The 42,695-nt window shown below is 63.1% G+C and carries 42 protein-coding genes (1 of these 42 cut by a window edge); 19 read left to right on the top strand and 23 right to left on the bottom strand.

All coding sequences use genetic code 11. The annotated features are described in order from the left end of the window. The 4 genes from ACYQ3M_RS05560 to pmbA all read left to right on the top strand — a co-directional run. On the top strand, window positions 1–1,368 hold a 1,368-nt coding region (locus ACYQ3M_RS05560), incomplete at its 5' end, for a YhdP family protein (protein WP_460035070.1). After that, complete coding sequence (locus ACYQ3M_RS05555) at window positions 1,361–2,200, top strand: carbon-nitrogen hydrolase family protein (RefSeq protein WP_460035069.1); 840 nt, start codon at window positions 1,361–1,363, stop codon at window positions 2,198–2,200. The genes ACYQ3M_RS05560 and ACYQ3M_RS05555, both read left to right, overlap by 8 nt. After that, entirely contained in the window at window positions 2,197–3,642 is a 1,446-nt protein-coding gene (tldD, locus tag ACYQ3M_RS05550) for a metalloprotease TldD (protein ID WP_460035068.1), read from the top strand. Before ACYQ3M_RS05555 ends, tldD begins: the two co-directional genes overlap by 4 nt. Window positions 3,643–3,660: 18 nt before the next feature. After that, window positions 3,661–5,001 (top strand): metalloprotease PmbA, encoded by a 1,341-nt coding sequence (pmbA, locus tag ACYQ3M_RS05545; protein WP_460035067.1) that lies wholly within the window; start codon window positions 3,661–3,663, stop codon window positions 4,999–5,001. Here the strand turns inward: pmbA and ACYQ3M_RS05540 are convergent. After that, window positions 4,998–5,501: a hypothetical protein gene (locus ACYQ3M_RS05540; protein ID WP_460035066.1), complete on the bottom strand. Its 504-nt coding sequence runs from the start codon at window positions 5,499–5,501 to the stop codon at window positions 4,998–5,000. The genes pmbA and ACYQ3M_RS05540 overlap by 4 nt on opposite strands. A gap of 515 nt (window positions 5,502–6,016) precedes the next feature. On the opposite strand from ACYQ3M_RS05540, the gene gltX reads away from it, so the two are divergent. Both gltX and cysS read left to right on the top strand, forming a co-directional pair. After that, complete coding sequence (gene gltX, locus ACYQ3M_RS05535; RefSeq protein WP_460035065.1) at window positions 6,017–7,408, top strand: glutamate--tRNA ligase; 1,392 nt, start codon at window positions 6,017–6,019, stop codon at window positions 7,406–7,408. Next, entirely contained in the window at window positions 7,402–8,778 is a 1,377-nt protein-coding gene (gene cysS, locus ACYQ3M_RS05530) for a cysteine--tRNA ligase (RefSeq protein ID WP_460035064.1), read from the top strand. The genes gltX and cysS overlap by 7 nt, the downstream gene beginning before the upstream one ends. Window positions 8,779–8,809: 31 nt before the next feature. Here cysS and ACYQ3M_RS05525 read toward each other — a convergent pair whose 3' ends face one another. Then, window positions 8,810–9,670: an NADP-dependent methylenetetrahydromethanopterin/methylenetetrahydrofolate dehydrogenase gene (locus ACYQ3M_RS05525; RefSeq protein ID WP_460035063.1), complete on the bottom strand. Its 861-nt coding sequence runs from the start codon at window positions 9,668–9,670 to the stop codon at window positions 8,810–8,812. 73 nt (window positions 9,671–9,743) lie between these two features. On the opposite strand from ACYQ3M_RS05525, the gene fchA reads away from it, so the two are divergent. Genes fchA through ACYQ3M_RS05510 form a run of 3 tightly spaced genes read left to right on the top strand, consistent with a single transcriptional unit; the run spans window position 9,744 to window position 12,237 of the window. After that, window positions 9,744–10,373: a methenyltetrahydrofolate cyclohydrolase gene (fchA, locus tag ACYQ3M_RS05520; protein WP_460035062.1), complete on the top strand. Its 630-nt coding sequence runs from the start codon at window positions 9,744–9,746 to the stop codon at window positions 10,371–10,373. Further along, a complete protein-coding gene (locus tag ACYQ3M_RS05515) occupies window positions 10,370–10,960 on the top strand; it encodes a hypothetical protein (protein ID WP_460035061.1) in 591 nt (196 codons plus the stop codon). Before fchA ends, ACYQ3M_RS05515 begins: the two co-directional genes overlap by 4 nt. Beyond that, on the top strand, window positions 10,957–12,237 hold the full coding sequence (locus tag ACYQ3M_RS05510; RefSeq protein ID WP_460035060.1) for a matrixin family metalloprotease: 1,281 nt from the start codon (window positions 10,957–10,959) through the stop codon (window positions 12,235–12,237). Before ACYQ3M_RS05515 ends, ACYQ3M_RS05510 begins: the two co-directional genes overlap by 4 nt. Here the strand turns inward: ACYQ3M_RS05510 and galE are convergent. The 8 genes from galE to ACYQ3M_RS05470 form a co-directional block, all read right to left on the bottom strand. Beyond that, window positions 12,234–13,274, bottom strand: a complete 1,041-nt coding sequence (gene galE / locus ACYQ3M_RS05505; protein WP_460035059.1) for a UDP-glucose 4-epimerase GalE — start codon at window positions 13,272–13,274, stop codon at window positions 12,234–12,236. The genes ACYQ3M_RS05510 and galE overlap by 4 nt on opposite strands. A gap of 45 nt (window positions 13,275–13,319) precedes the next feature. After that, entirely contained in the window at window positions 13,320–14,198 is an 879-nt protein-coding gene (xerD, locus tag ACYQ3M_RS05500; protein WP_460035058.1) for a site-specific tyrosine recombinase XerD, read from the bottom strand. After that, window positions 14,183–14,626: a methylated-DNA--[protein]-cysteine S-methyltransferase gene (locus tag ACYQ3M_RS05495; protein ID WP_460035057.1), complete on the bottom strand. Its 444-nt coding sequence runs from the start codon at window positions 14,624–14,626 to the stop codon at window positions 14,183–14,185. The genes xerD and ACYQ3M_RS05495 overlap by 16 nt, the downstream gene beginning before the upstream one ends. Window positions 14,627–14,682: 56 nt before the next feature. Next, the gene (gene rplS, locus ACYQ3M_RS05490; RefSeq protein WP_460035056.1) at window positions 14,683–15,036 is read right to left on the bottom strand and encodes a 50S ribosomal protein L19; all 354 of its coding nucleotides are present in this window, start codon (window positions 15,034–15,036) and stop codon (window positions 14,683–14,685) included. Continuing rightward, window positions 15,020–15,778, bottom strand: coding sequence for a tRNA (guanosine(37)-N1)-methyltransferase TrmD (gene trmD / locus ACYQ3M_RS05485; protein WP_460035055.1), 759 nt, complete (start codon window positions 15,776–15,778; stop codon window positions 15,020–15,022). Before trmD ends, rplS begins: the two co-directional genes overlap by 17 nt. Continuing rightward, window positions 15,778–16,278 carry a ribosome maturation factor RimM gene (gene rimM / locus ACYQ3M_RS05480; protein WP_460035054.1) on the bottom strand — a complete coding sequence of 167 codons (501 nt, stop codon included), beginning with the start codon at window positions 16,276–16,278 and terminating at the stop codon, window positions 15,778–15,780. The genes trmD and rimM overlap by 1 nt, the downstream gene beginning before the upstream one ends. Window positions 16,279–16,284: 6 nt before the next feature. Next, entirely contained in the window at window positions 16,285–16,548 is a 264-nt protein-coding gene (gene rpsP / locus ACYQ3M_RS05475) for a 30S ribosomal protein S16 (RefSeq protein ID WP_460035053.1), read from the bottom strand. Window positions 16,549–16,625: 77 nt separating this feature from the next. Beyond that, window positions 16,626–20,291 (bottom strand): FAD-dependent oxidoreductase, encoded by a 3,666-nt coding sequence (locus ACYQ3M_RS05470; protein ID WP_460035052.1) that lies wholly within the window; start codon window positions 20,289–20,291, stop codon window positions 16,626–16,628. 81 nt (window positions 20,292–20,372) lie between these two features. Here ACYQ3M_RS05470 and ACYQ3M_RS05465 point away from each other — a divergent pair, with 81 nt between their 5' ends. From ACYQ3M_RS05465 to ACYQ3M_RS05455, 3 genes are all read left to right on the top strand, one after another. Further along, window positions 20,373–20,543, top strand: coding sequence for a DUF29 family protein (locus tag ACYQ3M_RS05465; protein ID WP_460035051.1), 171 nt, complete (start codon window positions 20,373–20,375; stop codon window positions 20,541–20,543). A gap of 167 nt (window positions 20,544–20,710) precedes the next feature. Continuing rightward, entirely contained in the window at window positions 20,711–21,142 is a 432-nt protein-coding gene (locus ACYQ3M_RS05460; RefSeq protein ID WP_460035050.1) for a pilin, read from the top strand. 2 nt (window positions 21,143–21,144) lie between these two features. Then, on the top strand, window positions 21,145–23,085 hold the full coding sequence (locus tag ACYQ3M_RS05455; RefSeq protein ID WP_460035049.1) for a hypothetical protein: 1,941 nt from the start codon (window positions 21,145–21,147) through the stop codon (window positions 23,083–23,085). On the opposite strand, the gene ACYQ3M_RS05450 is transcribed toward ACYQ3M_RS05455, so the two are convergent. The 4 genes from ACYQ3M_RS05450 to ACYQ3M_RS05435 are packed head-to-tail and all read right to left on the bottom strand — an operon-like array spanning window position 23,064 to window position 26,431. Then, a complete protein-coding gene (locus tag ACYQ3M_RS05450) occupies window positions 23,064–23,642 on the bottom strand; it encodes a YqaA family protein (protein WP_460035048.1) in 579 nt (192 codons plus the stop codon). The genes ACYQ3M_RS05455 and ACYQ3M_RS05450 overlap by 22 nt on opposite strands. Beyond that, window positions 23,643–24,305, bottom strand: coding sequence for a protein-L-isoaspartate(D-aspartate) O-methyltransferase (locus ACYQ3M_RS05445; protein WP_460035047.1), 663 nt, complete (start codon window positions 24,303–24,305; stop codon window positions 23,643–23,645). It lies immediately after the preceding gene. Further along, window positions 24,305–25,054: a 5'/3'-nucleotidase SurE gene (gene surE / locus ACYQ3M_RS05440; RefSeq protein WP_460035046.1), complete on the bottom strand. Its 750-nt coding sequence runs from the start codon at window positions 25,052–25,054 to the stop codon at window positions 24,305–24,307. The genes ACYQ3M_RS05445 and surE overlap by 1 nt, the downstream gene beginning before the upstream one ends. A 48-nt stretch (window positions 25,055–25,102) precedes the next feature. Continuing rightward, a complete protein-coding gene (locus ACYQ3M_RS05435) occupies window positions 25,103–26,431 on the bottom strand; it encodes a deoxyguanosinetriphosphate triphosphohydrolase (RefSeq protein WP_460035045.1) in 1,329 nt (442 codons plus the stop codon). 87 nt (window positions 26,432–26,518) lie between these two features. Here ACYQ3M_RS05435 and icd point away from each other — a divergent pair, with 87 nt between their 5' ends. Next, the gene (gene icd, locus ACYQ3M_RS05430) at window positions 26,519–27,784 is read left to right on the top strand and encodes an NADP-dependent isocitrate dehydrogenase (protein ID WP_460035044.1); all 1,266 of its coding nucleotides are present in this window, start codon (window positions 26,519–26,521) and stop codon (window positions 27,782–27,784) included. Here the strand turns inward: icd and ACYQ3M_RS05425 are convergent. After that, window positions 27,766–28,152: a glycine zipper family protein gene (locus ACYQ3M_RS05425; RefSeq protein WP_460035043.1), complete on the bottom strand. Its 387-nt coding sequence runs from the start codon at window positions 28,150–28,152 to the stop codon at window positions 27,766–27,768. The genes icd and ACYQ3M_RS05425 overlap by 19 nt on opposite strands. 41 nt (window positions 28,153–28,193) lie before the next feature. Further along, window positions 28,194–29,246: a fatty acid desaturase gene (locus ACYQ3M_RS05420; RefSeq protein WP_460035042.1), complete on the bottom strand. Its 1,053-nt coding sequence runs from the start codon at window positions 29,244–29,246 to the stop codon at window positions 28,194–28,196. A gap of 51 nt (window positions 29,247–29,297) precedes the next feature. Here ACYQ3M_RS05420 and ACYQ3M_RS05415 point away from each other — a divergent pair, with 51 nt between their 5' ends. From ACYQ3M_RS05415 to ACYQ3M_RS05405, 3 genes are all read left to right on the top strand, one after another. Next, window positions 29,298–31,055: a carbamoyltransferase family protein gene (locus ACYQ3M_RS05415; protein ID WP_460035041.1), complete on the top strand. Its 1,758-nt coding sequence runs from the start codon at window positions 29,298–29,300 to the stop codon at window positions 31,053–31,055. Then, a complete protein-coding gene (locus ACYQ3M_RS05410) occupies window positions 31,027–32,826 on the top strand; it encodes an iron-containing redox enzyme family protein (RefSeq protein ID WP_460035040.1) in 1,800 nt (599 codons plus the stop codon). Before ACYQ3M_RS05415 ends, ACYQ3M_RS05410 begins: the two co-directional genes overlap by 29 nt. Before the next feature lie 64 nt (window positions 32,827–32,890). Further along, on the top strand, window positions 32,891–35,740 hold the full coding sequence (locus ACYQ3M_RS05405) for a bifunctional diguanylate cyclase/phosphodiesterase (protein ID WP_460035039.1): 2,850 nt from the start codon (window positions 32,891–32,893) through the stop codon (window positions 35,738–35,740). Here the strand turns inward: ACYQ3M_RS05405 and ACYQ3M_RS05400 are convergent. Then, window positions 35,638–36,645, bottom strand: a complete 1,008-nt coding sequence (locus tag ACYQ3M_RS05400) for a glycosyltransferase family 4 protein (protein ID WP_460035038.1) — start codon at window positions 36,643–36,645, stop codon at window positions 35,638–35,640. The two genes, ACYQ3M_RS05405 and ACYQ3M_RS05400, sit on opposite strands and share 103 nt — an antisense overlap. A gap of 30 nt (window positions 36,646–36,675) precedes the next feature. On the opposite strand from ACYQ3M_RS05400, the gene ACYQ3M_RS05395 reads away from it, so the two are divergent. Both ACYQ3M_RS05395 and ACYQ3M_RS05390 read left to right on the top strand, forming a co-directional pair. Beyond that, the gene (locus ACYQ3M_RS05395) at window positions 36,676–37,401 is read left to right on the top strand and encodes a CDP-alcohol phosphatidyltransferase family protein (protein ID WP_460035037.1); all 726 of its coding nucleotides are present in this window, start codon (window positions 36,676–36,678) and stop codon (window positions 37,399–37,401) included. Further along, on the top strand, window positions 37,361–38,116 hold the full coding sequence (locus tag ACYQ3M_RS05390; protein WP_460035036.1) for a class I SAM-dependent methyltransferase: 756 nt from the start codon (window positions 37,361–37,363) through the stop codon (window positions 38,114–38,116). Before ACYQ3M_RS05395 ends, ACYQ3M_RS05390 begins: the two co-directional genes overlap by 41 nt. Here the strand turns inward: ACYQ3M_RS05390 and ACYQ3M_RS05385 are convergent. From ACYQ3M_RS05385 to ACYQ3M_RS05360, 6 genes are read right to left on the bottom strand one after another with little or no spacing between them, the layout of a single operon-like run. Then, window positions 38,076–38,966: a class I SAM-dependent methyltransferase gene (locus ACYQ3M_RS05385; RefSeq protein WP_460035035.1), complete on the bottom strand. Its 891-nt coding sequence runs from the start codon at window positions 38,964–38,966 to the stop codon at window positions 38,076–38,078. The two genes, ACYQ3M_RS05390 and ACYQ3M_RS05385, sit on opposite strands and share 41 nt — an antisense overlap. Continuing rightward, entirely contained in the window at window positions 38,953–39,324 is a 372-nt protein-coding gene (locus tag ACYQ3M_RS05380; protein WP_460035034.1) for a 6-pyruvoyl trahydropterin synthase family protein, read from the bottom strand. The genes ACYQ3M_RS05385 and ACYQ3M_RS05380 overlap by 14 nt, the downstream gene beginning before the upstream one ends. Beyond that, on the bottom strand, window positions 39,312–40,319 hold the full coding sequence (locus tag ACYQ3M_RS05375) for a zinc-dependent alcohol dehydrogenase (protein ID WP_460035033.1): 1,008 nt from the start codon (window positions 40,317–40,319) through the stop codon (window positions 39,312–39,314). Before ACYQ3M_RS05375 ends, ACYQ3M_RS05380 begins: the two co-directional genes overlap by 13 nt. Next, entirely contained in the window at window positions 40,316–41,053 is a 738-nt protein-coding gene (locus ACYQ3M_RS05370; protein ID WP_460035032.1) for a RibD family protein, read from the bottom strand. Before ACYQ3M_RS05370 ends, ACYQ3M_RS05375 begins: the two co-directional genes overlap by 4 nt. Before the next feature lie 9 nt (window positions 41,054–41,062). Next, a complete protein-coding gene (locus ACYQ3M_RS05365) occupies window positions 41,063–41,932 on the bottom strand; it encodes a c-type cytochrome (RefSeq protein ID WP_460035031.1) in 870 nt (289 codons plus the stop codon). Then, window positions 41,910–42,350, bottom strand: a complete 441-nt coding sequence (locus ACYQ3M_RS05360; RefSeq protein WP_460035030.1) for a c-type cytochrome — start codon at window positions 42,348–42,350, stop codon at window positions 41,910–41,912. Before ACYQ3M_RS05360 ends, ACYQ3M_RS05365 begins: the two co-directional genes overlap by 23 nt. An 86-nt stretch (window positions 42,351–42,436) precedes the next feature. Between ACYQ3M_RS05360 and ccmA the strand changes: the two genes are divergently transcribed. Then, window positions 42,437–42,695, top strand: partial view of a cytochrome c biogenesis heme-transporting ATPase CcmA gene (ccmA, locus tag ACYQ3M_RS05355; RefSeq protein ID WP_460035029.1) — the beginning only. Its footprint extends 359 nt past the window's final position; the window shows 259 of its 618 coding nt (coding positions 1–259); the start codon lies at window positions 42,437–42,439; the stop codon falls past the right edge of the window.

Below are 42,695 nucleotides of genomic sequence, written 5' to 3'. Positions count from 1 at the left end.
GACCAATCCCAGGCTCTAGAACTGATTGCCCAGCTGCGTTCTCCTGAGGTCCCTGTGCGCTTGAACTACGGCCCCGTACACGCCGCCCTCCGCTTGAATCCAAGGACCTCTGAGCTCTATGGTCAGATCGGCCTGAATCAACCTCCCCCAGCCGCCAAAGGCAAAGGGTTCGTTTTCGCCGGCCAGCTTGATCGCCTGCCTTTAGATTCTTGGCTTGAGTTTTGGTCCAGGTGGCCGCTTTCCTCTTCAGGCACAGGCCGTCTCCGCCAACTCGAGCTGAACGCAGAGCACGTGCACCTGCAGGGTAAGAACCTAGGCGCCCATCGCGTGCAAGCCCAGCGGGTCGAATCCGGTTGGAAAGGCGCTTTGACTGCTCCGTACGCGGCCGGCGACTGGACCTGGGAAAGCCGAACAAAGCGGCTGAGCTTGAGGTTGGATTTCATCGACCTAGACAAACTCAGCCAATTGGCCCAGAACCCTAAACTTCCTCGCTACTCGCCCGCAACCCCCTGGCCGGCGCTGACCCTGCACGCCCAACGCTTGCGCTGGCGAAAGCACGATCTTGGCGCGCTTACGTTTAAAACGTTCCCCGAAGCCGCCCAAGTCCCATTCGAACTCACCTTGGCCGGTTCCTGGCACCGCTTGGAAGCCTCTGGCCGCTGGCGCCAAGCCGAACCTACCGCCACGCAGGTGAGCGGCCGTTTCAGCAGCCAAGACCTGGGAAAGTTTCTACAGCACATCGGCTATTCCACCGCCTTGGCGCAAACCCCGACTACCCTCGATTTCAAGCTCGACTGGCCGGGCGCGCCTCAATTCTCCGTAGCCAAGCTGAACGGCTTCGCCCATCTGGAGACGGGCCCGGGGCGGTGGCTGGATGCGGATCCCAAAGCCGCCCGCTTGTTGGGTTTGTTGTATTTGGGCACGCTCGAGCGCCGCCTGCGGCTGGATTTCAGCGACCTGTTTCAAGCGGGTCTAGCCTATGAGCGCATCGGCGGCCGCATCCGTATCAAAGACGGACTTGCGCTCACCGACGATTTGAGCATCGCCGCGATCTCAGCTCGCATCCACATTGCCGGCACCGTAGACCTGGTCAACCATCAGGTGGACGAATACGTCACGGTCTCCCCCAACACGCCTGCCACCTTGGGCTTGTTCCGCGAATACTCAAGCAACGGTTTAGGCAAAATGGCCAATTTCACCCAACGCCTGATCAACGCGCCTCTAGACAGCGTTACCCAAAGCCAATACGCTATTTATGGGACTTTGGACAATCCGACCATTGTCCTTCTGCGCCGCAGCCTACCAGGAGCTATGCTCCATGGAATCTGGTCAAAGTTGCAGGGATTGACTGGAAACCCAAATGAATAAGCCTATCGTCGCCGCCGTCCAAATGACCTCCGGTCCCGATCTTGTCGCCAACCTGGAGGCGGCCAAAGTCGAGATCGCCAAAGCCGCGGCTCAAGGCGCCGAGCTCGTCTTGCTGCCGGAGAATTTTGCCTTCATGGGTCGGAGCGAGCGCGACAAGCTCGCGATCATGGAGCCGGAGGGTCAGGGACGCATCCAGGATTTTCTCGCCGCTACCGCCGCCAGCCTTAAGCTCTGGTTGGTCGGAGGAAGCGTTCCCTTACGCGCAGGCCCAACTAAAGCCTATGCGGCCTGCCTGATTTACGGCCCAGACGGGAAGCTTAAAGGGCGCTACGACAAAATCCACCTGTTCGACGTCGATCTTCCCGGCACCACCGAGAGCTATCGCGAATCCGACACCATCGTTCCCGGGGAAAAACCTTTGGTGCTCGATACCCCGCTCGGCAAGCTGGGAGTAGCTATTTGCTACGATATTCGCTTCCCGGAGCTCACCCGCCGGCTGAGCGCGCAGGGGCTTGAAATCCTGCTGGTGCCGGCGGCTTTCACCGCGCACACCGGTGCCGCGCACTGGGAGGTGCTGCTACGCGCCCGGGCGATCGAAAACCAGTGTTACGTGGTCGCTGCCGATCAAGGCGGCGTCCACGCCAATGGTCGCCAAACCTACGGCCACAGCATGATCATCGATCCCTGGGGCAGGGTGCTAGCTGAGCTCGGGGAAACCCCGGGGGTGTGCGCAGCCCGCTTCGATAGGCGGGTTTTGGACGAGGTCCGCCGGGCTTTTCCCGCGCTCACCCACCGCAAGCCTTACCTATTCCAACGTGAACCGCCGCCATGACCGAGGAAGCACTTCGCCTTGCGCAACGCACGCTGCTGGAACCGGCCGGACTGGATCCGGCCAAGTTGCATCGGATCTTAGACCAAATCCTCACGGTGCCGGTCGACCTGGCCGACATTTACCTGCAGTTTTCGCGCTTTGAATCCTGGGTGCTTGAGGACGGCATCGTCAAGGAAGGAACCCACAGCCTGGAACAAGGCTTTGGCGTGCGCGCGGTGTGCGGCGACAAGACCGGCTTTGCCTACAGCGACGTGATCGCCTTCGACACCTTGCTGGAAGCGGCCACCCACGTGCGCGCCATCGCCCGTCACGCTGCCTCCGCCCGCGTGGCGGTCGCTTCCCAAGCAAGCCCAAGGTCGCTCTACCTGAGCGTCGATCCGCTGCCGAGCTTGACCACCGAAGCCAAAATCGATTTGCTGCGGCGTCTGGACAGGCTCGCCCGCCAGAGCGATCCCAGGATAGAGCAGGCGATCGTTAGCCTGTCCGGCAGTTTCGAGATCGTCCTGATCGCAACCCAGGACGGCGCCCTGCACGCCGACGTGCGCCCCTTGGTCCGACTCAACGTGAGCGTGATCCTCGCCCACCACGGGCGCCGCGAACAAGGCAGCGCCGGAGGTGGGGGGCGCACCGATTATCGCTACTTTTTGGAACCCGGGCGGGCCGAAAGCTACGTGGAAGAAGCCGTGCGCCAAGCCCAAGTCAACCTGGAGGCGGTCGAAGCCCCGGCCGGCACCATGACTGTGGTTTTAGGGTCGGGCTGGCCCGGCGTGCTCTTGCACGAGGCGGTCGGCCACGGCTTAGAGGGCGACTTTAACCGCAAGGGAACCTCAGCTTTTAGCGGTCGGATCGGGGAAAAAGTCGCCTCGGCCCTGTGCACGGTGGTGGACGACGGCACCTTGCCCGGAAGGCGTGGTTCCCTCAACATCGACGACGAAGGCACCCCGACGCAGCACACCGTGTTGATCGAAAACGGCGTCCTCAAAGGCTATCTGCAGGACAAGATGAACGCCCACTTGATGGGCACAGTATCTACCGGGAACGGCCGCCGGGAATCCTACGCTTATCCCCCTCTGCCTAGGATGACCAATACCTATCTGCTTCCTGGAAAATACAGCCCGGAAGAAATCATCGCTTCGGTGGACAAAGGGTTGTACGCGAAAAACTTCGGCGGCGGCCAAGTGGACATCACTTCGGGCAAGTTCGTGTTTTCTGCTTCCGAGGCTTACTGGATCGAACACGGCCGGATCACCCGCCCGGTCAAAGGCGCGATGCTGATCGGCAACGGCCCAGAAGTGCTGACCCGGGTCAGCATGGTAGGCAACGATTTGCATTTAGATCCTGGCGTGGGCACCTGCGGCAAAGACGGCCAGAGCGTACCGGTAGGCGTCGGTCAGCCGACCCTACGCGTGGACGGGCTGACCGTCGGCGGAACCCGCACCTAACTTGGCAGGAGGACAGCCTTGGAACCGCTCGAATCGCAACTTAAACTCTTGCAGGACAAAGTCGCCTTGGTCCTGGAACAAGCCAGAAAACTGGGCGCCAGCGCCGCCGAGGCCGGCGCCCACCTCGATGCCGGCCTGGCGGTCAGCGCCAGGCTGGGAGAGGCAGAAAGCATAGAGCACCACCGCGACCAGGGCCTGACCGTGACTGTGTATTTTGGGCAACGCAAGGGTTCGGCGAGCACCACCGAGCTGGGCGATGCCGCGCTTAAAGAGACGGTGGAAGCCGCGTGCGCCATCGCCCGCTTTGCCCACGAAGACCCTTACGCCGGTTTGCCCGATCCGGCTAGATTGGCCGTTCAGATTCCGGACTTGGACCTGTACCATCCCTGGGCCATCGGCCCCGACCAGGCGCTTGAGCTAGCGCTCGAATGCGAGGCCGCCGCGCTCGGTGCGCATCCGGAAATCGTCAATTCCGAAGGGGCAAGCCTTACCAGCCACAATAGCATCCGCGTGTTGGGCAACAGCGAAGGTTTCTTGCACGGTTACCCGGCTTCACGCCACAGCTTAAGCTGCGCCGTGGTAGGCAAACGCGGCGGACAAATGCAACGCGACTATTGGTACACGATAGCCCGTAGCCCGCAAGACCTTGAATCTCCGGCGAGCGTCGGCCGCAAAACCGCCGAGCGTACGGTAGCCAGATTAGGAGCACGCTCTTTAAGTCCACGCCAATGCCCGGTGATCTACGCCGCAGAGGCGGCCACCAGCCTGATCGGCCATTTCTTGGCCGCCATTCGGGGAAGCAATCTATACCGCAGGTCTTCCTTTCTGCTAGACAGCTTAGGAAAATCGGTCTTCCCAAAATTCGTCCGCATTCACGAAGAGCCCCACCTAAAACGGGGGATAGGCAGCGCCCCTTACGACAGCGAGGGGGTAGCCACCTATCCCCACGATTTGGTTCGCGACGGAATCGTCCGATCTTATATCTTGAGCAGTTATTCGGCCCGCAAGCTTGGACTTGAAACCACCGGCAACGCCGGCGGCGTGCACAACGTCATCGTCGATCCAGGGACGCTGCAACGCGACTCCTTACTCCGGGAAATGGGATCTGGCCTATTGGTTACCGAACTGATGGGGCACGGGGTGAATTTAGTCACCGGAGATTATTCGCGAGGAGCGGCCGGATTTTGGGTAGAGAACGGGGAAATTCAATTCCCCGTCGAGGAAATTACGATTGCCTCGAATCTCAAACAAATGTTCCGCGACCTCGTGGCGATCGGTCTGGATGTCGACCGGCGCGGCAACATCCAGACCGGTTCCATCTGGCTGGCGAATATGACTGTAGCCGGTAATTCCTCTTAAAGCACGAGCAAGAATAAAGTGCCTAAATACGTCTCCACCGCATAGGCACACGCCACTCCTAGCCCAAAGGAAGCAGGTCTAGCCAAAACCTGATGGAAAATCCTGCCAAGCACGGCCAGCCCCCAGACGACAAACAGCATCAGGCCGTAAAAAGCCGCCAGCAAGGCCGGACCTTCCGCCACTCGCAACCAGATCACCCAAGGAATAGCAAACATCCCTACCAAGCTCTCAGCCCCCATAATCAAAGTCGCGGTGGGAAAAAACCAATTGCGGCGCCTAGCTAAAGCCAGCACGATGAATACGAAAACCTGAGTCAAGATCAACTCGCAGATTGCCGCGACAAAAGCCTCGGCCGGCTCTCCCATAAGCAGCGTCTGGATGGCCCAAAACGCGCCGAGATAAACTAAGGCCGTTTTTTCGTAATCCTCGCGAGAGACCGACCAATTTTGGGGAAGTTTCTGAAAAAAACTCTGGGAGATAAATAACTTGATCAAATGCATAACGCGCTCCTTGGAAGTTTCCTTAACTTCCCATACAGCGGCATGCAGTCGAAAAATTTGATCTGGAAAATTTAGATTTGTGATCCGGATCGCACCTTCCCTTGGATTCAACTTACCCCAAGAAGGAAGGTTTCCAGAGAAAGCGTCCTTAAAGGGAGGAGTTTAAAGAGGCGCTGACGGGCGATAGCAGCACCTATCGCCCGCCTTGAGGCGAGAGACTTATTCCTTAGGCTCTGCCGTGACCCACTTATAGAAAAAGTAGCCCGCAACGACGACCAGGATAGTGACCACGATACCGCCCGGCGTCCGCATCTTTTCGACTAGATCGAGTATAGCTCCCATTAGTGAACCTCTTTCGCTAATAAATTAGTGGTCTGTCATGCTTGATGCCAGCCAGACCAGTATACGAATATCCTTCTGCGTGTCAAGAAAACTGCGGCTTTACAAAGCCTGCACGTAGTTTTTTCTGGTCGAACTCAATAAAATCTTTAGTTTTTCTGGAACGAAACGTTTCCATGCCTATTACGAAAACGCGTTTTGCACCCAGTCCTACCGGCTGGATTCACCTAGGCAACGCCAGAACCGCCGTTTTCAACCGGCTATACGGCAAAGTATTCCTGCTGCGCATCGAGGATACCGATGCAGAACGCAGCCGAACTGAATTTGTCGCAGCGATCCTAGAAGACTTACACTGGCTCGGTTTGGCATGGGAAGAAGGTCCGCGTTCTGCCGAGCCGAACGAATATTTCCAGTCGCAGCGCACCGCCATTTATGAAGACTATTACGCCCGCTTAGAACAAGACGATCTCGCCTATCCTTGCTTCTGCACCCCTGAAGAGTTGGCTCGGTCCCGCAGAATCCAACTGAGCCAGGGTCTGCCGCCCAAATATTCCGGCAAATGCGCGCATCTATCCCGCGAGGAAATCGCACAGCGCCTGGCGCAGGGGCTTAAACCGACGCTGCGGTTTCGGGTGCCGCCTGGACAGACGGTGACATTTAAAGACCTAATCCGCGGCGAACAGCGCTTTGCGACCGACGCCATCGGCGACTTTATCATCCGCCGCGCCGACCGCACTCCCGCTTTTTTCTTCTGCAACGCCATCGACGATGCCCTGATGGGCGTCACCCACGTCTTGCGCGGCGAGGACCATCTGCCCAACACTCCCCGCCAGCTCCTCATTCTACAAGCGCTTGGCCTTCCGCAGCCGCGCTATGGGCATATCTCGTTGATCTTGGGAGAAGACGGCGCCCCCCTCTCTAAACGCAACGGCAGCATGAGCCTGCGGGAACTGCGGGAACGAGGGTATCTGCCCGCCGCCATAGTCAATTTTCTAGCCCGCCTAGGTCACGTTTACCCAGAAGACAGACTGCTGTCCTTGCAGGAATTGGCTTTAGGCTTTCGGTTAGAAAAACTGAGCCGAGCGCCTGCGCGCTTTGACCCCAAGCAGCTCGATTTCTGGCAGGCCCGCGCCGTGCGCGCCGCCGACGACGCCACTTTGGAGGCGTGGCTTGGCGAAGCCGCCTTAAGGCAGGTCCCACCAGCCTGCCGCAGCCAATTCCTGGCGTTAGTGCGCAGCAACTGGATTTTCCCCGAGCAGGCCCAAGCCTGGGCAGACATCCTATTCGCGCCGGACTATCCGGTCACCGAAACAGCGCGCCTTATCCTAGCCCATACCGATCCTGGGTTTTTCCGCGCTGCCCTGGAGTCTGCCCGCTCCCATCCGCAAAACTACCAGGAATTCTTGGCCGCGCTCCAAGCCAAATGCAAGGTCCACGGCAAACAGCTGTTTCAGCCGCTTCGGGCGGCCTTGACGGGGCGTTTGGATGGCCCCGAGCTCGAGCCGATCTACACGCTTCTTGGTCCCCAACGCCTCTTTGACCGACTCGCCCGCTTTAACCCATGCTGACGATCTTCAATAGCCTAACGCGCAGGAAAGAAATCTTTCGCCCCATCCTCCCGGGTAAGGTGCGCATGTACGTGTGCGGGGTGACGGTCTACGACTATTGCCACCTGGGCCATGGCCGGGTCATGGTGGTGTTCGACAGCATCGCCCGCTACCTGCGCTGGTTGGGGTTTGAGCTCACCTACGTGCGCAACATCACCGACATCGACGACAAAATCATCCGCCGCGCCGAAGAGCTTAAGATCCCGATCGCCGCGCTCACCGAGAAGTTCATCCAGGCGATGCACGAGGACGAGCGCGCTTTGGGGTGCTTGCCGCCCGATCTGGAACCTCGAGCAACCCAGTCCATCCCGCAGATCATCGCGATGATCCAAACCTTGCTGGACAAGGGCTATGCCTACCTCGGAGACAACGGCGACGTTTACTTTGCGGTAGGAAAATTTGCCGGTTATGGCAAACTCTCGGGGAAAAACCTCGAGGAGCTGCGCGCCGGCGCTCGGGTGGAAGTCGCTGAAGCCAAACGCGACCCGCTCGACTTTGTCCTCTGGAAACGCGCCAAACCCAACGAGCCGGCTTGGGATTCGCCCTGGGGACTGGGGCGTCCTGGGTGGCATATCGAGTGCTCGGCGATGTCCACGAGCTGCCTTGGGGCGCACTTTGACATCCACGGCGGAGGAGCCGATCTCCAATTCCCCCACCACGAGAACGAGATCGCCCAATCCGAAGGGGCGACCGGGGAGCCGTTCGCCAACTACTGGATCCACGTCGGCTTCGTCCGCATCGACCAAGAAAAGATGTCCAAATCGCTGGGCAACGTGTTCACCCTCCGCGAGCTGCTCGAGCGCTATCCCGGCGAGGCGATCCGATTCTTCCTCCTGACCAGCCATTACCGCAGCCCTCTGGATTATTCGGAGGACTCCCTCGTTTCCGCCAAGGCCGGCTTAGAAAGACTTTATACCGCGTTGCGCGGCCTGCCCGAGAACGCTGTCCAAATGGATGAGCAAAACTTCTCGGTGCGTTTTAAGCAGGCGATGGACGACGACTTCAACACGCCCGAGGCGCTCGCGGTGCTGTTCGACTTGGCCAAAGAAATCAACCGGCTCAAATCCCAAGACTTAAAGCGAGCGGCCCGGCTTGGCGCTACCCTCAAGTCCCTAGGCGGCGTGGTGGGTCTTTTGCAACAAGATCCGGAAGCTTTTCTTAGAGGCAAAACCCCGCTTCCCGCCGAGGCCATCGAGCGCCTGATCGAGGCGCGCAATCAAGCCAGAAAAGCCAGAGACTGGGCCACCGCCGACCGCATCCGAGAGCAGCTTAAGGCGCACGGCATCGTGCTCGAAGACACCCCGCAAGGGACGCTCTGGCGGCGCGCTTAAAGCCAAAACCTACCGGTCCAATCCTGCGAGACTAATCCGTCTTTGCCAATGCCCGGGCGAGCGCGTAGATTTCCAAAGCATCCAACACCTGATCGTGGCGCTCGAACAGCTTGGCGATGCAGGCACGGTGGAGGGCGAGCTTAAAGCCGCCAAAACCGAGCGCCCCAAAGCAAACTTTGCCGTGGCGCACCTTGCCCCGATCGGATGGCTCGATTCCGGCGATCCCCCAAGGAGGGGTGGCGTTGGCGTCGAGCAGCACCTCCAACGTGGGAAGCGCCTGCCAGTGACGTTCCTCCAGCAGCCGGACCCCGGCCGCGCCAGCGGCAAAGACGATGTGCGCCTTAGCGATCGCCTGCCCCCGCGCCTCGCCGTCCACGGCCTCCTGCGGCACGACCTCCACCCCAAAGCGCTCCCGGATCGCCGCGCACGCCTGCCTAGCGCGCGCCAGACTGCGGGAAGTCAGCGTCACTTTAGCGCCCTCATAGGCCAGCAAAGCGGCGAGCCGCTGCCCGACCGGGCCGGTGCCGGCCAACACCACCGCCCGCTTGCCGCCGATTTCCCCGGCGATCTGGGCAACGCCCGCCGCGGCGGTGGTATTGCTGCCGTTGCTGTCGAGCATCACCGACACCCGAAAATCGCCAAAGAATTTATTTTTGACCGCTTCTAAAAGCGCCTGGCCTGCCGCAAGGTCCCGGCCGCCGATGAAGATCGCGGTGTTTTGCTTGGCCTTCGGAGAACGGGTAAAGATCGCCCCGTCCACCAACGGCCCGACGTTTGCGGGCGTTAGGTTCGCGTAGCCGAGCACGCAGTCGGCGCCGCCGTCGTAAGCGACGATCGCATCGAACGAAGAGGGGTAAGGGTCGGTATCAAACTGCAACAAGATCTTTTTCACTCAAACGCTCGTGCGTCTTTGTACCAAGATATAGATATAATGACTCCACGTTTCTGCCCCAGTCGAGGCTCAAATGCTCAAGGACCAATCCATCCAAACGTTCCTGGACCGACTGGCTGGGCCTTCTGCCACCCCGGGCGGGGGCAGCGCCGCCGCGCTCATGGGGGCGATGGGGGCGGCGTTGGTGAGCATGGTCGCCAATCTTACTCTCGGCAAACCCAAATACCAAGCCCTGGAAGGGGAAATGCAGGCGCTTTTGCAGCGAGCGGAAACCCTGCGCGAGCGTCTGGCGGGCGCGGCCGAAGCCGACATCGCTGCTTTTGACGAGGTCATGGCCGCTTATCGCCTGCCCAAGGCGACAGAGACAGACAGAGCGCACCGTCAGCGCGCCGTTCAGGCCGCGCTCAAGGCGGCCGCCGAAGTGCCTTTGACCTGCGCCCACCTGTGCGCCGAAGTCCTCGAGCTGTGCCGTCAGGCGGCCGAACGCGGCAACCCCAACGCCATCATCGACGCCGGGGTTGGCGCGCTGGCGGCGCACGCGGCCCTTAAAGCGTGTGCGCTGAACGTCGCCGCCAACCTGAACGCGATTGAGGATTCGGATTTTACCCAGGCCTGCCGGGCGGAATTGGACCTTGTCCTGGACGCCCATCACGCCACAGCCGAGGCGATCCTGGCAACGATCCACAGGAGGCTTTGGCGATGATTTTGCGCTTGGTCGCTTTGCTCATCGCTGGCTGGCTCGCCACCGCCTCGGCGACTTCGGTGCGCGAGGTCAGCCTGCAGGAGATGCTCGAGCGCGCCGAACTTGTCTTCGAAGGCGAGGTCGTTCGGGTAAGGGGGGGAGAGACGCTGGATCAGCGGCCGTTCACCCGCATCGAGTTTCGGGTGCTGGACGTGATCAAGGGTCGTTACGAGCGCCCCACCCTGACTCTCGATTTCCTCGGTGGGGAAAGCGGCGCAAAGCGCCTGGCAATAGAAGCGATGGACTATCCGGCGCTGGGAGAACGCGGGATTTATTTCGTCGAATCCCTAACCACCCGCCTGGTCCACCCTCTTTACGGCTGGTCCCAGGGCCATTTCGTCGCTTATCCAGACGAATCGGGCCGCCTGCGCGTCCGCGCCGCCAACGGCCAGCCCGTCACGCAGGTGGAATTTGCGCCCGCCGCTGGCTCTCCCCGGCTGAGCCGAGGGGTAGCCAAAGGGGTCCTCACCCGGCGCGACGCCCAAATCTCTGAGGCGCTGTCGCTGGAGGAGTTCAAAAAACAGTTGCGCCAGCACCTGCCAAGATGAGGTGGCTCGGTTTGGTTTTGGGTCTTGGCTTAAGTTGGAGCGCGTGCGCCTACGTCCTAAGCGGTAACCGCTGGCCGCAAGCCCAAACGCGCTTTGTCTATGACCTCGTGAACACGCGCGGGGAACGCGCCGCGCCGAGCGGGGTGCCTTGGAACCGCGCCTTCGAGGAAGCGCTGGCGCGCTGGAACGCGCGCACCGCCTTCACCTTCCGCGGGCAGATCGACCCTGCCGACCCTTGCCGCGACGACGGCATCAACAGCGCCGCTTTCCGGCGCGACGATTGCGGCTTTGCCTTCGGTTCCACGACTCTGGCGATCACCTACAGCGTCTTTTCCCGCGGCGCTTTGCTCGAGACCGACATCGTGTTCAACGACAACGAGCCCTGGGACGTCTACGACGGCCCCTTGCGCGCGCGGGCCACCGATTTCACCCGGGTCGCCACCCACGAACTGGGCCACGCCTTGGGGCTGGGCCATGAGGATCGGGTTCCTGCGATCATGTCCAGCCTGGTGGACGACCTGACGCTGCCGCAGAAGGATGACCTCGAGGGCGTCGCCGCTCTTTACGGCCAGGCGCCTTTGCCGCCCGCCTGCCAGCCCCGCCCCTTGCCGCTCAATGTTTGGCTGGAGGAGCGCCTCGAGGCGGCCGACTGCCGGCGCCTGGACATCGCGGAAGACGCATTCGCCAGCGACGACAGCGCGGTGGACCTGTACACCCTGGATTTGCCGGTGGCCGGCTTGGTCGTCGTGCGCATGGATTCGCAAGCGCTCGACCCTTACTTGGAAATCCGCCAAGGCGGCCAGGTCCTGGCCACCGACGACGATTCCGGCGCCTCGACCTCGGCGCTGATCGTCAAACACTTTCCCCCCGGCCGCTATCAGGTGGTCGCCAACAGCGCGTTGCGGACGCTGCAGGAAGGCCCCTACCGCCTTCAGGTCGAGATCGGTTTGGATCCCCCCGCACCGGCCCGCCTAGAATCCGACTGGTCGGTGACCCTCGCCGCGGTGGACGTAAACGGCCAGGCCTACCAGGCCAAGCTGGCCTTCTACCCCAACCCGGACGATCCGCACGGGCTGTACTGGCGCCTGGAGAGCTACGCTCTACGACCTGGGGGACCTGTGCCCGGGGCCATCCTGCTGCCGGACTCGACCGACCTGGTCTTCAACCCGGTCGAGGCCTTGGGCCGCCGCTTCGACGTGGTCTTAAAGCGCCATTTCGCACCGCAAGACCCAACCGGCTGGTACTGGAAACTCGATCAGGTCTTCGAGCGCCACTAAGGGTAACCATCCGGATTTTGGCTCTGCCAGCGCCAGGCGTCGCGCACCATGGCTTCGATCCCGAACTCGGCGCGCCAGCCCAATTCTTTGGCGGCGAGCGTCGGGTCGGCGTAGACTTCGGCCACGTCCCCAGGCCGGCGCGCGACGATGCGGTACGGCACCGGGCGGCCGGTGACCTGCGCGAACGCGCGCACCACCTCCAGGACGCTGTAGCCTCTGCCGGTTCCAAGGTTATAGGTGAAAACCCCTCCCGGCGGGCCGCAAAGTTGCTTTTCCACCGCCTTGACGTGGGCTTTGGCCAAGTCCACCACGTGGATGTAATCGCGCACCCCGGTGCCGTCGCGGGTCGGCCAGTCGCCGCCGAACACTTTGAGCTCCGGCAGTTTCCCGACCGCCACCTGGGTAATATAAGGCATGAGGTTGTTCGGAACGCCTTTGGGATCCTCGCCGATCAGGCCGCTCGGGTGGGCCCCGATGGGGTTGAAATAGCGCAGCAAGGTCACCGTCCAGGGAGGAGAAGCGCCGGTCAAGCGATCGGCCGCTACCAGATCGCGCAAGATTTCCTCGATGAACAGCTTGGTGCGGCCGTAAGGGTTGCTGGGTTGCAAGGGAAAATCCTCGCGGATGGGGCAGCTTTTAGGATCGCCGTAAACCGTGGCCGAAGAGCTAAACACCAGGCGTTTGACCCCCGCGGCCGCCATCGCTTCGCACAGGCTAATCGTGCCGGCAACGTTGTTGCGGTAATAGGCCAGAGGCTGCGCGCACGCCTCCCCCACCGCCTTGAGCCCGGCAAAGTGGACGACCGCGGCGATCTCGGTGCGGGCGAAAATCCGGCCGAGCGTTTCCGCCTCGCGGAGGTCGGCTTTGACGAACTCGATCCTTTTGCCGGCGATCTGTTCCACCCGTCGGATCGCTTCGAACTTGCTGTTCACGAGGTTGTCCACCACCGTCACCGCAAAACCGGCCGCCAGCAGCTCAACGCAGGTGTGGCTGCCGATGTAGCCGGCCCCGCCGGTGACCAAAATCCGCGCGCTCATGAGTTTCTCCTTTTTCAGCTTGTAGATGCCTAACTTTATTCTAGGCTAGCCGCGCGGATGAAAGCGCGCGTGCAGCTCTTTAAGCCGGGCTTGGGCGACGTGGGTGTAAATCTGCGTCGTAGAGAGGCGGCTGTGGCCTAAAAGCATCTGCACTGCGCGCAAGTTGGCGCCGTGGTCGAGCAAATGAGTGGCGAATGCGTGGCGCAAAGTATGCGGCGAGATGGGTTTTTCTATCCCTGCCTGGCGCGCGTAGCGTTTGAGCCGATGCCAAAACGCCTGGCGGGTAAGGGGAGCGGCGCGCTGGGTGACAAATAGGAACGCCGACTGCCGAGCGCCCAGCAGCACGGGCCGGGATTTTTCAAGATACTCCTCCAGCCATATTTTCGCCTCCTCGCCTAACGGCACCAGCCGCTCCTTGCCGCCTTTGCCGAAGATGCGGGCCACACCCAGCCTGCGGTCCAATTGCTCGCCCTTAAGCCCCACCAATTCCGAGACCCGCACGCCGGTGGCGTACAGCACCTCGATCATACAGCGGTCCCGAAGCCCCAAAGGCCGGCTGGGATCGGGCGCCTTGAGCAGGGCCTCGACCTCCGCTTCGCTCAAGGTGTCCGGCAGGCTGCGGCCAAGATACGGCGAGGCGATCCCCGCGCAAGGGTCGCCCGCGCTCAAGCCTTCGCGCACCAGGTAGCGATAAAACTTGCGCAGAGAAGACAGAAGGCGGGCGCTGGAGCGGGCGCTGACTCCGGCGCGGAAACGGTGCGCTAGATAGCGCGTGACGTCTGCTGCGCTCGCTTCGCTTAAGGGCTTTTTGAGCCAGGCGGCAAACAGCCGCAAATCGGAACCATAGGCTTGCAGCGTATTTTGGCTCAAGCCCTCTTCCAGCCACAGGGCGTCGAGGAAGCGATCGATTAACGGCTCATCCATCCTTCGTGGCGCAGCAACCACCGCTTGATTTCCACCGCCTCGCCTAAAGATCGGCCGCAATAGCCGCCCAAGCCCGATTTGGCCACGACGCGATGGCAAGGCACGAGGATGGGGTAAGGGTTGGCGCGACAGGCGGCGGCCACCGCCCGCGGGTAAGTCCCAAGCTGCCGCGCCAGCTCGCCGTAGGTGCGCGCCTCGCCGGGCGGAATGGCGAGCAAGGCTTGCCAGACGCGGCGGCAAAAAGCGCTTCCCTTGGCGGCCAAGACGCACTCAAACGGGGTGGCCGGATCGCGAAAATAGGCCTTTAGCTGCGCTTTAACCGCAGCCAGCTCTCCGTCTTCCTCTTGCTCCGTCCCGGTCCGCCAGGACAGATCGGTGAGGATTTCCCCTTGCGCTTTAAGCTCCAAAATCCCGCACGGGGTGCGCATTATCCCGCGCTTTGAGAGACCTTGGGCGGCGCAAGGCCGCCACCGAATCGCCACCTTTAGATCTTTTCCTTGATCCGCGCCGCCTTGCCGCGCAACTTACGCAGATAATACAGCTTGGCCCGGCGCACTTTGCCGCGCCGCTTGACCGTGATCTCCTGCAGCATCGGGCTATACAGCGGAAACACCCGCTCCACCCCTTCGCCGTGGGAAACCTTGCGCACGGTAAAGGAAGAATTCAAGCCGCGGTTGCGCTTGGCGATCACGACCCCTTCGAAGGCTTGCAGGCGTTCGCGATCGCCCTCTTTGACTTTGGTCTGCACCACCACCGTATCGCCGGGCCAAAAATCCGGGATGGATTTGGCGAATTTGGCGATCTGTTCTTTTTCGATTTCTTCAATGATATTGCCCATGTTGCTGCTCCAATTCACGTTTGAATTCTTCCAACAAGAGTTGCTCTTCCGCATCCAGCGTCCGCCGCGCCAGAAGATCGGGACGCCTGAGCCAGGTTCGGCCCAAAGCCTGTTTTTTACGCCAACGGGCGATCGCGCGATGATCCCCGCTGAGCAAGACCTCCGGCACACGCTGCCCGTCGATCTCGGCCGGCCGAGTATAGTGGGGGTGATCCAACAGGCCATCCGCATAAGAATCCTGCCCCGCCGACTCGGCATCGCCCAAAGCTCCGGGCAACAGCCGCGTCACCGCATCGATCAGCACCAGCGCGGCCAATTCCCCGCCCGAGAGCACGTAATCGCCGATCGACCACTCTTCGTCGATCTCGCGCTCCAGCACGCGCTGGTCTATGCCTTCGTAGCGCCCGGCCACCAGGATCATCCCCGCCGTTGCGGCAAACCGTTGGATCGCGGCTTGATCCAAACGCGCGCCTTGCGGAGATAGGTAAACCACTGGCGTCCGCCCCCCGGCGTCCGCCTTGGCGGCCCGGATCGCGTCTCTGAGCGGCTGGACTTTGAGCACCATCCCCGGCCCCCCGCCGTAGGGGCGGTCGTCCACCGTGCGGTGGCGGTCGCGGCTAAAATCGCGCGGGTTCCACAGCACCAAACGCATCAGCCCCCGCTTCCGCGCCCGCCCGGTCACCCCGAACCGGCAGGCGTGATCGACCATTTCCGGAAACAGGGTGATCACGTCAAAGCGCATCAGTAATCCGGATCCCAGTCCACCCGCATCACTCCGGCGTCGAGATCCAGTTCCCGGATCACGCGATCGCGCAGCCAGGGAATCAGTATCTCCCGCTCGCTGCCGCGCACGATCAACACGTCGTTGGCGCCGGTCTCCATCAACTCGACCACCCGCCCGAGCGACCGGCCGTTAAGATCAAAAACCTCAAGCCCGATCAGATCGACCCAGTAAAACTCGCCGGGCGGAAGCGGCGGCAATTGGCTGCGGGCGATGCTGATTTTGGCGCCGCGCAAGGCGTGCGCCTGCTCCGGCGTGACGATCCCGGCCAGCGCCGCCACCACCGCCGGCCCGTGCCGGCGTCCGGCGGTGACCGTGACTTCCCAGCGCTGGCCGCGATGCTCGAGCTCCCAAGGGGAGTAGCGCAAAATGTTCTCGCGCGGCTCGGTGTAGGAGCGCACCTTCACCCACCCCTGGAGACCGAACACCCCGGAGATCTCGCCGACGGGAACGCGCTTCACGCCCTTTTAGGCCGCTTGCCCCTCGCTGCGCTTGCGCCACTCGCGCAGCAAGCTCTTGACCCGATCCGTCATCTGGGCGCCGCGTCCCAGCCACAGCTCGACCCGCTCCATGTCCAGTTTGAGGCGGGCCTCGCCGTCTTCGGCGAGCGGGTTGAAATAGCCTACCCGCTCGATATGCCGACCGTCGCGCTTGGCGCGGCTGTCGGCCACCACCACGTGATAAAAAGGACGTTTGTTCTTGCCTGTGCGTGCCAACCGAATTTTAACCATAACGTTTCAAGCTCTCGGATTGTTAAAGGCGTCAACTTCTTTAGCCAAACTAAATATTTTATCGATTTTTGCCGATATTAAGAACGGCTTTTCAACTTCCGTTCCAAAAGGTAATCCAGCCACAGATGGGTGAGCTTTTCCTGCACCGTGTTCTGGCGTAGGCGGGCGTGGAGGTGGTCGAAATCCACCCGATCCAGCTCCTGGTCCTGGTTGTAGCACGAATAGACGAAGTATTCGCGCCCCGTCTGCGGGTCCACGTGCCGGCACAAGCATTGGCCGCACACCCCTTTGAGCATGCACTGCATGGGCGAATTGATCGAGCCGATGGCGGTGTGCTGTTTCTTTAGATAAGGCGCAAGGACCCCGAACCGGGCCTCCTTGACCGCACGCATCATTCGGTCGGAGCCGATGACGATCAGATGATCCACGTCGTCGAGGTGGATCGGCGTCGGTCCCAGCGCCCCGCGCGCATAAGCCAGCATCGCCTCGACCAGGTTGCCTTTGAAGCTCTTGTCCTGCGGGCGGGTGGTGGGAATCGGCCGATTGCCGGGCAGGTCGTCGACCGCCCACACCACCACGTCCGCGGCCGCCTCGATTTCCTCGCGCTTGAACACATCGCCGCTGGCGCGGTAGCCGGCAAAGTACAGCACCTGGTTGCCGGCCGCCTTGAGCGCCCTGCCGATGGAAAACAGCACCGCGTTGCCTAAGCCCCCGCCCACCAACAGCACCGTACGGCCGGCAGGGATCTCGGTGGGCGCGCCGGTCACCCCCATCACCACCAGCGGGTCGCCCGGCCGCCATAAGGCGCACAGCTTGGAGGAGCCGCCCATCTCCAGCACGATCAGGGAAACCACCCCGCGCTCTTTGTCCACCCACGCGCCGGTCAGGGCCAGCCCTTCCGCCGCCAGGCGGGTGCCCTCGACGACCGGGGCCCACGCCTCGAAATTCTGGACCCGGTAAAACTGCCCCGGGGCAAAGTGCTTGGCGGCCATGGGCGCCTTGACCACGATCTCGACGATGTTGGGGGTCAAACGCACCACCTCCACGACTTTGGGCAACAGCAACTCGTCCAAGCGCGCGCCAAACTCTTCCCAGGCGTGGTCGCGCGCGGCCTGGTCGGCCGGGTCCAAATTTAAAACCTCGGCCTGGAACAGGCGCACGATGTGGGGGTAGCTGTCCTTGGCCGAGGCCATCGCCCGCACCACGCTGCCGGCGTAGACCGGGTGGTTGTCGCCGTAGAAGGTGATGAACTTGCCGCCCCGCCGATACGAGGTAAACGGCGCCGGGGGGCTGAGCTTGGGGCCAGGGCGGGGGTCTTCGACCGGCTCAAGCTCCGGCAAATCGTTTAACCACTTGGGGACAAACGGCCGATAGTATTTGCCCTGCATGTCGAAGGTGCCGGGGTGCTCTTCTTCGTAAAGGGTATTGGGCGAGGTACCGGCGGCGATCATCAGCGTTCTGCAGGGAACCTCGACGGTCTCCCCGCTCTCTTGCCATCTTCCTTCGACTTGCACCATCTTGGCGAAGCGAACCGCTTTAAGGTGGCCGTATTCGTCGGCGATCGCCTCCACCGGGCTCATCCCCTCGGCCAGAACGATCCCCTCTTCCAGGGCTTTCTGGATTTCCTCGTGGTTTTCGCGGTACGCGGGCGAACTCTTCAGGTCGCGGCGGTAAAACACCGTCACCCCGCCCCAAAGATTCAACAGCGGCAGGAAATCGGGCGCCTCGCCCCGGGCCTTGGCGCGCTCGCGCTCGGCGCGGATGGCGCGGCCGTGGGCTAAGAACTCGTCGAGGATCAACCGCTCTTCTGCATCGTACTGCGACCTGACCTGCGCCTCGCCCAGCTCGGCCGCCAGAGTCTCGTAGCGTTCCAGGATCTTCTCCACCTGCACCGGATAATAGGCCAGAAGCTCGGTGGCGGTGTCGATCGCGGTCAGCCCCCCGCCGATCACCCCCGCCGGCAGCCGCACCTGAAGGTTGGCGAGCGAGGACTTCTTGGCCGCCCCGGACAACTGCAGCGCCATCAGGAAATCGGACGCCTGACGGATGCCGCGAATGAGATTGTTCTTCAAGGGGATGAGGGTGGGCTTGCCGGCCCCCGCGGCGATGGCGATGTGGTCAAAGCCCAAATCCCAGGCCTCGTTGATGGTGAGCGTGCCGCCAAAGCGCACCCCGCCGTAGAGGCGAAAGTTGCGCCGCCGCGCCAGGGTGAGATAGATCACCTTCAAAAAATTCTTGTCCCAACGCGCGGTGATGCCGTATTCGGCCACCCCCCCGAACCCCAGCACCGTGCGCTCGCCCAGGTCTTCGAGCAATTCGCCAAAGTCGCGCACCGGCTCGGGCGGGCACTCCCCGTCCCAAAGCCAGCGCTTGGGGAGCGGCTCGATCTTGAGGCCGTCGATCCCCACCACGCCAAAGCCCTCGTTCAACAGATAATGCGCCAGGGTGTAGCCAGAAGGCCCCAGGCCCACCACCAGCACGTTCTTGCCGTTGTACGGCAAAGCGTGCGGCCGTTTGACGTTGAGCGGGTTCCAGCGCGTGAGCAGACTGTAGATCTCAAACCCGTAAGGCAACTCCAACACCTGCCGCAGGACGTGGGTCTCGACCAAAGGAATATCGACCGGCTCGGTCTTTTGAAAGATGCAGCCCTTCATGCACTCGTTGCAAATCCTGTGGCCGGTGCCGGGAACCATGGGGTTGTCGATCAGGATCAAGGCCAGGGCGCCCAGGTCGTCGCCCCGGCGTTTTAGGGTGTGCATCTCCGAGATCTTTTCTCCCAGCGGGCAGCCGATCACGGGGTGGCCAAACGGGCCGATCTTGAACTTGCCGGTCTTTTTCTCCCGCATCCCCTTGGCGCACGAGTCGGTGTCGCGCTCGTGGCAATAGATGCAGCGATCGACCTCGTACAGCGCCGGCCGCAGCTTAAGATAGCGATCGTCGGTCAAGGAGAACCCCACCCGCTTTCGCCGCTGCCCCGCTGGGGCGGCCCAGGCCGACACCTCGAAGCGCTCCACCAGCGCGTGCTCGACCAGGTGGTGAACGTCGGTGCGCCTAGGGAATTTAAACGCCACCCAGCCGGCGACTTCAGGCTGAAACTCCGGATGCCAGGCCGCCGCCGCGGTCCAGCGCAGCACGCACTCGTACAGCGCCGCCGCAAGTTCGGCCGGGGAAAGCGCAAGCTCCCTGGCCAAGCTGCGCCTCGCTTCCGGGTGGGCGGCCAGCCTCTGCTTGAGCTCGGCCAACGCCAACGCTTCGGGCTCGGCCGCCAGCTCTTTCAGCCGGACCGCGAGCGCCGCCACCGTTCGTTCCCGGTCCTCCCCTTCCCCCCAGGCGGCAACGAGCGCGGCAAAGCGCGCGCGGAGTGAATCCAAATCCCAGCCGGCAAGCTCTTCCTTGGCAAAGCGCCGGGTCGCTTCTGCGACGATCTCGCTCCTAAAGCGCAGCACCGTTTCCCATTCCTCTTCGACCCGGCGCCTTCGGGCCGCGCACGCCTCCTCCACGCCAAACAGCCTGGCCACAAACGCCCCCACGTAAGGCGCCATCCGCACCAGCAGGTCGGAGACCGCCTGCGGCGCCATCCCCTCCCCTTGGCTACGGCGGTAGGCTAAAAACTCTTCGCGCAAGCCCAGGTCGCGCTCGCCGACAAAGCGCTCAAACGCCGAAAGCAACACTTCAAGCCGCCTTGGATCGTACAAATCGGGGTAAGAAAAACCTGGGATGCCCAGGGTTAAGGTCTGGCGCATGGTCGCTTGGGTCAGTTCAAAAAGCTGATTATTATAGCCCAAGTTCCAAAATCATGACGCGGGCGATAAACACCGATCTTTATGAATCCGATTTCTACACCTGGACCCAAAGGCAAGCCAAGTTGTTGCGCGGCTTACTCGAAGGCGAGGCTGCTTGCGGCCGAAGAGACCGGCTTGGAGGAGGCGAGGTTTCCGCCCCAACCGCCCTTTACCGCAGCGCAAGCACTGGCTGCGGACTACTGGCCAAGCTAGACTGACCAAATCCGTCACCTTCTGCCTGAAAAGGGCAAGCCAAGCGGCGCCCCAAGCCGCGTTTTGCGATCCAAGTCTTTGATCTTGCAGAACCCAAAAACTTGGCAAGGGTTTTGCTTAACTTTAAGCGCAAGCTGTATTAACTTTCAACCCAAAGGAGAAACCCCATGAAAAGACAACAAGGCTTTACCCTCATCGAACTGATGATCGTCGTGGCGATCGTCGGCATTCTGGCGGCGATCGCGGTGCCGGCGTACCAAGACTACATGACGCGCTCCAAGCTCTCCGAGGTCATCCTCCGCCTAGACGAAGTCAAGACCGCGGTCTCGGACTATTATTCTTATCACCAAGCCTTTGGATCAGCCACCTCGGTCGGTTTCGACACCGGCGCTACCGGCAAATATGTAAGCGGCGTAGCCTGCGGCTCGACATGTGGACTCATTACCGCCACCACGAAGGGATCGGGATCGGATCTTCCCAGTGCCGCCCAGGGCAAAACGATTCAGCTCTCGGCGGTTTCGACGGCGAGCGGCGTGGTGGTGTGGAAATGCAAAGCAGGCACCATGCCTGCCAAATACCTCCCCGGCAGCTGCAAGTAAGCGTGGAGAGGCTGTCAGTCCAACGACCCCGGCGCTTGCCGGGGTTTTTGCTTTGGTTCGCGCTTTTGGCCACGGCCTGGGTCTACGCGCCGGGGCTTTCCGGGGGGTTTTATTTCGACGATTTCGTGCATATTGTGGAGAACCCTTTCGTCAAGCTCGAGCGCCTTAGCCTGGACGGGCTGCGGCAGGCGGCCAACTCTTCCTTGGCCGGCCCCACCGGGCGGCCCATCGCCCTGGTCAGCTTCGCTCTGGATCACCTCGCCCACGGCGGAAATCCCGCCTACATGAAGGCGGTCAACGTGGCCTTGCACCTTGGCTGCGGCCTGGGGATCTACGCCTTGCTTTGGCGCCTTTTGCCGTTTTTAGGAATGGAAAAAGCGCAAGGGAGGCTGTGGGCGGCGGGGGCGGCGGCGCTTTGGCTGCTGCATCCCTTGCACGTCTCGGCGGTGCTCTACACGGTCCAGCGCATGACCTTGCTTGCGGCGTTTTTCATGCTGCTTGGGCTTGTGGGCTATGTGCGCTTTAGACGGCAAAACCGCTTGGGCCTGGCGCTGCTGAGCTTGGCTTTGGGCGCCGCGCTGGCGACTTTGAGCAAGGAAAACGGCCTGCTCGCTCCGGTTTATGCCGCGTTGATCGAGCTGGGAGCGCTGCGCTTTAGGGGACTGTCGCCAGGGCAAACGCGGGCGCTCAAGGCGCTGTTTTACAGCGGGGCGGCGGTGGTGGGGCTGTTTGCCTTGGGGTACTTGGCTTGGCATCCGGATTGGTTCACCCGCGCCTACGCCGGGCGCGATTTCAACGCGATCGAGCGCTTGCTCACCGAAGCGCGGGCGCTGGCGTTTTACCAGCGGTTGATCGTCCTTCCCGATCTGAGCGCCATGGGGCTGTACCACGACGATTACCCGCTTTCCCGCTCCTTGTGGGAGCCGCCTGCCACCGCCTTGGCGCTTTTGTGGCACGTTGGCTTGCTGGTGGGCGCCTGGCGGCTGCGGCGCGCCCTGCCCTTGCTGAGCTTTGGGATCGCCTGGTTTTACGCCAGCCACCTGCTCGAATCGACCGTCTGGCCGCTGGAGCTGGTGTTTGAACACCGCAACTATTTGGCGGTCCTGGGGCCGGTCTTGGCGCTTTTGGGCGGCTTGCAGTGGCTAAAAAGTCGGCTTGGCGAGGCGCGCCGCTTTGCGCCTCGGCCCGCCTGGATTGGGCTGGGGATTGCGGTTTTGTGGGGCGGGGCGACCTGGGTGCGCGCCGCCGACTGGGGGGATTTTTTTGGCCACGCATTGATGGAAGCCGAGCGCCACCCCAACTCCGCCCGCAGCCAATTCGAGGCCGGGCAGACCTTGGCGCGCGGCCTCTTTCGCCATCCAGAGCACGCCCGTCCGCTTTTGCCGCGGGCGATGGACTATTATTGGGCCGCGGTGCGCCTCGATTCCCACGGCATTGCACCGTTAGTTAGCCTGCTCTACGTGCAGAAAAACGCGGTAGGCCAAGTTGATCCAAACATCATGCGCGAATTGCTGCACAGGCTCGAACAAGGCAAACCCGATGCGGCCACCAGCATCAATCTGCACGCCCTCATGCGGCAGATTTTGGACGATCGGTCCGGCCTCTTGACGCCCTGGGCCGAGGCTGTTTTTGCCGCCGCCTTAAGCAACGCGCGCCTTGCCCCCCGCGATCGCGCCGAAGTGCTGGTGGGCCAAGCGCTCTATCGCAACGGCCAGGGAGCCAACCCTGAAGAAGTCATTCCCCTCTTGCAAGAGGCTTGCGCGCTGGTGCCGCAGAAACTCGATTACCGTATTTTGCTGGCCGCCGAGCATCTCGACGCCGGCCATCTCGAAACCGCTCGGCAAATCCTGGCCGAAACCGAGGCCAAAGACCGCTACGGCGTGGTGCGCGAGGAGGTGGCGCATCTAAAAGAGCGCCTCACTCACCTTCTCCCCACCCAATAACCCAGCAAAACCAAAACCGCCAGGACCGCCGCCCACCCGACCCGGTTGATATGCCGGTAGATCGCCTGCTCCAGGCGCTCGCCGCCCCAATGGATCAGGCCCGCGACCAAAAAGAACCGCCCGCCTCGGCCCAGGATCGAGGCGATCAAGAACCCAAGCGGATTCATCGCCAAAGCGCCGGCGGCGAGGGTAAAGATTTTGTACGGGATGGGGGAGAAGCCGGCCACCAGCACCGCCCAAAACCCAAACTCGGCAAACCAGCGCTGGGCGGTCAGGTAGGCGTCCCAATACTGCCAAACCTTGAGCCCGGGTTCGATCAAGGAGAAGAAAAAATAACCCAGCGTATAGCCAAACATCCCCCCCAGCACCGAGGCGAGTGTGGTCCAAAAGGCCAGCCCAAAGGCGCGCGCGGGCGCGGCCAGGCTCATCGGCACCAGGAGAAAGTCCGGCGGCAGCGGCGAAAACACCGCCTCTGTGAAACTTAGGCCGAGCAAATACCAAATCGCGTGACGGTGGCGAGCGTATTCCAGCGCCTTGCGGTAGAAGCGCTCAAACATTTAGCCCTTGCCCCCCAGCAAAGGCACAAACTTGACCGGCTCGATGTCTTCGACCGCGTATCCGGCCTCGGTGCAGGTGATGCGCTTTAGGATCTGCCTAGGTCCTTGTTCGACGGGGATGACTAGCACCCCGCCTGGGGCGAGCTGCTTAAGCAAAGGATCGGGGATCTCCCAGGCGGCGGCCGTCACCACGATGACGTCGTAAGGGGCGTATTTGGGCCAGCCTTGGCTGCCGTCGCAGTGCGCATACTTGACGTTGTAGATTTTTAGGTCGTACAGGCGGAACCGGGCTTTTTTCTGCAGCGCCTCGATGCATTCTACGGTATAGACGGTCCCGGCCAGCTGGGCCAGGATCGCGGTCTGATACCCGGAGCCTGTCCCTACCTCCAACACCTTGTCCGGGCGGCGCGGGCCGACCGCCAGCTCGGCCAGCCGGGCGACCGTGTACGGCTGGGACAGAGTCTGGCCAAAGCCAATCGGCAAGGCGGTGTCCTCGTACGCGCGGCTGGCCAAGGCCTCGTCCACGAAGCGATGGCGCGGCACCTTGGCCATGGCCTCCAGCACCTTGGGGTTGAGGATGCCTTGCGCGCGCAGGCGCTCGACCATCCGCGCGCGGGCGCGAGGGGAGGTCATGCCGATGCCGTCTAGGTTCGCGCTCGCCATCAAAGCCCCTCCGGCAGCCAGGCGGCGAGGCTCTCGAGCGCCGCGTAACGGGTCAGGTCAATCTGCAGCGGCGTGACCGAAACGTAGCCGGCGCGAATCGCGTAAAAATCCGTGCCGGGGCCGGCGTCTTGCTCGGGACCGGCCGGCCCCACCCAGTAAACGGGCCGCCCGCGCGGATCGGTGGCTTTGATCACCGGTTCGGCTTTGTGCCGCTGCCCCAGGCGGGTGGACTGAAACCCCCGAATCTCAGAAAGCGGCCGATTGGGGACGTTGACGTTGAGGATGGTGTCGGCGGGCAAAGGGTTTTTTTCCATCTGCTCCAGCAGGCGCAAAGCCACCGCCACCGCGGTGTCGAAATGGCGCGGCTCCTCCCCCGCCAAAGACAAAGCCAGCGCCGGAAATCCCAAGAAACGGCCTTCGGTCGCCGCCGCCACGGTGCCGGAATACAGCACGTCATCGCCCAGGTTGGCGCCGTGGTTGATGCCGGCCAGCACCATATCGGGCTCCTCTTCGAGCAAACCGGTAATGGCCAGATGGACGCAGTCGGTAGGGGTGCCATCGACCCGGTAAAAGCCGTTTTCCATCCGGCTGATCCGAAGCGGCCGGTCCAAGGTCAAGGAATTGCTCGCGCCGCTGCGGTCGCGGTCGGGCGCGACGACCGTCACCCGCGCCTTCGCCTGCAAGGCCTTGGCCAGGCGGATTAAGCCCTCGGCGGTGTAGCCGTCGTCGTTGCTGAGCAGAATATGCATCGTCTTCTTCCGTCGCTTGATCCATTTTACCTAAGTGCGCCGAAGCTATCACGGCAAGGAAATGCCGCGAAGGCGCCGGTAGAGCTCCACCGCATAGGAATCGGTCATCCCGGCCACAAAATCGGTGGCGGCAAGGGCCCGCTGATAGGGAGAAAGGGCTTTGAAGTCGCGCTCGCCGCCGGGCATCAGGCCAAGCAAGGTGCGCGCCCGGGGGCTTAGGCTGCCGGAGGCTTGCTCCTCGATCGCGCCCAAGAAAGCCGCAAGCAGCCCGCCGATCACCTCAAAGCCGCAGACTTTGACGGAAGCCGCCGCCTGACAGTGATACACCTGGCGCTCGGCTACGCTCTTAAACGCGGCAAACGCTTGGGCGTGCTCGATGCAGGCGACCAAAGGCAAATCGAAAGCGCCGCTCATGATGCCGTCGTAGCGGTCCGCGAACACCGCTGCCGTTTCCCGGATCAAGCGGTCGATGGTGCAGGCGCGAAGATAAGCGGCCCGCTGCGCCGGGTCGGCAAAGCCTTCGGCTTTGGTGCGCTGCTTGGGCGACAAAAAAGGCGCGTGCAGCGCTTCCAATTGCTCGAAGGCGACCACCCCGGTCTTGAACCCGTCTTCTACGTCGATCACGTGGTAACAGATGTCGTCGGCGGCCTCCACCAGAAACGCCAACGGGTGACGCACCCAGGCCCGGCCCGGGCCGGGTTTGGGCAAAAGCCCTGTCTCCGCGGCGACCTCCTCAAACCAAGGCGCCTCGCTCTGGAAAAACCCGAACTTGCGCCCGGAGGCGCCTTCGCGCTGCGCTTGCGCCACCACCGACTCGCGCGGGTACTTGGCAAACGCCGCCAGCATCGCGCAGGTCATCTGCATCCCGCCGGGTTGCTCGGGATTTTGCAGGCGGCACAATACCCGCAAACCTTGGGCGTTGCCTTCAAATTCCAAAAGGTCTTGGGCTTGGGCTGCGGTAAGTTGCCCGATTCCGGGCCAGCGGGCAAACCACTCGCGGATCGCGTCCTCGCCGGCGTGGCCAAACGGCGGATTGCCGATGTCGTGCGCCAGGCACGCCGCCGCCGCCAAGGTGCCCAAGTCTTGGGGGATCACCACTCCCTCAAGCTCAGGCTCGCGCCTTAAAATCGCCTCGGCCGCGAGCATCCCCAAGGAGCGCCCGACGCTGGCCACCTCCAGGCTGTGGGTCAGGCGCGTACGCACGTAATCGCTTTTGGCCAAAGGAAAAACTTGGGTCTTGTCCTGCAAGCGCCGAAACGCAGAGGAAAAGATCAGGCGGTCGTAATCGCGCGTAAACTCGGTGCGCGGCGCAAGCGGCGGCGCTGAAGCTGCCGCCTTGCCCAGGCGGCGCGTGGAGAGCAAACGACGCCAATCCATCCTAACCCACCGGGCGGTCTCATCCGCGTTTATCTTATCAGTTTGCGCCGTTTATAATCAGAGAAATTCCCCCTGGAGGGCCAGCCCATGAACTCGATTATCCAAACTCCCCCCGAAGGCGAGAAAATCCGCGTCAACGCCGATTTTACCTTGGAGGTTCCCGCGCGTCCCATCATCCCGTTCATCGAAGGCGACGGCATCGGTCAAGACATCACGCCGGTGATGCGGCGGGTGGTCGATGCGGCGGTGGCCAAAGCTTACGGCGGCGCGCGCAAGATCGCCTGGATGGAGATCTACGCCGGAGAAAAAGCCCACCGTCTCTACGGCGCCTGGCTGCCCGAGGAGACCCTCGCCGCGCTCCGGGAATACAAGGTCGCCATCAAGGGGCCGCTGACCACGCCCGTGGGCGGCGGCATCCGCTCCCTCAACGTGACTTTGCGCCAGGCGTTGGACCTGTACCTGTGCCTGCGCCCGGTGCGCTATTTTGAAGGCGTTCCCAGCCCCGTCAAACACCCCGAACGGGTCGATATGGTGGTGTTTCGGGAAAACTCGGAGGACGTGTACGCCGGCATCGAGTGGCCGCCGGGTTCCAAAGAGGCCGACAAGCTGATCGCGTTCCTCCGGGACGAAATGGGAGTCACCCAGATCCGCTTCCCCGAGCGCTGCGGCCTCGGCGTCAAGCCGATCTCCGAGCAAGGCAGCAAGCGCCTGGTGCGCCGGGCGCTGCGCTATGCGGTCGAGCACGACCGCGCCTCGGTGACTTTAGTGCACAAGGGCAACATCATGAAGTTCACCGAAGGGGCGTTTTGCGCCTTCGGCTACGAAGTCGCGCGCGCGGAGTTTAGCGCCCAGCCCCTAAACGGCGGCCCCTGGCACGCCTTCCAAAATCCTAAAACGGGCCGGACGATCGTGGTCAAGGACGTGATCGCCGACGCCTTCTTCCAGCAGATCCTGCTGCGTCCGGAGGAATACGACGTAATCGCCACCCCCAACCTCAACGGCGATTACCTCTCCGATGCCCTCGCCGCCCAGGTGGGCGGCATCGGCCTGGCCCCGGGCGGCAACCTCGGGGACGAAATCGCGCTGTTTGAGGCCACCCATGGCACTGCCCCCAAGTACGCCGGGCAAGACAAGGTCAACCCCAGCTCCTTGATTTTGTCGGCAGAGATGATGCTGCGTCATATCGGCTGGGGCGAGGCGGCCGATCTCATCCTGCGCGGCATCACGGGCGCCATCCGGGCCAAGACCGTCACCTACGATCTGGCCCGGCAGATGGAAGGCGCCACCGAGGTCAGCTGTTCGGGCTTTGGGCAAGCCATCCTCGCTCACCTGGATCAATCGAGCACGTTATGACCGCGGTTGCGCATGCACTGGATATAGACCCGCTTGTAGCGCTCCTCGGCGCTCAAGCCCTGCCAGGTGCCGGCGCTCATCCCGGCCAGCCCGGCGCCCCAGGCCGCGCCTTTGCCCGGCGCTCCGGTCAAAGCGCCGACCACCGCGCCGGTAGCCGCGCCGACGGCACCGCCGACCAAGCCGCCTTTGACCACTTCCTCCCAAGTGCCGCCTGAGGCTTGCTTGGCGAGCATCTGGCATTCGGCCAAATCCTGCTGGATGCGGTGGGCGTTGGGATCGTTGTAAGGGTCCACGGTGGGCCGCCAGGTGCCGTAGCTGGCGCAACCGCCAAGACCAACGAGAAAAACGAGGGCGATGAGCTTCTGCATGCGTTCTCCTTGTTAAGTGGGTTCAAACTTAAGACCGATCCTTAAGCGCCAGCGTTCATTTTAAAACGCCTAAGTTCCGCTCGCGCCGCCTTTTGGAAAGCGCGGTTGGCATAGGCTACCACGAACATCAAAGCAAAATAACCGTAAGGCAACTCGGGCGCGTTCGGGGAAGGCTCAAGGCGGTAAAACGGCACCTTGGGGCGGCGGTGGTGGTGGGCGTGGCGGGCCAACCCCAACAGCAAATAGGTCGAGCACCAAGCGTCGGTACGCCAGGGAGTGGGGGTCAGCCCCCAGTGCTGGACGTAGTTGATCGCCTCCAGGTTGCGCACTCCCATCAGCGCCTGGAGGACGAACGCCAAAAGCGGCAGCAGCCCAAACCCTAAGCCGATCGCCAAGAGCAAACCCAACTCGGCGATCACCCCCTGCAGCACCCGATGGCGCAGCCAGCGCCAGCTCGGCCGCGATCCCAGGCGGAGCCGCCGGCATTCCAGGCGCCAGGCGTTTTGGAACTGGGCCAAGACGGTGCGCCGCCAAAACTCCCGGTAGCTCTCGCCCAGGCGGGCGGTGGCCGGATCGTTAAGCGAGCCGGCGCGGCGGTGGTGGCCGCGCAGGTGCTCGGTGAAAAAGTGCTCATAACCGCACAAAATCAACACCACCCGCCCGAGCGCGCGCAGGAGCTTGGCGCGGCGGTGGATCAGTTCGTGGGCGGCGACCAGGGCGACGGCGGCGTTGCTGCCGAACAAAAACTTTACCACCACCAGGCAAGCCAACGTGTCGGCCAAAGCCTGCGGCGAATCCAAGCGCCACGTTCGGCTTTGGAGCAAAAGCCCCAAGGTGATTCCGACAAACGCCAGCGCCAAGAGCACCGGCAGCCAGCGAATCGGCTTGGGCGCCTCGGGTACGGCAACCGGAGGCGCTTTAAAGCCTAAATAGTCGCTCACCACCGGCGCCGCCATGGGCAAAAGCCAAAGCAGCGCGTAGCCTCCGTGCTGCGGAGCACTTACCAAAAATCCCCCGCACAGAAGGGGAATCAGCAAGGCGCACGCGTAATACCAGCCGATAAAAGAAGTTTGCCGCCTTAAGGGCTTATCCATGCTCGGGCTGCCATTTAAAATACCCGTAAAAGATTATCACGCTGCTCCTTTATGACAGCCAAAGCCTACATCGGCTTGTGCACCACCTATCACGACCCGGCCATCGCCATCGTGGATGAAGAAGGGTCGGTCGCGTTCGCCGAAGCTACCGAGCGCTGCTTGCAGTTTAAGCGGGGACTGAACTGTCCCCCCGATCCTTTGCCCCATGTCACCGCCTGGCTGAAGCGCTACCTTGACCCTAAAGCCGAATGGGTGATCGCCGCCAACTGGTCTTTGCATCGCCCCTGGTACGAGCACACTAGCCGTTGGCTGGGCTATTTTTCGCCCCCAGGCCTGATCGCTCAGGGCTACCGCGACCGCGCCACCTTTCTGGAGAAGTACAAACTCTTCCACATGCTCGCCTGCCAGAACGCCAGCCTTGCCTTAGGAGGGGTCAACCTGGTGCGCCAGGCGAGCGAACATTTTCCAAACACCCGCTTGAGCTTTAGGCATTTCGATCACCACGACTGCCACGCCGCGCTGGCGTGCTTTTCCAGCCCGTTTGCCGAAGCCGCCTGCCTGATCCTGGACTCTTACGGCGAGCGCGGATCTTTGGCCGCGTATCGCTACCAAGACGGGAAACTGGAGCGCATCCACGTCGGGCGCGGAATCGCAAGCCTGGGGTTTTTCTACATGTGGCTGACCGAGCTGTGCGGTTTTGATTGGCTGGCCGGGGAAGAATGGAAGGTCATGGGCCTGGCCGCCTACGGGCAAGCGGACGCCGCGCTCCTTAAACTACTGCGGCGCATGCTGTGGGTCGAGGGCTTGGACTTGCGCCAAGATCTAAACGCCATCCTGAAAAGCTTGCCCGAATTCGAGGCGCGGCGGCGCAAACCCGGGGAGCCGGCGCTCAAAGTCGCCGATCTGGCGCGGACCGGACAAGAGTTCTTCACCGAGCTGGTCTGCCAACTGGCCGCCAACTTACACGCCCAAGCCCCTAGCCGCAATCTGGTGCTGAGCGGCGGCTGCGCGCTTAACTCTTCGTGCAACGGCAGGCTGCTCCAGCAGACGCCGTTTAAAGCCCTGCACGTTCCTTACGCTCCGGCCGACGACGGCACCGCCTTAGGGGCGGCGCTTTTGGCCTGGCGCCAGGACCACCAGAGACTTCCGCCCACCTGCGCCTCCCCTTACCTGGGCCGCGCCTTGGAGGCGGCGGAGCTTGCGCGCTTGTGCGCTTTCAGCGGGCTTAAATACTACCGCCTCGCCCAAACCCTAGAGCAGACGGTGGCCGCCTATCTGGCCCGCGGCCACGTGGTCGGCTGGGTTCAAGGGCGCGCCGAGTTCGGCCCGCGCGCCCTGGGCAATCGATCGATCCTGGCCGATCCCCGGGACCCGGCGATGAAAGACCGGATCAACGCCCAGGTCAAATTCCGCGAGGAGTTCCGCCCCTTTGCCCCGGCCATCCTGGACGAGTACGGCCCAGAGTACTTCCAGAACTACCAGACCTCCCCCTACATGGAGCGGGCGTTGCGCTTTAGGCCGGAGGCGCAGGCCAAGGTGCCGGCGGTGGTGCACGCGGACGGGACCGGGCGGGTGCAGAGCGTGCGCCGGGAGTGGAACCCGAGGTTTCACCGCCTGCTTTCTGCCTTTCACCGCCAGACCGGGGTGCCGGTGCTGCTCAATACCAGCTTTAATTTAATGGGCAAACCCATCCTCGATCGCGTCGAGGACGCGGTGGCGACGTTCATGAGCTGCGGCTTGGACCTTCTCGTGCTCGAAGAGTATCTGTTCTTGAAACCCCATGTGGCCGCCCCCGAAGCCCCAAGCTGATACGGAAATCCGCTGGCTGCGCGCGCTTTTGGCCCCCACGGAGGACCCGGGACCACCCGCATGGACCCCACCGACTGGCCCGCTGCGGGAACGCTTTCGGTCTTGGTTTGCCGCCATCGGCCGGCGCGAAGGGTGCTGGCTGGAAGGGGCGGTGACGCCGGCCAACGCCCATACCTCGACGGGAGCGGCACTGCTGCGCTTGCAAGCGGCTCTGGAGACCGCGGTAGCCCAAAGGCGCCTTGCCTTTGCGGGATGCCCGGCTCCCGTCCCCGAGCCCTTGCGCGCTGACCTGGCCTGGCTGACTGCCCTGGCGCGCTGGGGGGAGGCGTTCTTGCCGGAGATTTTGGGGATCACCCTGGCCCACGTCCGGCTCGCCGGCGGCTTGTTTTCCTTCGTCCCGATCGAACGGGACGCTTTGCAAGCCGTCGAGGAGGCGGTATCGGCGTGCCTGACCGAATCCAACCCCGACCCGGATCGGCTGGCCGCCGGCATCGCTTTTTACCACCGGCGCAGCCGCGCCTGGTTGGCCGCCTGGGAGGCGCTCGCCGCCGATCCGCGCCGCCAGGTCCTGGCCCTGCTGCGCGAGAAGGCGCGTTTTGGCCTTGGTTACCACGCCCGCATCGAGCTTGAAGGGCGGCCTTTAGACGACTGGCTGGCGGAATTGCCAAGCGATACCGGCGAGGCGTTCCTGGACGCGCTGCGTAAGGCGCCCTGGCGCGACCGCTTGCTAAAGGCCCTTGCCTTCGGCGGCCCCATGTTTGGCGTATTCGATCGGACCGAACGCGCGCTCCTCGAACGCTGGCTAAGCGGGGAGAAGGCGCGCCCAAACCGGCGCCGCCCGGTTGTCCTTGCCGAACCCCTGCCCCTTCCCCCGGCGGTGGAACAGGAAAGCGCAAGGCGCCTTAACTGCCCCCAGCTCTATCACCGGTTGCTGCACGCGCAACGATTCCCCGCCTGCTTGCCCGCGGCCCGCGCCCTAGCGGCCAAGGTCCTCGCCCGCGCCGAGAGCAAACCGCCGTTTGCCTATACCGAAGAGGCTCTGCGCCGGTGGGTGGAAACGCTCCACGCGCGCGCCAATCGCCTCGAGCCCGCCCCGCCCCGCCCCTGGCTGTCCAAGGCCGCCTGCCGCTTTGGCATCGAACAGCTGGCGCCGGCGATCCTGGTAGATGGAAGCTGGCTGGCCCGGTCGCCGACGCTGGCGCGCCTCCATCCCCCGCTCGGTCGGGCCTTGTGGCGAATCTTCCGCGACGAGGTCGGCGACGGCGACCCCGGTCGCAACCACGCCAACGTTTACCGTAAGCTGCTTGAGCAAGCGGGAATCGAATTGCCGCCGTTTGACTCGGAAGCTTTCATCCACCACCCCGGCTTTATCCCTGGGGCCTTTGACCTGCCGGCGTTTTTGCTCGCTATCGGCCAATTCTCCGAGGATTTTCTGCCGGAACTGTTGGGGCTCAATCTCGCCATCGAACTGAGCGGCCTAGGCCGCACTTATCAACGCTTGATTTTTGCGCTGGAATCTCACGGTTTGGACGCCACCATCGTGCGCCTGCATCAGGCGATCGACAATCTGGCCGCAGGTCATGCCGCTTTGGCCCGCGATGCCATCATCGCCCACCTTGAGACCTTGGCTCTGGGCGGGGAAGAGACGGTGCAGCGGCAATGGCGCCGCATCTTCACCGGCTACCGCGCGTTCGCCGTGGTCACCCGGCGCTTTGCCTTTGCCTTTCTGATCGCCTGGGGCCTTCTTAGGCTCAAAGAATGGCGGTCTTAACCTATATTCAGTAAGACCTAAGCCTCGAGTACGTCTTATAATCCAAGAACACCCTCGAGCACGCATGCAAGAGCCAGCCAACCGCCCGATCCGCCGCTTCGTCAGCCTGCGTTGGAAGGTCTTCTTCCACCTCAGCCTGCTCATCGTGGCCTTGACCGCCACCTTCGGGGTGCTGCACTCCTTTTACCTGCGCCAGCAGCTCGAAGAGCAACTCCATGCGCGCTTTGCCACCATCAAGCAAGAAATGCACGGCCTGCTCACGCGCGCCAGCGACCGCCTGCAGCGGCTGGGCTCGGCGGCGGCGATGTGGGTCTTAGCCACACCCTCCCTTCCGCCCGAGGAGAATCTGGCGCGCTTGGCCGCGCTCAGTTACGAGCTCGACCTGCACCGCATCGAACTGTTTAGCGAGGAAGGTCGACTCGTCTGGCAATGGCCCAAGGAGCAGCCTCCCACGGTCGAGATCGCGCCGCAGGTCGCTTGGGTTCGGGAGCATGAGGCGCCGATCGCGCGGTTGAGCTGCGCGGGAGAATGCTTCCTGCGCGCCCTGGTGCCGATCCTGCCCACCCCCGGGCAAAATACCCGCGTGCTCGGCGTCACTCAATCGCTCGCCGACTTAATCCTCGACTTTCGCGCCATCACCGGCGCCAACACCGAGCTGGGGATTTTTCTCCAAGAGGCGCCGGCAGCGAGCCGGTTAGGCCAGGTCGTGGCGCTTACCAACCGCCCTGCGTTAGAACCCTTGGTCGGCGCCCTGCAAAAGCGCGATTTTGCCCCGGGCCAACTGGAAAACGGCGTCTTCGTCCGCTGGCAACAATCGACCTACGCGATTTACCGCATCCCGCTAGCCGAGCTGATCGAAGCCCCGCCGGGATGGATCGTCTTGTTTTCCGATGTGACCGACGCGGTTGCCAAGATCCGCCAAGCGACCTTGATGGTGCTGCTCGAAGCCGGCGCCATCGCCGCGCTTGGAGAACTCCTCCTGCTGCTGTTGATCCGCGCGCCTACGAAGCGCTTGCAGCAGCTGGCGAGCACGCTTCCCCTGCTCGCCCGCGGGAAATATCAAGACGCCCGCGCCGCGTGGAACTCCCGCCAAAACAGCGTGCTTTACGATGAAATCGACGTGCTCGAGGTCACCGCCACCGCCCTCGCGTACCAACTCGAAGATCAGTCTCGGGCCTTGGCCGCAAAAAACCGGGAACTGGCCAACGAGCGCGATTTCATCCGCGGTCTGCTCAACGCCGCCTACGTCCTCATCCTCACCCAGACCCAAGAAGGCATTATCAAAACGGTCAACGAGCACGGCGTGCGGCTGCTCGGTTTTGCCGCCCAAGAACTCTACGAACGCCCCTTTGCCTCGCTGTTTCGCCATGCCAATGCCGCCGAGAGTTTTCTGCAATGGGCAAAGCAACCTGCCGGCGAGGGAGGTTTTCGATTCCAACACGAGGCCGAAATTCGCTGCCGCGACGGCACGCTGCGCCATATCGTCTGGGTGCATACGCGGCTTAGGGAGGCCCACTCCCAGATCGCCGTGCTCTCGGTGGGTCTGGACGTCACCGACCGCGTGCGCGCCGAAGCCCGATTGGCCTGGCTGGCCACCCACGATCCCTTGACCGGGCTGTTCAACCGCCATCGCTTTCAGGAAGAGCTGGAGCGAACCCTGGCGGAACTGGCGCGCAGTCAAAGAAGCGCCGCCTTGGTGCTGTTTGACCTAGATCACTTCAAGGACATCAACGATTCGAGCGGGCACGCCGCCGGCGACGCCTTGCTCAAGCGACTCGCGCAGGTCCTCAAAGAGCGGACGCGGAGCTCGGACACGGTCGCGCGCCTTGGCGGCGATGAATTCGCGGTGTTGATGGTCGACACCAACGCCTCGGGGGCGGCAACCTTTGCCCGGGAATTAAACGCGCGCCTGCTCGAGACCCCGTTTCACTACGCCGGCCGAACCTATAGGATCTCCGCCAGCATCGGGATCGCCATGATCCCGGAACACGGCGACAACCTCGAAGATCTGTTAGCCAACGCCGATCTCGCCATGTACCAAGCCAAACAAGAAGGCCGCGGGAGATTTCACGTCTTTTCTTTTGCCGATCGGGCGAAAGAGGAAGCGGGAAAACGCATCTATTGGAAGGAAGTCCTCAGTCAAGCGTTAAAACACAGGCAGTTTGTGTTTCATTACCAGCCCATTGCCGACGCCAAAAGCGGCGCGGTTGCTTACTACGAAGCCTTGCTGCGCCTCAAGCAGGACGATGGGACCTTGATCCTGCCCGGATCCTTCATCGACGCCGCCCAGCGCTCCGGGCTGATGCCGGCGATCGACCGCTTTGTCATCGAAGAAGCGATTCGAGTGCTCAAAGAGAACACCCATTTTAAGCCGATCCTGTCGATCAACCTCTCCGCCAACGCCCTAACCGACACGCAGTGGCTGGAGCGGTTGCAGGCTGAGGTGCAATCCGGGCAATTGGCGCCTTGGCAACTGCTGCTCGAGGTGACGGAAACCGCGGCGGTCACCGACGTCGCCGCCGCCCGCAAGATCATCGAGGCGATGGCCAAGCTCGGTTTTCGCTTCGCCATCGACGATTTCGGCGCCGGGTTTGCCTCCTTCCATTATCTCAAGCAGCTTCCGTTCGCCTACGTCAAGATCGACAAGTCGTTCATCAGCAAACTGGCCCAAGACCCGCGCGACCGCGCTTTCGTCAAGGCGATCACGACCTTGGCCCACGGTTACGGGCAAAAGGTGGTCGCCGAGGGCGTGGAAGACGAGGCGACCTGGCAGATTTTGCGCGAGCTTCAGGTGAATTACGTGCAAGGCTTTTATGTCGGTCGTCCTTGCCCGAGCCTGGAAAGCTTAAGGCAGATGCCCCAAAAGCGCTCGAACGCCTGGGCAGAATCCGGCGGCGGCGGCAACCCAAGGTAGCCTTGCTGCCAAACCCGCTTCGGTTTAGGGGCGCTCAAGCAGCGCGCCAAGGCTTTGGCAAACCCGCTTAAATCGCCTGGCTCAAGCAGCCAACCGGTGCGCCCTGGGATCACCCAGCGCTCTGCCGCTCCCACCCGGCTGCTGATCGCCGGCACCCGCCGCGCCGCCGCCTCGGCAAGCGCCATGCCGAAGCTCTCAAAGCGGCTGGGAAACAAAAACCAGTCGGCGGCATCCAGCAACCGGATCAGGCGCGCCGCCGCAAGCGCGCCGTGATGGATCACCCGCCCCCCAAGCCCGAGCGCGCGGATCTTGCGCCGCAGCTTGAGGGCGTGTTCCGGATCCACGGCGCCCGAACCCACCCAATGCCAGCGCCAGGGATAGCGGCGCAGCCCCGCCAACACCTCAAGCAACTCCAAGTGCCCCTTGGCCGGCAACAGGTTCGCCACCGTCACCAACTCCAAGCCGGCGGGCGAAAAGGCCGGGCGCTTCGGCGCCGCGAAAAACGCCTCCTCCACCCCCGGCTCGCACAGCCAGATCCAGCGATCAAAGCGCCAGCGTAAAGCTTCCCCTAACCCAGGGCCGGTGAGCAGCACGTGGGTAAAGCGCGCCAGCACCTGTTCTTCGAGGCGTTCCCAAGCCAAGCGCTGGGCTGTAGAAAGCCCAGGGTCTAGGGAGGGCAAGTAGTGCAGCAACAACACGTGGATCGTCCCTTGCGGCAGGGGTTGCTCGACCAGCGCGGGCAAACCCAGGCTGTCCCAGAACAGCACGTCCGCCGGCGGGGGGCGTTCCCCGGCGCGCCAGGACCAAAGCCGCAGCGGCAACCCCCGGCGCCTTGCCTGCTCGAGCAGGGCGCGGTTGTACCGGCACCCGCCGGAAGGGTGGGGGTAAGGGGGTTGCGCGAGCACGATTCGCATCCAAAGCAGTATAATCGGTTCATGCGCGCCGAGCCTGCCGACTTGCCGGAACCCTGTGCCCTGGAGCGTTGGAGTACGCTCCACGCCGCCGCGCTGCTGGCCATGAGCTTTTTGGTCGCGGTCAAGGCCTTGCCGTTGCCTTTGCTGGCCGCCGGCGCGGGGGCTTCGTTTCTGGTTTTGGTGTGGCAGCAGCGCGGGCGCTGGACCCCGTCCGGGCGCTTCGGCGCGGCCAACTGGGTCACCCTGCTGCGGCTGGCGGGGGTTTTAGGGCTGCTTGGCGGCTCGGCGACGGGCCAAGGGGCGGTGGCCTTGGCCCTTCTCCTGTGGCTCCTGGACGGGATCGACGGCTGGCTGGCTGTGCGTTTGAAGCTGGCCTCGGCGTTTGGCGATCTCTTCGATAAAGAGACCGACGCCTTGTTCACTTTGGCTCTGACTGCCCTCCTCTACTGCGCCGCAGGCGTTCCTGTTTGGATCCTGATCGGCGGCGGGCTGCGTTACGGCTTCGTCCTCGCGCTCAGGCTGACCCGCCGAGACCTTGCGCTGCCGCCGCAACCGCTGGCCCGCCCCATCGGGGCAATCGCTCTGCTCGGCTTGATCTTGGGGCTGTGGCCGCCGCCTGCCGGTTACCGCTGGGTGCTGGCCGCCTTGACAGCGGCCTTGGTGGTTTCTTTCCTAACCAGTTTCTGGACGATCTGCAAGCGCCATCATGCCTCCCAACGAACCGGTGCCGGTCCGCGACCAAGCTGACATCCGGGCCTTCTTCGACGCGCTGGCGGGCGATTACCGCGACCTCCACGGCCACCCCGAGCGCCTGCTGCGCTACCGCCTCAAGCTCATCGACCGGCTGCTGGCGGGAACTTCCCGCGGCACTTTGCTGGAAATCGGCTGCGGCACGGGGATCCACTTGTTGGCGCTGGCGCCCAAATTTCAGCGCCGCGTAGGCATCGACCTCTCGCCGGCGATGATCGAGCGCGCCCGCACGCTGTGCCGCAACCGCGGCTGGACAGGAATCGAACTGTTTGTCTCTTCGGCCGAGACCTTGAGCGGGGTGCAAGACGCCAGCGTCGACGTGGCGCTGATGGTGGGCGTGCTCGAACACGTGCCGGACAAAAGGGCCGCGTTTGGCCAGCTCCGCCGGGTGCTCAAACCCGGCGGCGCGCTTATCTGCCTCACCCCCAACGCGAACTTTTTCTGGTACCGCCGGCCGCACCGGCCTTGGCAAATCCTAAGCAGCGACGAATTCCTGGACGCCGCCAAAGTCCGCCGCCTGGTGCAAGAATCCGGCTTGGAGCTGGTCTGCCTGGATTACTGGCGCTTTGTCCCGCGCGGCAATTTGCCTTGGCTGCTGGGATGGGGGTTGACCGCGCTCGACTGGCCGGGGAAGTGGCTTAGGATTTCGGCCCTACGCGGCGGGCTGTGCTTTAAGGCCGTACGGCCACGAGATCCAGCTGATGGACGATGAGCCCGAGCCGCCCGGCTCGAAGCTGCGCCAATCGCTCTTGGTGCCAAGCTTCCAACGCCCGCTCCTCCAGCCCCTCGCCTTCGCCGCGGATCATCGCGAGCAAGGCCTCGAGCACCACCGCGTCGGCGTCGCGATAGCCGCCCCGCACCGGAGTCAGGTTCCAGTCGGAACTGCCAAAGCCCAAGACCTCCCACCCCGCCGTGAGCAGCGCCTGATGCAGGCGGCGGCCGCACAGGGCCCCGCCGGTGGCCTCTTGGCCTACGCGCCGAAGCTCCATCGAACGGTCGTAGCGGGCGAGGAGTTCGGCCTCGAAGTCCAGGTCGGAATACGCCGGAAACAACGCCGTGCCGCCGTCGTAGTTGCAGGTGGCGTAAAACACCCCTCCCGGGACCAACCAGCCTTTTACCTTGGCCAGCGTCCGGGCCAGGGGAACCAGATCCATGAAAGTGTGGGCGCAGACCGCCTGGCACGGCGCTTTAGGATCAAACGCCAAGCCGTCGGCGTTGACGAACCGCAGCTTGCGCCAACACCCGCCCCGCCTGGCCTCGAAGCCGTCTTCCGCTAAGATCAGGCGCCAGCCCGCCTCCTCCAGCGCCTTGCGGCAAAGTCCAACCGCCGCCTCGGCTAAAGCCGCCTCGCGCTCCACCCCGGTCAAAACCAACCTGGGATTGGCCAAATGCAAGGCCAAATGGCGCAGCATCGCTCCGGTGCCGGTGCCCAGATCGATGATCTCGACTTCCGGCGCGCCGGCAAGCGCGGCGCGGAAAATCTCAAACACGTGGGGGTTTAGGCTGCGCCGGTCCAGCGCGGCTTTGGCCTCGAGGTATAAGATGAGTTCATCCACCGTCATACGCCGCCCAGGCGCTGGGGTTCTCCCACAACCGCACCTCCAGGCGCACGCCGCCCTTGCCTAGGCGCGCGTTGAGCTGCTGCCAGACGATCCGGCAAAAGTGTTCCAGACTCGGGTTGAGGCCGGCAAACTCGGCCAGCTCGTTCAAGCAGCGGTCGCGAAAGCGCGCCAGCACCTCCTCGACCGCCTGTTCTAAAACCGTAAGATCGATGAGGTAGCCGTGGCGGTCCAGGCGCTCGCCGGCAAGGCGCACCTCCAGCCTGTAGGCGTGGCTGTGCTCGAGGTTCTCGGCGCCGAAGTCGCCACCGATCAAGTAGTGGCGGGCGATAAAGTCGCGCGCTAGGGCTAATCGGTACATGCTTGCAATCCTCCTGACCCAATCTCGCTCCCATAGACGAACACCGGCTGGAGCAGCTCGGCGCGCTCCAGCCGCTCGAAAACCTCCTGGGCCGCCTCCAAGGGAAAGCGGTGGCTGACGAGGCGGCCGGGGCGAATATCCCGCAGCCTTTCCCACACCAGAGTATGACGGCGCGCCTTGTCCCAGCGGCCGGAGAGCTCCGGGTCGATGCGGCTCACCTGGCTGGCGAGCAGGCGGATGCGGCTGCGGTGGAAGGCTCCGCCCAGATCCAGCGTCACTTTGCCGCGATACCAGGAAGCGAGGACGATGCGGCCGGACACCCCGGTCAGGTCGATGGCCGACTGCAGCCCGGCCGCGCTGCCGGAAAGCTCGATCGCCAGATCAAAATCTCCCTCCGGCGGCCTGTCCGGGTCGAAGGTCAAAGCCCCTAAGTTTTGCGCCAAACGGCGGCGCTCGGCGATGGGATCGCAAGCGTACAGCGCGACCGGAAAGCGGGCCAGAATCGCCACCGTCAACAGCCCCACGACGCCAAGCCCGACCACCAACACGCGCTCCCCGAGCCGGGGAGCCGCGTCGTGGACAAAACTCACCGCCGACTCCAGATTGGCAAAGAAAAGAGCGTCCTCGTCGGCAATATCCTCCGGCACCGGCAGGCATTCCGACGCCGCCACTACGGCGTGGGACTGATGCGGGTGGAACAAAAACACGCGCTTACCTAGCCACGCTTCCGCCCCGGGACCGGCCGCGGCCACCTCGCCGATCAGGGCGTAGCCGTAACGAAATGGATAACCAAAGCTTCCAGAAAGCGCCGGCAGGGTGGCATCCAAAGGCAGGTCTTGAGGCAGCTCGCCGGCGAAGATGCGCTTTTCGGTTCCGGGGCTGACCGCCGAATACCAGCTTTTCACCAACACCTGCCCGGCGCCTGGGGCGGCCAAAGTCACCTCGCGCGCTTCCACCCGGCGCGGCGCGGTATGAAACAGCGCCAGGGCTTTCATGGACTCACTCCTACCCGGCCGAGCACCACCAGGTCGGCCCCCAATCGTCGATACCTGCAGTTGACCAATGGCACCTCTACCTTTTCCGCCAGCGCCCGAACCCCGCCCAGAAACCGCGGCGCCAGCGTCAGCACGCAGTAGTCCACCAGGCGCCGGCGCAAAAACGCCTGGATCACGCATCCCCCGCCCTCCACCATCAACGTGCCGATCCCTTCGGCGGCCAGGCAACGCAACACCGCGATCAAGTCGAGCCGCCCGGGGCTCTCCTCCGGTACGCAAAACAGGCGGATCCCCAACGCCTCCAGGCGCCGCCGACGCGCCTCCGGCGCCGTAAAGGAAGCAAACAGCCACGGCCGCTTGCGGGAGGCGCTGAGCACCCGCGCGGTTTCCGGAAAGCGCAGGCGGCTGTCCAAAATCACCGGCCGAGGATCTTCGCCGGCCACATACCGCACGTTCAGCCGCGGATCGTCGGTCAAAATCGTCTCCACCCCCACCAGCAGCGCCTGGTGGCAGGCGCGAAGCTGATGGGTCATCTCCAGCGATTCTCTGCCGCTCAAAGCGCACGCCCGGCCGGGTTCGGGAGCGATGCTGCCGTCTAGGCTTTGGGCGTAGCTTAAGGTGACAAAGGGCCGGTTGACGGCGCGGCGCCGGTAGCTTGCCTGCTGCAGCAGCAGCGGATACAAAAACTTAAGCCGATCCGGCAATCCCTCGATACCCCTTAAAACCGTTTCCATCGGGGGAGCTTAAGGCTCGGCGGCGATCGGCGGCAGGCTTTTGAGATACTCGGCGATCGCGCGCAAGTCCTCCTCGGGCAGCTTGGCGGTGCCGTTTCGGATCACTTTGGCCATCTCGCCGCTTACGGTATCGCCGTCGGGTTTGATCCCGGTCTTGAAGAAATACACAAGGTCCGCCTCGCTCCACTCGCCGATGCCGTGATCGGGGTCGGGGGTGATGTTCGGCGCCCGGATCTCCCCCAACACCGCCCCGGCATAGGCGCGGCTGCGGTCCAAGGCGCCAAGAAAGTTACGCGGGGTGTGGCACTCGCCGCAGTGACCCACCGCCTCCACCCAATACGCGCCGCGGTTCCAGCGCTCCGAGCGGAAGGGGTCGGGTTTGAAGCGCTCCGGCCGGAAGTACAGCCAGCGCCAAACCCACAACCCCGCGCGCAGGTTGAAAGGAAAGCGCAACTCATGGTTCGGGGACTTGCGCTTGACCGCCGGCAGCGTCTTAAGATACGCCCTGAGCGCGCGGACGTCCTGCACGTTCATGCGCGTGTAGGAGGTGAAAGGAAAGGCCGGATAATAAGGTTGGCCCTGCGGCGAGATCCCCTCCCTCAGGGCGCGGATGAACTCTTCCTCGCTCCACTTGCCGATCCCGGTTTCCGGGTCGGGCGTGAGGTTGGGAGGGTAAAACGTCCCAAACGGGGTTTTCAGCTCCCCCCCGCCCAGAATCGGGCCGCCTTCGGCGGTATGGCAGTTGCTGCAGCCGCCTAGGGCAAACAGCATCTCCCCGCGCAGGACCTGCGCCTCCTTCTCCGCCGCCCCTGTCGAACTTAGCCACAGCAGCCAGCCGACCAGCCACAACCACCGCTCAATCCTTGCGGTACTTTTCATGGCAACCGCCGCAGCCTTCTTTCCCCATCTTCTGGAACGCCGCCTGCATCGCCGCCGCATCGTTTGCTTGGGCCGCCTGCACGAACGCTTCCGCGAGGCGCTCGAGGTTCTGAGCGCGGGCGATAAAATCGTCGAAGTTCTGCCAGATTTCTTTCTTGGCCGCGCTCTTGCGGTACTCGCTTCCCTTGGGGAACATTTGCGGAATCGACTTGGAAAGCCTTAAAATCGCCTCGCCGTGCGCCCGCGCATCGGGCAAAAATTGGGTTTGGCCTTCGGCGAAGATCGCCTTTAAGGCGGCGGTGTGCCCGCCAAGCGCTTTCATCGTCCCTTGCCGGTAAGCGACGATGGCCTTGACGTCGGCCAACGCCGAAGACCCCACCAGCGCCCCCAGCATAACAGCCAACCAACGCTTGCTCATGTTTTTACCCTCCTCAACTTGGCTTTCCGGCTTGAGTATACAACCGTTATCTGAAACGATACTAGCCTAAAAAAGGCTTTGCGGCGATGACCCAACCCCTTTTATACGCGGCAAATCTTGAGTGCGTGCGCGGCGACCGCCTGTTGTTCCGCGGCCTGAGCTTTTGCCTCGATCGCGGCCAACTCCTCCATATCCAAGGCGCCAACGGCTGCGGCAAGACCAGTTTGCTTAGGATGGTGTGCGGCCTGAGCGCGCCTGCGGCAGGAGAGATTTACTGGCGGGGCCGGCCGATCGGGAGCGAAAGGCATCGGCTCCTCCAGGAATTGGCGTACCTCGGCCATCATC

Source organism: Methylothermus subterraneus (assembly GCF_054656915.1).
This window is presented reverse-complemented; position numbering and strand designations above follow the sequence as displayed.

Bases quoted from the DNA above. Each gene is read 5' to 3' on its own strand.
- tldD (WP_460035068.1), top strand. From the start codon at position 2,197: ATGACCGAGGAAGCACTTCGCCTTGCGCAACGCACGCTGCTGGAACCG.
- galE (WP_460035059.1), bottom strand. From the start codon at position 13,274: ATGAGCGCGCGGATTTTGGTCACCGGCGGGGCCGGCTACATCGGCAGC.
- ACYQ3M_RS05515 (WP_460035061.1), top strand. From the start codon at position 10,370: ATGATTTTGCGCTTGGTCGCTTTGCTCATCGCTGGCTGGCTCGCCACC.
- ACYQ3M_RS05555 (WP_460035069.1), top strand. From the start codon at position 1,361: ATGAATAAGCCTATCGTCGCCGCCGTCCAAATGACCTCCGGTCCCGAT.
- fchA (WP_460035062.1), top strand. From the start codon at position 9,744: ATGCTCAAGGACCAATCCATCCAAACGTTCCTGGACCGACTGGCTGGG.
- surE (WP_460035046.1), bottom strand. From the start codon at position 25,054: ATGCATATTCTGCTCAGCAACGACGACGGCTACACCGCCGAGGGCTTA.
- ACYQ3M_RS05395 (WP_460035037.1), top strand. From the start codon at position 36,676: ATGCGCGCCGAGCCTGCCGACTTGCCGGAACCCTGTGCCCTGGAGCGT.
- ACYQ3M_RS05470 (WP_460035052.1), bottom strand. From the start codon at position 20,291: ATGCGCCAGACCTTAACCCTGGGCATCCCAGGTTTTTCTTACCCCGAT.
- ACYQ3M_RS05370 (WP_460035032.1), bottom strand. From the start codon at position 41,053: ATGGAAACGGTTTTAAGGGGTATCGAGGGATTGCCGGATCGGCTTAAG.
- trmD (WP_460035055.1), bottom strand. From the start codon at position 15,778: ATGCGCTTTGACGTGATCACCCTGTTTCCGGAAATGGTCGATCACGCC.
- ACYQ3M_RS05390 (WP_460035036.1), top strand. From the start codon at position 37,361: ATGCCTCCCAACGAACCGGTGCCGGTCCGCGACCAAGCTGACATCCGG.
- ACYQ3M_RS05360 (WP_460035030.1), bottom strand. From the start codon at position 42,350: ATGAGCAAGCGTTGGTTGGCTGTTATGCTGGGGGCGCTGGTGGGGTCT.
- ACYQ3M_RS05450 (WP_460035048.1), bottom strand. From the start codon at position 23,642: ATGTTTGAGCGCTTCTACCGCAAGGCGCTGGAATACGCTCGCCACCGT.
- ACYQ3M_RS05420 (WP_460035042.1), bottom strand. From the start codon at position 29,246: ATGGATAAGCCCTTAAGGCGGCAAACTTCTTTTATCGGCTGGTATTAC.
- cysS (WP_460035064.1), top strand. From the start codon at position 7,402: ATGCTGACGATCTTCAATAGCCTAACGCGCAGGAAAGAAATCTTTCGC.
- ACYQ3M_RS05385 (WP_460035035.1), bottom strand. From the start codon at position 38,966: ATGACGGTGGATGAACTCATCTTATACCTCGAGGCCAAAGCCGCGCTG.
- xerD (WP_460035058.1), bottom strand. From the start codon at position 14,198: ATGGATGAGCCGTTAATCGATCGCTTCCTCGACGCCCTGTGGCTGGAA.
- ACYQ3M_RS05540 (WP_460035066.1), bottom strand. From the start codon at position 5,501: ATGCATTTGATCAAGTTATTTATCTCCCAGAGTTTTTTTCAGAAACTT.
- ACYQ3M_RS05375 (WP_460035033.1), bottom strand. From the start codon at position 40,319: ATGAAAGCCCTGGCGCTGTTTCATACCGCGCCGCGCCGGGTGGAAGCG.
- ACYQ3M_RS05465 (WP_460035051.1), top strand. From the start codon at position 20,373: ATGAATCCGATTTCTACACCTGGACCCAAAGGCAAGCCAAGTTGTTGC.
- rpsP (WP_460035053.1), bottom strand. From the start codon at position 16,548: ATGGTTAAAATTCGGTTGGCACGCACAGGCAAGAACAAACGTCCTTTT.
- ACYQ3M_RS05405 (WP_460035039.1), top strand. From the start codon at position 32,891: ATGCAAGAGCCAGCCAACCGCCCGATCCGCCGCTTCGTCAGCCTGCGT.
- gltX (WP_460035065.1), top strand. From the start codon at position 6,017: ATGCCTATTACGAAAACGCGTTTTGCACCCAGTCCTACCGGCTGGATT.
- ACYQ3M_RS05365 (WP_460035031.1), bottom strand. From the start codon at position 41,932: ATGAAAAGTACCGCAAGGATTGAGCGGTGGTTGTGGCTGGTCGGCTGG.
- ACYQ3M_RS05380 (WP_460035034.1), bottom strand. From the start codon at position 39,324: ATGTACCGATTAGCCCTAGCGCGCGACTTTATCGCCCGCCACTACTTG.
- ACYQ3M_RS05460 (WP_460035050.1), top strand. From the start codon at position 20,711: ATGAAAAGACAACAAGGCTTTACCCTCATCGAACTGATGATCGTCGTG.
- ACYQ3M_RS05410 (WP_460035040.1), top strand. From the start codon at position 31,027: ATGTGGCCGCCCCCGAAGCCCCAAGCTGATACGGAAATCCGCTGGCTG.
- ACYQ3M_RS05445 (WP_460035047.1), bottom strand. From the start codon at position 24,305: ATGGCGAGCGCGAACCTAGACGGCATCGGCATGACCTCCCCTCGCGCC.
- ACYQ3M_RS05415 (WP_460035041.1), top strand. From the start codon at position 29,298: ATGACAGCCAAAGCCTACATCGGCTTGTGCACCACCTATCACGACCCG.
- rplS (WP_460035056.1), bottom strand. From the start codon at position 15,036: ATGGGCAATATCATTGAAGAAATCGAAAAAGAACAGATCGCCAAATTC.
- ACYQ3M_RS05495 (WP_460035057.1), bottom strand. From the start codon at position 14,626: ATGCGCACCCCGTGCGGGATTTTGGAGCTTAAAGCGCAAGGGGAAATC.
- ACYQ3M_RS05425 (WP_460035043.1), bottom strand. From the start codon at position 28,152: ATGCAGAAGCTCATCGCCCTCGTTTTTCTCGTTGGTCTTGGCGGTTGC.
- ACYQ3M_RS05510 (WP_460035060.1), top strand. From the start codon at position 10,957: ATGAGGTGGCTCGGTTTGGTTTTGGGTCTTGGCTTAAGTTGGAGCGCG.
- ACYQ3M_RS05435 (WP_460035045.1), bottom strand. From the start codon at position 26,431: ATGGATTGGCGTCGTTTGCTCTCCACGCGCCGCCTGGGCAAGGCGGCA.
- icd (WP_460035044.1), top strand. From the start codon at position 26,519: ATGAACTCGATTATCCAAACTCCCCCCGAAGGCGAGAAAATCCGCGTC.